This window comes from Aestuariibius sp. HNIBRBA575 (genome assembly GCF_040932005.1).
Taxonomy (GTDB): domain Bacteria; phylum Pseudomonadota; class Alphaproteobacteria; order Rhodobacterales; family Rhodobacteraceae; genus CANLNM01.
This window is the reverse complement of record NZ_CP162414.1, coordinates 1,592,233-1,648,974: the sequence shown is the minus strand read 5'-3', so window position 1 is coordinate 1,648,974 and position 56,742 is coordinate 1,592,233. Positions and strand designations below refer to the sequence as shown.

General features: G+C 54.0%; 59 protein-coding genes (2 of these 59 cut by a window edge). 32 read left to right on the top strand and 27 right to left on the bottom strand.

Features of this window, described 5'->3' with window-relative positions; all coding sequences use genetic code 11:
- Positions 1-342: the 3' end of a M48 family metallopeptidase gene (locus AB1F12_RS08340; protein WP_368188154.1), read on the top strand. The gene continues 366 nt to the left of window position 1, outside the view; only the last 342 of its 708 coding nucleotides appear in the window; its start codon lies off the left edge, out of view; the stop codon is at positions 340-342.
- A 4-nt stretch (positions 343-346) separates the two neighbouring features.
- Here AB1F12_RS08340 and AB1F12_RS08335 read toward each other — a convergent pair whose 3' ends face one another.
- Positions 347-730, bottom strand: a complete 384-nt coding sequence (locus AB1F12_RS08335) for a VOC family protein (RefSeq protein ID WP_368188153.1) — start codon at positions 728-730, stop codon at positions 347-349.
- Positions 731-971: 241 nt separating this feature from the next.
- On the opposite strand from AB1F12_RS08335, the gene soxR reads away from it, so the two are divergent.
- The 4 genes from soxR (at position 972) to AB1F12_RS08315 (ending at position 4,937) form a co-directional block, all read left to right on the top strand.
- Positions 972-1,421, top strand: coding sequence for a redox-sensitive transcriptional activator SoxR (soxR, locus tag AB1F12_RS08330; RefSeq protein ID WP_368188150.1), 450 nt, complete (start codon positions 972-974; stop codon positions 1,419-1,421).
- 3 nt (positions 1,422-1,424) lie between these two features.
- Complete coding sequence (locus AB1F12_RS08325; RefSeq protein ID WP_368188148.1) at positions 1,425-2,237, top strand: isocitrate lyase/phosphoenolpyruvate mutase family protein; 813 nt, start codon at positions 1,425-1,427, stop codon at positions 2,235-2,237.
- A gap of 15 nt (positions 2,238-2,252) precedes the next feature.
- On the top strand, positions 2,253-3,173 hold the full coding sequence (locus AB1F12_RS08320; RefSeq protein ID WP_368188147.1) for a YgcG family protein: 921 nt from the start codon (positions 2,253-2,255) through the stop codon (positions 3,171-3,173).
- 207 nt (positions 3,174-3,380) lie between these two features.
- On the top strand, positions 3,381-4,937 hold the full coding sequence (locus AB1F12_RS08315) for a trimethylamine methyltransferase family protein (protein ID WP_368188145.1): 1,557 nt from the start codon (positions 3,381-3,383) through the stop codon (positions 4,935-4,937).
- A 48-nt stretch (positions 4,938-4,985) separates the two neighbouring features.
- Here AB1F12_RS08315 and AB1F12_RS08310 read toward each other — a convergent pair whose 3' ends face one another.
- The gene (locus AB1F12_RS08310) at positions 4,986-5,861 is read right to left on the bottom strand and encodes an NAD(P)-dependent oxidoreductase (RefSeq protein WP_368188143.1); all 876 of its coding nucleotides are present in this window, start codon (positions 5,859-5,861) and stop codon (positions 4,986-4,988) included.
- A 78-nt stretch (positions 5,862-5,939) separates the two neighbouring features.
- On the opposite strand from AB1F12_RS08310, the gene AB1F12_RS08305 reads away from it, so the two are divergent.
- Both AB1F12_RS08305 and AB1F12_RS08300 read left to right on the top strand, forming a co-directional pair.
- Positions 5,940-8,414: a penicillin acylase family protein gene (locus tag AB1F12_RS08305; protein ID WP_368188142.1), complete on the top strand. Its 2,475-nt coding sequence runs from the start codon at positions 5,940-5,942 to the stop codon at positions 8,412-8,414.
- Between the two features lie 59 nt (positions 8,415-8,473).
- Positions 8,474-8,908, top strand: coding sequence for a hypothetical protein (locus tag AB1F12_RS08300; protein ID WP_368188140.1), 435 nt, complete (start codon positions 8,474-8,476; stop codon positions 8,906-8,908).
- Between the two features lie 112 nt (positions 8,909-9,020).
- Here AB1F12_RS08300 and hflX read toward each other — a convergent pair whose 3' ends face one another.
- The 9 genes from hflX to dusB all read right to left on the bottom strand — a co-directional run bounded on the left by hflX (position 9,021) and on the right by dusB (position 20,829).
- Positions 9,021-10,307: a GTPase HflX gene (gene hflX / locus AB1F12_RS08295; RefSeq protein WP_368188138.1), complete on the bottom strand. Its 1,287-nt coding sequence runs from the start codon at positions 10,305-10,307 to the stop codon at positions 9,021-9,023.
- Positions 10,308-10,315: 8 nt separating this feature from the next.
- Positions 10,316-10,549, bottom strand: a complete 234-nt coding sequence (gene hfq / locus AB1F12_RS08290) for an RNA chaperone Hfq (protein WP_368188135.1) — start codon at positions 10,547-10,549, stop codon at positions 10,316-10,318.
- A 129-nt stretch (positions 10,550-10,678) separates the two neighbouring features.
- Entirely contained in the window at positions 10,679-12,133 is a 1,455-nt protein-coding gene (locus AB1F12_RS08285; RefSeq protein WP_368188134.1) for a TrkH family potassium uptake protein, read from the bottom strand.
- A 62-nt stretch (positions 12,134-12,195) separates the two neighbouring features.
- Entirely contained in the window at positions 12,196-13,572 is a 1,377-nt protein-coding gene (gene trkA, locus AB1F12_RS08280) for a Trk system potassium transporter TrkA (RefSeq protein ID WP_368188133.1), read from the bottom strand.
- Between the two features lie 81 nt (positions 13,573-13,653).
- Positions 13,654-15,057 (bottom strand): sigma-54-dependent transcriptional regulator, encoded by a 1,404-nt coding sequence (locus AB1F12_RS08275; protein WP_368188130.1) that lies wholly within the window; start codon positions 15,055-15,057, stop codon positions 13,654-13,656.
- A gap of 7 nt (positions 15,058-15,064) precedes the next feature.
- Positions 15,065-17,227 (bottom strand): ATP-binding protein, encoded by a 2,163-nt coding sequence (locus AB1F12_RS08270; RefSeq protein ID WP_368188313.1) that lies wholly within the window; start codon positions 17,225-17,227, stop codon positions 15,065-15,067.
- Positions 17,228-17,423: 196 nt separating this feature from the next.
- Entirely contained in the window at positions 17,424-18,788 is a 1,365-nt protein-coding gene (locus AB1F12_RS08265; protein WP_368188128.1) for a response regulator, read from the bottom strand.
- The gene (locus AB1F12_RS08260; protein WP_368188126.1) at positions 18,788-19,876 is read right to left on the bottom strand and encodes a nitrogen regulation protein NR(II); all 1,089 of its coding nucleotides are present in this window, start codon (positions 19,874-19,876) and stop codon (positions 18,788-18,790) included. The genes AB1F12_RS08265 and AB1F12_RS08260 overlap by 1 nt, the downstream gene beginning before the upstream one ends.
- On the bottom strand, positions 19,873-20,829 hold the full coding sequence (gene dusB, locus AB1F12_RS08255; protein WP_368188125.1) for a tRNA dihydrouridine synthase DusB: 957 nt from the start codon (positions 20,827-20,829) through the stop codon (positions 19,873-19,875). The genes AB1F12_RS08260 and dusB overlap by 4 nt, the downstream gene beginning before the upstream one ends.
- A 230-nt stretch (positions 20,830-21,059) precedes the next feature.
- Between dusB and AB1F12_RS08250 the strand changes: the two genes are divergently transcribed.
- The 4 genes from AB1F12_RS08250 to AB1F12_RS08235 all read left to right on the top strand — a co-directional run bounded on the left by AB1F12_RS08250 (position 21,060) and on the right by AB1F12_RS08235 (position 24,485).
- On the top strand, positions 21,060-22,196 hold the full coding sequence (locus AB1F12_RS08250) for a bifunctional 2-C-methyl-D-erythritol 4-phosphate cytidylyltransferase/2-C-methyl-D-erythritol 2,4-cyclodiphosphate synthase (RefSeq protein WP_368188122.1): 1,137 nt from the start codon (positions 21,060-21,062) through the stop codon (positions 22,194-22,196).
- Positions 22,193-22,684 carry a phosphatidylglycerophosphatase A gene (locus tag AB1F12_RS08245; RefSeq protein ID WP_368188120.1) on the top strand — a complete coding sequence of 164 codons (492 nt, stop codon included), beginning with the start codon at positions 22,193-22,195 and terminating at the stop codon, positions 22,682-22,684. The genes AB1F12_RS08250 and AB1F12_RS08245 overlap by 4 nt, the downstream gene beginning before the upstream one ends.
- Positions 22,681-23,145, top strand: coding sequence for a CinA family protein (locus AB1F12_RS08240; RefSeq protein ID WP_368188118.1), 465 nt, complete (start codon positions 22,681-22,683; stop codon positions 23,143-23,145). The genes AB1F12_RS08245 and AB1F12_RS08240 overlap by 4 nt, the downstream gene beginning before the upstream one ends.
- A 158-nt stretch (positions 23,146-23,303) precedes the next feature.
- Positions 23,304-24,485 (top strand): ammonium transporter, encoded by a 1,182-nt coding sequence (locus AB1F12_RS08235; protein WP_368188117.1) that lies wholly within the window; start codon positions 23,304-23,306, stop codon positions 24,483-24,485.
- A 53-nt stretch (positions 24,486-24,538) separates the two neighbouring features.
- Here the strand turns inward: AB1F12_RS08235 and AB1F12_RS08230 are convergent, their stop codons facing one another.
- Entirely contained in the window at positions 24,539-24,973 is a 435-nt protein-coding gene (locus AB1F12_RS08230; RefSeq protein WP_368188116.1) for a winged helix-turn-helix transcriptional regulator, read from the bottom strand.
- A 90-nt stretch (positions 24,974-25,063) separates the two neighbouring features.
- Between AB1F12_RS08230 and AB1F12_RS08225 the strand changes: the two genes are divergently transcribed.
- Positions 25,064-25,411 (top strand): hypothetical protein, encoded by a 348-nt coding sequence (locus AB1F12_RS08225; protein WP_368188113.1) that lies wholly within the window; start codon positions 25,064-25,066, stop codon positions 25,409-25,411.
- A gap of 17 nt (positions 25,412-25,428) precedes the next feature.
- Positions 25,429-25,824: a hypothetical protein gene (locus AB1F12_RS08220; RefSeq protein ID WP_368188112.1), complete on the top strand. Its 396-nt coding sequence runs from the start codon at positions 25,429-25,431 to the stop codon at positions 25,822-25,824.
- Here AB1F12_RS08220 and AB1F12_RS08215 read toward each other — a convergent pair.
- Positions 25,818-26,261 (bottom strand): type II toxin-antitoxin system RatA family toxin, encoded by a 444-nt coding sequence (locus tag AB1F12_RS08215; RefSeq protein ID WP_368188110.1) that lies wholly within the window; start codon positions 26,259-26,261, stop codon positions 25,818-25,820. The genes AB1F12_RS08220 and AB1F12_RS08215 overlap by 7 nt on opposite strands.
- A 256-nt stretch (positions 26,262-26,517) precedes the next feature.
- Here AB1F12_RS08215 and hpt point away from each other — a divergent pair, with 256 nt between their 5' ends.
- Both hpt and AB1F12_RS08205 read left to right on the top strand, forming a co-directional pair.
- Entirely contained in the window at positions 26,518-27,063 is a 546-nt protein-coding gene (gene hpt / locus AB1F12_RS08210; protein WP_368188108.1) for a hypoxanthine phosphoribosyltransferase, read from the top strand.
- A 56-nt stretch (positions 27,064-27,119) separates the two neighbouring features.
- Positions 27,120-27,248: a hypothetical protein gene (locus AB1F12_RS08205; protein ID WP_368188106.1), complete on the top strand. Its 129-nt coding sequence runs from the start codon at positions 27,120-27,122 to the stop codon at positions 27,246-27,248.
- A 46-nt stretch (positions 27,249-27,294) separates the two neighbouring features.
- Here the strand turns inward: AB1F12_RS08205 and lipA are convergent, their stop codons facing one another.
- On the bottom strand, positions 27,295-28,242 hold the full coding sequence (gene lipA, locus AB1F12_RS08200; RefSeq protein WP_368188104.1) for a lipoyl synthase: 948 nt from the start codon (positions 28,240-28,242) through the stop codon (positions 27,295-27,297).
- Positions 28,243-28,352: 110 nt separating this feature from the next.
- Complete coding sequence (locus AB1F12_RS08195; RefSeq protein ID WP_368188101.1) at positions 28,353-29,039, bottom strand: Hint domain-containing protein; 687 nt, start codon at positions 29,037-29,039, stop codon at positions 28,353-28,355.
- 369 nt (positions 29,040-29,408) lie between these two features.
- Here AB1F12_RS08195 and AB1F12_RS08190 point away from each other — a divergent pair, with 369 nt between their 5' ends.
- The gene (locus AB1F12_RS08190) at positions 29,409-29,957 is read left to right on the top strand and encodes a peroxiredoxin (protein WP_368188100.1); all 549 of its coding nucleotides are present in this window, start codon (positions 29,409-29,411) and stop codon (positions 29,955-29,957) included.
- A gap of 407 nt (positions 29,958-30,364) precedes the next feature.
- Here AB1F12_RS08190 and AB1F12_RS08185 read toward each other — a convergent pair whose 3' ends face one another.
- Positions 30,365-31,300, bottom strand: a complete 936-nt coding sequence (locus AB1F12_RS08185; protein ID WP_368188097.1) for a LysR substrate-binding domain-containing protein — start codon at positions 31,298-31,300, stop codon at positions 30,365-30,367.
- A gap of 93 nt (positions 31,301-31,393) precedes the next feature.
- Here AB1F12_RS08185 and AB1F12_RS08180 point away from each other — a divergent pair, with 93 nt between their 5' ends.
- Positions 31,394-32,839 carry a catalase gene (locus AB1F12_RS08180; RefSeq protein ID WP_368188094.1) on the top strand — a complete coding sequence of 482 codons (1,446 nt, stop codon included), beginning with the start codon at positions 31,394-31,396 and terminating at the stop codon, positions 32,837-32,839.
- Positions 32,840-32,887: 48 nt separating this feature from the next.
- On the opposite strand, the gene AB1F12_RS08175 is transcribed toward AB1F12_RS08180, so the two are convergent.
- A complete protein-coding gene (locus tag AB1F12_RS08175) occupies positions 32,888-34,018 on the bottom strand; it encodes a DUF6456 domain-containing protein (protein ID WP_368188092.1) in 1,131 nt (376 codons plus the stop codon).
- 239 nt (positions 34,019-34,257) lie between these two features.
- On the opposite strand from AB1F12_RS08175, the gene AB1F12_RS08170 reads away from it, so the two are divergent.
- A complete protein-coding gene (locus tag AB1F12_RS08170; protein ID WP_368188089.1) occupies positions 34,258-34,548 on the top strand; it encodes a DUF6477 family protein in 291 nt (96 codons plus the stop codon).
- A gap of 28 nt (positions 34,549-34,576) precedes the next feature.
- Here AB1F12_RS08170 and AB1F12_RS08165 read toward each other — a convergent pair whose 3' ends face one another.
- The 3 genes from AB1F12_RS08165 to AB1F12_RS08155 form a co-directional block, all read right to left on the bottom strand.
- The gene (locus tag AB1F12_RS08165; RefSeq protein WP_368188086.1) at positions 34,577-36,121 is read right to left on the bottom strand and encodes a trimethylamine methyltransferase family protein; all 1,545 of its coding nucleotides are present in this window, start codon (positions 36,119-36,121) and stop codon (positions 34,577-34,579) included.
- Between the two features lie 141 nt (positions 36,122-36,262).
- On the bottom strand, positions 36,263-36,637 hold the full coding sequence (locus AB1F12_RS08160) for a Lin0512 family protein (protein WP_368188085.1): 375 nt from the start codon (positions 36,635-36,637) through the stop codon (positions 36,263-36,265).
- The gene (locus AB1F12_RS08155; RefSeq protein WP_368188083.1) at positions 36,634-36,981 is read right to left on the bottom strand and encodes a Lin0512 family protein; all 348 of its coding nucleotides are present in this window, start codon (positions 36,979-36,981) and stop codon (positions 36,634-36,636) included. The genes AB1F12_RS08160 and AB1F12_RS08155 overlap by 4 nt, the downstream gene beginning before the upstream one ends.
- Before the next feature lie 123 nt (positions 36,982-37,104).
- Between AB1F12_RS08155 and guaA the strand changes: the two genes are divergently transcribed.
- The 8 genes from guaA (at position 37,105) to AB1F12_RS08115 (ending at position 44,843) form a co-directional block, all read left to right on the top strand.
- Entirely contained in the window at positions 37,105-38,664 is a 1,560-nt protein-coding gene (guaA, locus tag AB1F12_RS08150) for a glutamine-hydrolyzing GMP synthase (RefSeq protein WP_368188081.1), read from the top strand.
- Between the two features lie 91 nt (positions 38,665-38,755).
- On the top strand, positions 38,756-39,034 hold the full coding sequence (locus AB1F12_RS08145; protein ID WP_368188080.1) for a putative quinol monooxygenase: 279 nt from the start codon (positions 38,756-38,758) through the stop codon (positions 39,032-39,034).
- The gene (locus AB1F12_RS08140; RefSeq protein ID WP_368188079.1) at positions 39,035-39,886 is read left to right on the top strand and encodes a DMT family transporter; all 852 of its coding nucleotides are present in this window, start codon (positions 39,035-39,037) and stop codon (positions 39,884-39,886) included.
- A 136-nt stretch (positions 39,887-40,022) separates the two neighbouring features.
- Positions 40,023-41,153, top strand: coding sequence for an OmpP1/FadL family transporter (locus tag AB1F12_RS08135; protein WP_368188077.1), 1,131 nt, complete (start codon positions 40,023-40,025; stop codon positions 41,151-41,153).
- 135 nt (positions 41,154-41,288) lie between these two features.
- Complete coding sequence (locus tag AB1F12_RS08130) at positions 41,289-42,158, top strand: ATPase (RefSeq protein ID WP_368188074.1); 870 nt, start codon at positions 41,289-41,291, stop codon at positions 42,156-42,158.
- 45 nt (positions 42,159-42,203) lie between these two features.
- Positions 42,204-43,142: a homoserine O-succinyltransferase gene (gene metA, locus AB1F12_RS08125; protein WP_368188072.1), complete on the top strand. Its 939-nt coding sequence runs from the start codon at positions 42,204-42,206 to the stop codon at positions 43,140-43,142.
- Between the two features lie 215 nt (positions 43,143-43,357).
- On the top strand, positions 43,358-44,224 hold the full coding sequence (gene ppk2 / locus AB1F12_RS08120) for a polyphosphate kinase 2 (protein WP_368188069.1): 867 nt from the start codon (positions 43,358-43,360) through the stop codon (positions 44,222-44,224).
- Position 44,225: 1 nt separating this feature from the next.
- Entirely contained in the window at positions 44,226-44,843 is a 618-nt protein-coding gene (locus tag AB1F12_RS08115) for a TetR/AcrR family transcriptional regulator (protein WP_368188067.1), read from the top strand.
- A gap of 111 nt (positions 44,844-44,954) precedes the next feature.
- Here AB1F12_RS08115 and rpsI read toward each other — a convergent pair whose 3' ends face one another.
- The 3 genes from rpsI to AB1F12_RS08100 all read right to left on the bottom strand — a co-directional run bounded on the left by rpsI (position 44,955) and on the right by AB1F12_RS08100 (position 47,447).
- Positions 44,955-45,443, bottom strand: coding sequence for a 30S ribosomal protein S9 (gene rpsI / locus AB1F12_RS08110; RefSeq protein WP_368188064.1), 489 nt, complete (start codon positions 45,441-45,443; stop codon positions 44,955-44,957).
- Between the two features lie 2 nt (positions 45,444-45,445).
- On the bottom strand, positions 45,446-45,907 hold the full coding sequence (rplM, locus tag AB1F12_RS08105; RefSeq protein ID WP_368188061.1) for a 50S ribosomal protein L13: 462 nt from the start codon (positions 45,905-45,907) through the stop codon (positions 45,446-45,448).
- Positions 45,908-46,055: 148 nt separating this feature from the next.
- Positions 46,056-47,447, bottom strand: a complete 1,392-nt coding sequence (locus AB1F12_RS08100) for a PLP-dependent aminotransferase family protein (protein WP_368188058.1) — start codon at positions 47,445-47,447, stop codon at positions 46,056-46,058.
- A gap of 111 nt (positions 47,448-47,558) precedes the next feature.
- On the opposite strand from AB1F12_RS08100, the gene AB1F12_RS08095 reads away from it, so the two are divergent.
- On the top strand, positions 47,559-47,792 hold the full coding sequence (locus AB1F12_RS08095; protein ID WP_368188055.1) for a DUF1127 domain-containing protein: 234 nt from the start codon (positions 47,559-47,561) through the stop codon (positions 47,790-47,792).
- Between the two features lie 49 nt (positions 47,793-47,841).
- Here the strand turns inward: AB1F12_RS08095 and AB1F12_RS08090 are convergent, their stop codons facing one another.
- Positions 47,842-48,264 carry a PaaI family thioesterase gene (locus AB1F12_RS08090; protein WP_368188053.1) on the bottom strand — a complete coding sequence of 141 codons (423 nt, stop codon included), beginning with the start codon at positions 48,262-48,264 and terminating at the stop codon, positions 47,842-47,844.
- Positions 48,265-48,330: 66 nt separating this feature from the next.
- Here AB1F12_RS08090 and AB1F12_RS08085 point away from each other — a divergent pair, with 66 nt between their 5' ends.
- The 4 genes from AB1F12_RS08085 (at position 48,331) to gluQRS (ending at position 54,300) form a co-directional block, all read left to right on the top strand.
- Positions 48,331-49,113: an enoyl-CoA hydratase gene (locus AB1F12_RS08085; RefSeq protein WP_368188050.1), complete on the top strand. Its 783-nt coding sequence runs from the start codon at positions 48,331-48,333 to the stop codon at positions 49,111-49,113.
- 168 nt (positions 49,114-49,281) lie between these two features.
- A complete protein-coding gene (gene gyrA / locus AB1F12_RS08080; protein ID WP_368188049.1) occupies positions 49,282-52,041 on the top strand; it encodes a DNA gyrase subunit A in 2,760 nt (919 codons plus the stop codon).
- 97 nt (positions 52,042-52,138) lie between these two features.
- Positions 52,139-53,473 carry a methylenetetrahydrofolate--tRNA-(uracil(54)-C(5))-methyltransferase (FADH(2)-oxidizing) TrmFO gene (trmFO, locus tag AB1F12_RS08075; protein WP_368188046.1) on the top strand — a complete coding sequence of 445 codons (1,335 nt, stop codon included), beginning with the start codon at positions 52,139-52,141 and terminating at the stop codon, positions 53,471-53,473.
- Entirely contained in the window at positions 53,470-54,300 is an 831-nt protein-coding gene (gene gluQRS, locus AB1F12_RS08070; protein WP_368188043.1) for a tRNA glutamyl-Q(34) synthetase GluQRS, read from the top strand. The genes trmFO and gluQRS overlap by 4 nt, the downstream gene beginning before the upstream one ends.
- Here the strand turns inward: gluQRS and hisI are convergent.
- Positions 54,297-54,656: a phosphoribosyl-AMP cyclohydrolase gene (gene hisI, locus AB1F12_RS08065; protein WP_368188041.1), complete on the bottom strand. Its 360-nt coding sequence runs from the start codon at positions 54,654-54,656 to the stop codon at positions 54,297-54,299. The genes gluQRS and hisI overlap by 4 nt on opposite strands.
- Positions 54,657-54,723: 67 nt before the next feature.
- Here hisI and AB1F12_RS08060 point away from each other — a divergent pair, with 67 nt between their 5' ends.
- Entirely contained in the window at positions 54,724-55,158 is a 435-nt protein-coding gene (locus AB1F12_RS08060; RefSeq protein WP_368188038.1) for an iron-sulfur cluster assembly scaffold protein, read from the top strand.
- A 193-nt stretch (positions 55,159-55,351) separates the two neighbouring features.
- Here AB1F12_RS08060 and AB1F12_RS08055 read toward each other — a convergent pair whose 3' ends face one another.
- Positions 55,352-55,474 (bottom strand): hypothetical protein, encoded by a 123-nt coding sequence (locus tag AB1F12_RS08055; protein WP_368188037.1) that lies wholly within the window; start codon positions 55,472-55,474, stop codon positions 55,352-55,354.
- Positions 55,475-55,582: 108 nt separating this feature from the next.
- Positions 55,583-56,742: the 3' portion of an ATP-dependent DNA helicase RecG gene (recG, locus tag AB1F12_RS08050; protein WP_368188035.1), read on the bottom strand. It continues 931 nt past the right edge of the window; only the last 1,160 of its 2,091 coding nucleotides appear in the window; its start codon lies beyond the right edge, outside the window; its stop codon occupies positions 55,583-55,585.

The following is a 56,742-nucleotide window of genomic DNA, read 5'->3' as shown; positions in this document are numbered from 1 at the left end:
CAAAACGCAATCCGCGCGGCGATAATGCTGATGGTGCCGCCGGTGTTGCGCATGGTTGTTCCGCATTTGGTCAGCGCGGCCATGTCGATTTTGGGGGCAAAGCTGTCACGGAATGATGAATTTGAGGCAGACGCCTATGCAAGCGCCCTGTTGATCAAAGCCAATATCGGAACGGCGCCGCAGATTGATCTGTTTCACAAACTTGGGGCGTTGACGGGCCAAAAACCTACGGATGACAACGCCAAATCCAGCCTGCCAGCTTGGTTGATGACCCACCCCGCCACCAAAGATCGGATCAAGGCGATCCGGTCAAACGAAGCAAAGTGGGTCCAATCGAAATAATCACCTAGTCATAACAGACCACTTCGATTTCCACGCCATTCTCCTCTGTAAAATAGAACCGACGCCCCGGCTCATAATCCTGATGGCTGCCGGGGACATAGCCTTTGGCTTTGACCTTGACCTCAACCGCATCCAGATCGGGCACAACAATTCCAACATGGTTTAAGCCTCCTGGGGTGATGTAGGTGTCGATGGGCTGACCTTTTTTGCTGTGATCTGGCCCTGAATAGACCGCCAGATAATGGGTGTCTGTGCCAACATGGATGGTATATCCGCCATTGATGGCTTCGCCTTCCCAACGGATTTTCCACCCAAATACATCACACAACATCTGTGCTGTGACTTTGGGATCTTTGACGGTGACGTTGACGTGTTCGATAAAAGCCATGACCGGCCTCCTTTTTGATAAACATTTGTAAACGCGCCAGAATTCCGATGCTTTTGGGCACATCGATCAACAGGTTTCCGTGTTCTTGGCGCACAAACCCATCCCGCAGCAAAACGGCATGCAACGGGGTGTTAATGGTATGTGCTTTGTGAATTTGCATCCTGTTTCCTCTGGTAATCTGCGTTTGATTCCTTTTTAATTTCTCAAGTGCACTTTAGATCAAGAACAAATTGGAACGATCATGGCCAAAGACGGATTAACCATCGGCGATTTGAGCAAACGCACCGGTTTGGCTGTGTCAGCGATCCGGTTTTATGAAACCCATGGCATTGTCGAACCGGTTCGAAATGCTGGCGGGCATCGCCGATATGGACGCCATGATATCAGGCGGTTATCCTTTGCGATGGCGGCGCAGAAACTGGGCTTGCCTTTGTCGGAAATTGCCCATCATATGTCAGATCTGCCATCCCACCGCGCACCCAGCCGGTCTGAATGGGGTGAAATTTCTCTGGGGATTCGTGATCGGATTGATGCACAAATTGCGCAACTGAACCTGTTAAAGGACAAATTGGATGGCTGTATTGGCTGTGGATGTTTGTCGCTGGATACCTGTGCGCTTTATAATCCTGATGACGGGGCTGCACGTGCCGGTCCGGGGCCACAATTTTTAAAACTTTCAAATGGATCATAATAAATGTCAGATTTAGGATCAAAATTTCGCGCACTTCACCAGCCGGGGAACCCGTTCATTTTGGCCAATGCATGGGATATCGGTTCGGCAAAAATGCTGGCAGGATTGGGCGCGCAAGCCTTGGGGACGTCATCGGCGGCCCATGCCTTTACGTTGGGGCGACCCGATATGGGCAATGTCACCCGGGATGAGGCATTAACCCATGCCCAAGATATGATCGCGGCGGTTCAGATCCCCATCCAAGGGGATTTTGAGAACGGATTTGGCGATGATCCTGAAACTTGTGCCGAAACGGTGCGTCTGTCAGCTGAAATTGGGCTGGCTGGCATCTGTATCGAAGACACAATGCTGCCATCCGACACCCCCTATGATATTGATCTGGCCGTGGAACGCATCCGTGCGGCTGCCGCCGCTGCGCGCGCCCTGCCCCATGATTTTGTCCTGACCGCACGGGCGGATGGGCTGATGCTCAACACTTATGACATTGATGAAGCGATCCAGCGCCTGCAAGCGTTTGAACAGGCCGGTGCGGATTGTCTTTATGCGCCCGTGCCCAAGTCGATGGCCGATCTGGCCCGGATTTGTCGCGAAACCACAAAACCCGTAAATGCGCTTATTGCGGGATATACGGACCAGGATTTGGATCAATTCGCAAAAATCGGGGTTGCGCGGGTGTCGCTGGGATCAGCATTGGCGCGGGCCACACATCGGGTGATAACCGATTCAATGACCGATATGATTGAAAATGGCGGGTTTACCGGACTTGGCAGAACCATTTCTGGCGATAAAGTGGATGCATTCATGACCAATAAATAGATCGGAGACATTGATATGCGCCTGTTATCCATTTTGTCATCGCTGATGGTTTGGGCCGTTTTATGCGGATCCCCATCGATCAGCATGAGCCAAACTTTCCCGGATCACGACACCAACACGCTGAATGATTTCGCTGATTTATTAACAGCCGACCAAGAGGCGCAGATCATCACCGATCTGGACGAAATCCGCACGCGCACGGGGGTGGAATTCACAATTGTCACGCTGAATGCTTCGGAGCCATATGTGGGCGACCTGAGCATAGATGATTATTCCGAGGCGCTGTTTAACCATTGGGGCGTTGGCGATGCGGCAGAAAACAACGGCCTTATGTTGTTGATATTTCGCGATGACCGCGCGCTATGGTATGAAATGGGTGCGGGATATGATGCCGGTTGGAAACCGGTTTTGTGGGACATTATCGACAATCACATTCTGCCCGAATTTCGCAACGGTGATTTCAATGCCGGTATTGTGGCTGCGGTTTCGGCCACAAATGAATTGGTGATCACCCCTAACCACGGCGGCGCGCCTGCCCCCGTTGCACCCGAAAATACAGAAACATCCAATCGTGATGGTGACCAATCTGGTGGCTATTTCCTCTATTATTTGGGGGCATTTTTTGCTGCAATTGCCGGGCTGATTGCTTGGCTGTCGGGTGCCAACCGTCGAAAATACAATAAAATGACCTGCCCCGAATGTAAAAAACAGGGCATGGATTACCAGAAAAACACATTATCTGCGGCCACAAAAACCAGCAAAGGCGAGGCCGAAGAAGTGATTTCATGTCGTCATTGCGACCATGTTCTGCGCTCTATTGTGGTTTTGCCGATCCTCACAACCGCTAGCTCTAGCAGCGGGTCTTCGACTTCTGGTGGTGGATTTGGCGGCGGCACTGGTGGCGGCGGTGGTGGCGGTGCTGGGGGCAATTGGTAACGTCAAAAAACGACACATCGTCGGTTTTGAGACAGAATCTCAGATTTTCCGGTTCAAACTGATCCAAGGAGGAGCTGCGATGATGTGTTGCTGTGATTGGCAAATAAATATCGTCTTGCGGACCACCGGCGCACGCCGGGGGCGCGCGGCCCGAGGACGCCCTGTGATGTGAAGTTCACCCTTCACTTTCTTTGAACAGGACAAAACATGACCGATATTTCTGCGACCCAACCAAGCCGCCCATCCCGTTCTGGTGGCCGAGCCGCCCGACGTGCAGCCCGTGCCGCCCCCCTGACGGATGACATGCGCGCAATCCGCCCCGGTATGAATGGCGGCCGCTATAAACCGTTAAGTGACGTGGATGTGTTGAAAATCCACGACGCCGCGCTGCAATTGCTAGAAGAGGTCGGATTGGCTGATGCCCCCCAATCCGGGATCGATATTTTGACCAAAGCCGGGGCCGAACTGGGCGCGGATGGGCGGCTTCGGTTTCCGCGCGCCTTGGTCGAAGACATGTTGGCGATCGCCGCCAAACAAGTGACCCTGCATGGTCGCGATCCGGCCCATGATCTGGACCTGTCCGGCAATCGGGTTCATTTTGGCACCGCGGGCGCTGCGGTGCATATGGTTGATGTGCATGGGCGTGAATACCGTGACAGCACGGTTCAGGATCTGTTTGATGCCACCCGAATTTCAGACCAGTTGGACAATATCCACTTTGTCCAGCGCCCCATGGTGTGCCGTGATATCACCAACAATCTGGAACTGGATTTAAACACAATTTATGCCTGTTGCGCGGGCACTTACAAACATGTTGGCACGTCCTTTGTTGAACCCGGATTTGTGCCGGATTGCATTGAAATGCTGCATATGATCGCCGGTGGAGAAGCCAAATGGCGCGCGCGTCCGTTTGTAAGTAACAGCAATTGTTTTGTGGTGCCGCCGATGAAATTCGCCACCGAAGCCTGCGAAGTCATGGAGGCCTGTATCAAAGCGGGCATGCCGGTTTTGTTGCTGTCCGCGGGCATGGCCGGGGCAACGGCGCCGTCCACCATTGCAGGTGCGATCACCCAAGCGGTGGCCGAATGTCTGGCCGGAATCGTCTATGTCAACGCGATTGTGCCCGGCCATCCCGCCATCGTGGGCACATGGCCCTTTGGGCTGGACTTACGCTCCGGGGCGATGTCGGTTGGATCAGGCGAACAGGCGCTGCTGACCGCGGGCTGCGCGCAGATGCATCATTTTTACGGCTTGCCCGGCGGGGCCGCAGCGGGGGCATCAGATGCGAAAATGCCCAATATGCAGGCCGGCTGGGAACAGATGTGTTCCAATGTGATGGCCGGATTATCGGGGCTGAACATGGTCTATGAGGCCGCAGGCATGCATGCGTCGCTGTTAGGGTTTTGCCATGAAAGCCTGATCATGGGCGATGATTTGATCGGTCAGGCGCTGCGCTGTGTGCGCGGCATCGAGGTGGATGATGAAACATTGGCTGTAGATCAGATCAAAGATGTCTGCCTGAATGGTCCGGGGCATTATCTGGGCACGGCGCAGACATTGGCGCGGATGCAATCGGATTACGTCTATCCGCGGCTCGGCGATCGCACCAGCCCCAAGGAATGGGCGGAAACGGGGAAACCGGGCTTGATCGATGCGGCCATCGCCCACAAAGAAGCGATTTTGGCACAGCCATCACGCGCCCAGTTTGACAGCGCGTTGGATCAGGCGTTGCGGGCACGGTTTAACATCCACTTGCCCATCTAAGCGTCATTCCGGGTCCGTATATTACGCGGACCCGGATTTTATCGCCGTTTAGCTGTCCAGTTTGCGCAGACGTTTGAACAATGATGACGTATCCCAACGTCCACCGCCCATTTTCTGCACATCTTTGTAGAACTGATCAATCAAGGCAGTGGCCGGCAAAGACGCGCCGTTTTCATCCGCTGCATCCAGACAAATGCCCAGATCCTTGCGCATCCAATCCACGGCAAATCCGTGCTCAAAATGATCATCCAGCATGGTTTCATACCGATTTGCCATCTGCCAGCTGCCTGCCGCGCCTTGGCTGATCACTTCGACGACGGCGCGCCCATCCAACCCGGATTTTTCCGCCATATGCAGGGCCTCTGACAGACCTTGGACCAAACCTGCAATGGCAATTTGGTTGCACATTTTGGTCAATTGCCCCGCACCAGACGGCCCGATCAATTTACAAATCCGCGCATAGGCCTCAATCACGGGGGCGACCTTGTCAAAGGCAGCTTGATCGCCACCACACATCACCGACAAAACCCCGTTTTCGGCCCCCGCCTGACCACCAGAAATCGGCGCATCCACAAAGGCGATGCCGCTGGCGGCGCCCGTTTCAAACAACTCGGCGGTCACCTTGGCTGACACCGTTGTGTGATCGACAAAAATGCTGCCCGCAGCCATCGCGCCAAATGCGCCGTCATCCCCAATACACACGCCACGCAGATCATCGTCATTGCCCACACAGGCAAACACAATATCTGCGCCTTTTGCTGCCGCTGCCGGGGTTTTACCCAAGGTTCCACCATGTTTTTCAACCCAAGCTTCGGCCTTGGACAATGTGCGGTTATAGACGCACACATCGTGACCTGCGGCCTTCAGATGCCCCGCCATGGGGAAACCCATAACCCCTAAGCCTAAAAATGCCACTTTTGCCATATGCTTGCCCTTTCGCGTGATCGCAATCCTTAGTACCGATAGGTACCGCATCTGTTATGCACGTCAACCGAGGTTCCTATGGCGCTGATTTTTCGCTGGCTACTCAGACTGACCACGGGTCTGATTGTTCTAACCGTCGCCACCTTTGCGTTGGGTTATTATTTCGCGTCACGATCCCTGCCTGATTACAACGGCACCTACACGGTTACAGGGATTTCTGCGCCGGTGGAAATCGTGCGTGACAATGCCAATGTGCCACATATTTTTGGCCAGACGGATGACGATGTGTTCTATGCGCTTGGCTATGCGCATGCGCAGGATCGCATGTGGCAGATGACCATGCTGCGTCGTACGGCCCAAGGCCGCCTGTCAGAATTGTTTGGGGAACAAACCCTGCGCATTGACACGCTATTGCGCCGTTTGGATTTGTATAATCTGTCGGTGCAATCCGTATCCGCGCAGGATGCCCAAACCAGCGCCGCGTTAGAGGCCTATTCCGCAGGTGTAAATGCGTGGTTGACCGAGGTGAACCAAGGCGCGCGTGGACGTGGTGCGCCGGAAATGTGGATGTTTAACCATGCGGTTGCGCCCTGGTCGCCCGCGGATTCTATCGCCATTGTAAAACTCATGGCGTTGCAACTGTCCAACCATCTGGAAATCGAAGTGTTGCGCGCGCGTAGTTCATTGATTTTAAACAATGATCGGTTGTCCGACATCCTACCAGAAGCCCCCGGTTCCGGGATCGCTGCCCTGCCCCGTTATGCGGATTTGATGCCTGATCTGGGCGCGGATTTGCCGCAATTTGCCGGGGCCACACATCAGCCGTTCCATCCTTTGTCACCGGTAAAACCGTTTGAATTGGCCGGGGCGTCGAATGCATGGGTTGCCAATGAAACCCGTTCCGCCAGCGGGTCCACATTGATGGCCAATGACCCCCATCTGGGGCTGACCGCGCCGACATTGTGGTATCTCGCCCGGTTAGAACTACAAGAGGGCGGCGTGATCGGTGGCACCATCCCCGGCGTGCCTGTCGTTATGGTGGGCCGTAGCGCCGATTTGGGATGGGGGTTAACGTCGTCTTATTTGGATGATCAGGACATCTTTGTAGAAGAGGTCAACCCCTCGGATGCCACCCAATATCGCAGCCCCGAAGGCTGGTCCGATTTCATCACCCGCGAAAGCATCATTCAGGTCGATGGTCAGTTTCCGGTCACCATTCAATTGCAATGGACCACAAACGGCCCGGTTTTGCCTGCGGATCAGTTTGATCTGGGCACCATTCGCCCGCCCGGACATGTCACAGTGCTGGGCTGGACCGCGCTATCGGGACAGGACACATCTGTCAGTGCCGCAATGAACCTGATGCGCGCCCATAATGTGGATCAGGCGATCACAGCCGCGCAGGGCTATATCGCGCCGTCACAAAATCTGACATTGGCGGATCGCAACGGGATCGCCATGAAACTGATCGGCGCGGTGCCGCGTCGCGATCCGGGTCATTTAACCCAAGGCCGCCTGCCCGCCTTTGGCTATATTCCGCAAAACCGCTGGCAAGGCGTGATGCCCTATGCCAGCAACCCGGAATTTATCGATCCCATTGGCGGCATCATTGGCACCACCAACAACAAAATCATCGATCGCCCCTTTCCCGACCATCTAAGCCATTATTGGTCCGACACCCAGCGCATCCATCGCTGGCAACGCTTGATGCAAGGACGAGAAGTGCATACCCGCGACAGTTTCATCGAAACGCAGCTGGACACGGTCAGCTTTACCGCGCGGTCATTGCTGCCATTGGTCGGCGCTGATCTGTGGTTCACCGGCGAATCCGCCCCAGAAGGCACGCCCGAACATCGCCGTCAGATCGCTCTGTCCATATTGGCGGAATGGAACGGTGAAATGAACGAACATCTGCCCGAGCCGCTGATTTACATGGCATGGATGCGGGCCTTGCAGGATCGGTTGATCAAAGACGAACTGGGACCGCTGAGCCGTGAATATACCCATGTCCAGCCATTGTTTATCGAACGGGTGTTTCGCAATGTTGGCGGCGCGGGCGTGTGGTGTGACGTGATCCAATCGGCCCCCGTCGAAACCTGCACTGATATGGCGCGGATCGCATTGGATGATGCGCTGATCTGGATCGACGAAACCTATGCCGGATCATTAGAAAGCCTGCGCTGGGGGGATGCCCATGAGGCGACCCACGATCATCCCGTTCTGGGCGACGTGCCGGTGTTGCGGTGGTTTGTGAACATCCGCCAATCCACATCTGGCGGCGACAACACCATCAATCGCGGCCGCACCAGCGGGTCCGGCCCCAATCCGTTTCTAAACGTGCATGCGGGCGCCTATCGCGGGGTCTATGATTTCGCCGATCCAGACAGTTCGGTGTTTATCACATCCACAGGTCAATCGGGCCATCCGCTAAGCCGGTATTACGACGATCTGGGATCGCTTTGGCGACGCGGGGAATACATCCCAATGTCGCTTGATCCAGCATTGGCGCGCGCAGGCGCAGTTGGGGTGATCACCCTGCAACCGGCGCAGTAATTTCCGTTAGAAGTTGAGAGGTTTGATTCGTTGGAATATTCAAAACTGAAAGTTCAGCCATGATCAAAAAATTCGAAAGTAGCATCGCGGTTCTCGCAACGTTCGCAATTACTTTGCCAATGCCGGTCCTGTCACGCCAGATGGAATGCAGCTACGACTTTGTTACACATGCCACGACATTAAAACTCGATGACCTGAATGAGCCCAGAGGTAGTATTTTTTATAGTTACAATCATTCGATTAGTCCCACGGGCGGAGAGGAAATGTATCTTTTCACCGAAGATAATCCTGACGAACTTCAAGGTGCAGGCCAAATGAAGTTCATCATGGAAAACTTATATTTCGATCCAACTGCTACCATAAGTGCAATAGAGTATATTGATTTTGAAGTTCCAACTCTCAAACAATTTCAGGCTCCTGCTGCATACTTTGAGCAGTCAGCGGATAGGATTAACGCACCATTAGCTGTTTGGTCCTGCTATAGAACAGATTAGGTTGGATTTGGATCCTTTTCTCTTTCGCTGCGATCCGCGCGAAAGGTCGTTTTGCCAAAGTTGAAGGTTTGGGGGCTTTGAGGGCGCTTGGGTCAAACCACCAGAAGTCGCCCTACAGACGGTTAAATTTGTCTTTCTGGCGTTGGCTCCAGAACAGTTTTAGCTGATAGCCATCTTCTGTGGTGTCTTCGCTCTCGACCACGGCTTCTTCGAACAGCCATGCGCGTTTGCGGCCATCTGCATAGGGCAGCAGCAAATTTTCGTGGGTTTTGGGATCCACCAATGCGCCCGAAACCGCATCCAGCATCACATCCAATCCGTCGCCATTCAGCGCCGAGACAGAAAAGATGTCATCGTTGCGGTCCGCCAGAACATCCATCGCTTCGCGGCGGTCATCGTCCAGCAGGTCAACTTTGTTCCAGATTTCCAACCGTTTGGTTTTTTCTGGCAGGCCGATTTCGGTCAGGATGGTTTCCACATCGCGGGCCTGATTGGCGGTTTCTTCGTGGCTGATATCACGTACATGCAGCACCAGATCGGCGTCGAGCACTTCTTCTAATGTGGCGCGGAAGGACGCGACCAATTGCGTGGGCAAATCCGAAATGAACCCCACCGTGTCGGACATGATCACTTCTTGGCCAGACGGCAGGATCACCCGGCGCATGGTCGGATCCAGCGTGGCAAACAACATGTCCTTGGCCATGACGTCCGCACCGGTTAACCGGTTGAATAACGTTGATTTTCCGGCGTTTGTGTACCCCACTAAAGCGACGATTGGAAACGGCACTTTGGCCCGCGCAGCGCGGTGCAATGTGCGGGTTTTCACAACCTTTTCCAACTGACGCCGCAGACGGCCCAATTGGTCGTCAATCGCACGGCGGTCAGCCTCGATCTGGGTTTCACCGGGACCACCAACAAAGCCAAGCCCGCCCCGTTGCCGTTCAAGGTGGGTCCAGGCGCGGACCAGACGGGTGCGTTGATAGGTCAGCGCGGCCATTTCGACCTGCAACACGCCCTCTCGGGTGCGGGCACGATCGCTAAAGATTTCCAGAATCAATCCGGTGCGGTCCAGAACTTTGACGCCCCATTCCTTTTCCAGATTGCGCTGTTGAACCGGGGTTACGGCCCCATCCACCAGCACCAATTCGATTTCTAGATCATGGAATTTCTGTTTCAGCTCGGCGATTTTTCCCGACCCAAACAACATGCCCGGATGCATGGTTTTCAGCGGCACGGCATCGCCGCCCTGCACGACCATTTCCGGCATCGCCGCCGCCAAAGCGATGGCTTCTGCCAAAGCAGGCTCCGCCTTGCGGCGGTTTGCGTCTGATTTCAATTCGGGATGCAATACCCATGCCCGTGTCGGTTCCGACCGGGTGTCTATAGAATCGTCACCCATATTGGGATTTATTCCTCGCCTTCATACAGGCTGATTGGCTGGGACGGCATAATGGTTGAAATAGCACTTTTGTAAACGAGCTGAGACTGACCGTCCCGGCGCAACAAAACACAAAAGCTGTCAAACCAGGTGATGACACCCTGCAATTTAACACCATTGACCAAGAAAATAGTCACTGGAACTTTGGTTTTGCGAACATGATTAAGGAATGCGTCCTGCAGGTTCTGTTTATCGTTGGCCATCGACCAATACCCTTTTTTTATTTTACGCCCAAAAACGGGCCCTTCCCGCGAATTTCAAGAAGTATGTCTTGGATGGGAACGGGATACCAGCCCAAAAACGGGCACTGGGCTGTAACGTCTCAATGCGCGTCACCGTCGCCACACTTCTGGGTTTAGCAATGCGATAATGGCAAGGGTTTCCAATCGGCCCAGCACCATGGCCCCCGCCAGCACCATTTTGGCCAAATCGGGGATGCCGGATAGGGTAATGGGTGTTTCAGCGGCGACGTTGATCAACGGACCATTGGTCGATAATGCCGCCGCGGCCAGCACAATCGCGGATTCAAATCGCAGCCCCGTCAGCGACAACAAAACCATAATGGCCGCGATCGACAAGGCAAACAGCATGAAGAAAACCCATGCAATGGTTGCGCCCTGTTTGCGGATTTGGCGCGCATCCCGGCCCGCGCCGCCAATGGAATGGGGGTGGATCAGTTTCTGAACCTCGCGCAATCCGTGTTTATAAAGCGCATAAACCCGCAGCAATTTCACCCCGCCGGATGATGTGGCAATGCCCCCTCCGATCAGCGACAGCCCAATCAGCACCATACCCGGTGCCTTTAACCCGGACCAATCGGTGGCAATGTCCCAGGACTGGCTTTCAAATCCGTTGGTTGTCACAAACGACATCACCGTAAACAGCGATCCCCACAATGCCGACAGCGCCGACACAAATGTGTCCGCATCCCCGCTGTTGGTGGCAGAAAACCAGTGACGCAGGAATAGCAGGCTTGGCACGGTGACCAACAAAACCAACGCAAACCGTATTTCTGGATCCCGGATCAACCGGCCGCGATCTTCGCCTAATAATCCCCGGCTATAGGTCAGGCGTGACAGGGCAAAAATCAAAAACCCAAAAATCAGCACTTCGCCGATAAATCCAGATTGTGCATTTCCCAAACCCCCAATCGGGGAAATACCCGATGTGGCCATGACAGACATCGCATGACAGGCCGCCACAAAAGAGGAATCACCCGCGATGGTCAGCCCCACCCACAAAGCGATAGTCAGCCCAATATAGGTCGGGGCAAGTTTAAGCGCATACCGCGCCAAACGTTCTGACGGATCCGTAATACGTGAGATTTGCGAAAACCAGCTGCCCTGCCCCAAGGCGGATGCGCCTTTGACTTCGAACCCGCCCAGTGACAATGGCGCAAATATCGCCACGGCTGTGATCCAGACCAGCAATCCGCCTAACCAGCCCACAATGGCCCGCCAAAAATGCAATGTTTGGCTCAGTTGTGTTGAACTTTCAAACAGAGTGGCACCGGTTGTGGTAAAGCTGGAAATCATTTCAAACCAAGCGTTTAGGAACCCAACGCGCGGCAATGTCGCATAAAATGGAAAGGCAAAGATCAGCGGCAAAATCGTAAAGGCCGACAACAACCCAATCAAATGGCTGCGAATAATCGAAGACGGTTTATAGGACCGCGTCGCGAGTGAAATCAGCAAGGTGACAATCGCAAAGAACACGAAACTTTGGGAAAATGCGCGCGCGGCGACAAAATCCCGCAGCCCCACAGCCAGCATAGCTGGTCCCAGCATGGCAAAAGCGCCAATCCCCATCAAAAGCACAAAGAAATGCTGAGAGGTGAGCAGCCGAACCATCAGAAGAAATCAATCGAAACCTGAAGCAATCGTTCCACTTCGGCCACGTCCGCCGCCATGGAAAACAGCGCGATAACGTCACCTTCTTCGATGCGAGTTGTGCCGCGTGGCCGGATCACTTGATCGCCTTTCATCACGCCGCCGACCAACACGCCTTCTGGGAAATCGATGTCGCGGATTTGCCGCCCGGCAATGGGGGATGTGGACAGGACCTGTGCCTCGATCATTTCGGCTTCGGCGTCGCCTATCGAATACACGCCCCGCACGCGGCCATGCCGAATATGGCGCAGGATCGAACTCACTGTGGTGGCGCGCGGGTTGATATAGGCGTCAATATCCAACGCGCCCATCAACGGCACCAAGGTCGGATCATTGATCAAACAGATCGCCATCGGCACGCCCATCGCCTTGGCGCGCACGGATCCCAGCAGGTTGGTTTTATCGTCATCAGTGACCACTAAAACCGCATCAGCATTGCGAATACTGGCCTCTTCTAGCAGGGCCGCATCCAAGCCATCACCATGCAAAACGATGGTCCGTTCCAACGTATCTGCCGCCTTTTCGGCGACTGCGCGGGAATTTTCGATCACTTTCACCCGGACCCGTTCGGTCCGTTTTTCCAATGCCTCTGCCACGGCCAGACCGACATTGCCGCCACCAATCACCACGATACGTTCCTGTTTGGCATGGGTTTTGCCAAAGATTTCAAGCGTGCGGGTCATGTCCTGATTGTCGGTGAACAAATAGGCGTCATCACCGGGAAAAATCTGATCCCCCGCGGCGGGTGCGAACAAAACCCCATCACGGCGAATACCAACCACCACGGCCCGCAACGTTGAAAACAGATCGGTCAATTGGCGCAATGGCGTGTTAACCACCGGGCAATCGTCGTCAATCGTGATCCCCATCAACTGGGCTCTGCCTTCTAAGAAGCTTTCTGTGTCAAACGCCGCCGGGGCAGCCAGACGTTGCAGCGCGGCTTCGGCGACTTCGCGTTCCGGGGAAATCACCACATCAATAGGCATGTGATCACGGCGATACAAATCCGAATAAATCGCATCCAAGTAAGATTGCGACCGCAGTCGGGCGATTTTGCGCTGGATCGCGAAAACCGAATGCGCCACCTGACAGGTCACCATGTTGACCTCGTCGGAATGGGTGGCGGCAATGATCATATCCGCATCGCGCGCCCCGGCTCGATCCAGAATGTCAGGATAGCTGGCATGACCGGCAATCCCCTGAACGTCCAGCGTATCCGTCGCCCGGCGCACCAACTCAGCGTTGTTATCGACAACTGTCACGTCGTTCTTTTCGCCAGATAGGTGGCGGGCAATCTGCCAGCCCACCTGCCCTGCGCCACAAATGATGACCTTCATGGTCTCTCCTTCGGGTGATCACATGTGGTTGTCCCCCGAACAGCGCCGGGGGTCAAACCCATTTGCGACAAGCTGATGCGCCTATTCGCCCTCGACATGCGCAACGCGTGCACCAGATTTGTTCGACGTAACCACGCCCAGCGATTTCAGTTTGCGATGCAGCGCGGACCGTTCCATGCCAACAAAAGACGCAGTGCGGCTGATATTGCCACCAAACCGATTAATCTGGGTCAACAGATATTCCCGTTCAAACAATTCACGTGCCTCGCGCAATGGCAAGGTCGCCAAACCACCCGACAACACAACACGCCCCTCAGCTTCGCCACCGGCTGCTTCTTCTGAGGCAGGCAGATCCTTTGCCGTGATATCGCCCGTGCCATCGCCCAAGATCAAAACCCGTTCGATCACGTTTTTCAGCTGACGGACATTGCCGGGCCAAACCATGGTTTGCAGCAGCGCGGATGCATCTTCTGCGATTTTGCGCAGAGGCAGCCCCTGCACCCGGTTCAGCACTTCGATGAAATGTTCGGCCAACATGGGAATGTCTTCGCGCCGCTCTTCCAGGGATGGCACTTCGATCGGCACAACATTTAGGCGGTGATACAGCTCTTCTCTAAAGTTACCAGCCTCAATTTCAGCTGATAAGTCTTTGTTTGTGCTGGAAATAACACGCAGGTCAACTTGAACCTTGTCAGAGCCACCAACCCGCTGGAATTTCTGATCGACCAAAACGCGCAGTATTTTGGACTGCGTCCCCAACGGCATGTCAGCCACTTCGTCAAAGTACAAAACGCCACCATTGGCCTCTTCCAGCAGGCCTTTTTCGATACCCCGATCAGGGCTTTCGCGGCCAAACAGCACCTCTTCCATGCGTTCGGGCTCAATAGAGGCGGAATTCACGCTGACAAAAGGCGATTGAGCGCGGTTCGAATTGGCATGGATGTACCGTGCCGCTACTTCTTTGCCCGCTCCTGCGGCCCCGGTTAGCATCACGCGACCATTGGATTTGGTCACTTTATCCAGTTGCATTTTCAAACCCCGGAACGCTGCACTTTCCCCCAACATTTCTGTGTTGGTGGTTTCACCGCGTTTCAGTTCCAGATTTTCACGCCGCAACCGCGCCGTTTCCATGGCCCTGCGAATAACGACCAGTAACTGATCGATATTAAACGGTTTTTCGATGAAATCATATGCGCCTTGTTTGATCGCAGCGACCGCGATTTCGATATTGCCGTGGCCAGATATGATCACAATCGGCACATCCGGGTGATCCCGTTTGACCGATTTAAGGATGTCGATGCCATCCATGTTGCTGTCTTTTAGCCAGATATCCAGAACCATCATCGCAGGAGGTTCTTTTTCAATCTCAGCCATACATTCGTCCGAAGTACCGGCCAAACGTGTCGTATACCCTTCGTCTTTTAGGATATCCGCTATTAACTCGCGGATGTCACGCTCGTCGTCCGTAATTAGGATATCGCCCATAACGCCCTCATTCTGCTGCACTTTCTGTTACACTATTGGCCGGTTTAACCGGCAGGTCGATCAGCGCGCAGGCGCCCTGATGCGACGTTTCGCCAAAGGGGTCAGCGTCGGTCAATGACAGCGTTCCCCCATGTTCTTCGATGATTTTTTTGACAATCGGCAGGCCCAGCCCGGTGCCTGATGACCGTGTGGTCACATAGGGTTCAAACAGTTTTGCCCGATCTTCTGGCAGGCCGATCCCATTGTCCATAATTGTGATCAAAACGTGGTCTTCGTTTTGGACAAGACGCACGCGTATCTCTGGGGAATGCCCATCGGGTGCGCCCTTTTCTTGAAGACTTTCAATTGCTTCGCCTGCGTTCTTAATCAAGTTGGTCAAGGCTTGGGAAATCATGGTTGAATCCAGATCCGCCAAAATCGGTGACGCGGGTAGATCGCTCACCAGATGCACATTTGGTTGACCGGCCTCTTGCAGCAGCACCGCATCGCGCACCAAACTGACCACGTCATTGGTAAACCGTTCAGGTTCCGGCATCCGCGCGAATTTAGAAAATTCATCAACAATGCGCCGCAAGTCATTGGTTTGACGCACAATAACTTCGGTCATCTGTTCCAGTACATCGCTATCTTCGCCCACTTTGGGGCTGAATTTGCGTTTGATCCGTTCTGCAGACAATTGGATTGGGGTCAGCGGGTTTTTGATTTCATGGGCAATGCGGCGTGCCACATCCCCCCAGGCCGCCATGCGCTGCGCCGAAACCAGATCGGTCACATCGTCAAATGCCACCACATAGCCCTCTAGCCGTTCTTCGTCATTGCGGCGCTGAGAAACCCGAACCAACAGGGATTCTTGTTTTCCGCCGCGGATCAGATTGACCTGATCCTGCAAAACTTCGCGTTTTTCGTCCCGCAACCGGTCAAATATCGGGGTGAATTCTGGCACAGCCACAGACAATTCGGTGTTGGCGCTGTCGCTGTCCACATCCAACAAACGACGGGCTGATGGGTTCACAAAGGCGATATTTCCCTCGGCATCCAAGCCCACCACCCCAGATGTGATCGAGCTGAGCACGGAATCAAACAACCGTCTGCGCCGTTCAATCTGACGGTTATTTTGCAGCAATTCCTCGCGCTGGCCCCGCAATTGTTCGGTCATTTCGTTAAAGTTTCGCCCGAGCTGAGAAATTTCATCCTCACCGTCATCTTCTAGGACGCGCACGTTCAAATCACCGGAACCCACCCGCTGTGATGCGTTCAACAATCGCCCAACCGGACGGGACAAACGTTCGGCGAACCAAAATCCGAGCCAAATCGCCGCCAAGATCAAAATCAGTGCAAACCCAAGATAAAGCAGCGCAAATTCAAACAGCAACCGACCACGTTCGTTTTCCAGCTGTTCATAAAGCGTGACGGATTCCTGTGTGTCATCCAACAGGGTCAGGACTTCGCCGTCGACCTCTCTGGTGACGTATAGCAACCGGTCCACATAGGTTTCGAGCGGGATTATGGCACGATATTCGTTAATATCTGCGTCTTCGATGATCAGAATACCCGTTTCAAGCGCCGCCTCGATCTGTTCGGCACTTGGACGTTCAAAATCAAACTCATAGGACCGTGGACCGCGCGCCAGAATTTCACCAACGCCGTTGATCACATAGGCCTCGGTTAGGCTGCGTTCGATTTGCCCCTGCACCCGTGCCAGCGATTCACGAATTTCGCCATTGTCCATAAACGGCGTGCGCTGACGTTCCAAATTCAGGTATCCCGCCAGTCCAAGCCCATCGCGGGTCAATTCCTGGCGGTGCTCTTCTTTATAGGCGACGGCCGCGTTTAGCGATGCCCCAACCACATTGCGCACCCGGTCCGAAAACCACCCTTCGAGGCCGAAATTTAGGGTGCCTGCCGCGAAAAATGCGACCAGAACCGTCGGAACCAAGGCCAAAAAGGCAAACACGCCCACCAGTCGTAAATGCAATTGCGATCCGGCCGATTTGGCCCGACGCGCGGCGATCATTTGTGCCAGCCGTTGCAGCACCAATGACGCCACAACCATAACGTAAACCAAGTCGATCAGCAGGATCAGGCGCAGCGTACTGCCACCGCCCACTTGGTCCAGCGGACCAAGGGCAGCAATCGTAATACCAATGAGAATCGGGCCGAGAATCACCATCCCAAGCGTGGCCGCGTTTTGAACGCGACGCTGCCTGCGCCACCGGCTCAGCCGGCTCAAATTCCTACCCGTCGGGGACCGCCGCACGTGCATCGCCCTGTTTACAAGGGGCAAAACCGCCCCAACCGCCATTTATGTGGTCCTGCATTGGCCCAGTTTGTGACTGGGACCAAAGGGCCACGGTTATGTTGCGGTTTTACATCAATTTGCGCCGCCGTGTCACGCGAATATCCAAATCTGTAATCTTCTTACGCAAGGTATTGCGGTTGATCCCCAAAAGATCGGCACATTTGGCCTGATTTCCCCCTGTGGCATCCAGCGCAATTTCGATCAATGGCAACTCAACTTCGCGTAAAATACGCTGATGCAGACCGGGGGGCGGCAACACACCGCCATGCAGATCGAAATACCGCCGCAAATGCCGTTCTACCGAGGCCGATAATTTGTCCCCATCCCCGCCCGCACGCAGCGGTTCCATTGCGGGTTGGTTGCCCAACACGGCTTCGACTTCGCTTTGGGTGATTTCCGCCTCTAGCGCGGTCACAACCAATCGGCGCATCACATTTTCCAACTGACGGACATTACCCGGCCAGCTATAGCTGCGCACCAAATCCAGGGCATCCGGGGTAAACCGTTTCAGCATCGCGCCTTCGCGTTCAGCCCGTAACAGAAAATGATCCGCCAAGAGCGGAATATCATCCACCCGTTCGCGCAAAGACGGCACATGAACGGTCACGCCCCCGAGCCGATAAAACAAATCCTCACGGAATTTCCCGGCTTCCATGACGGACGATAAATCAGATTGGCTGGTCGACATGATCCGGGGCGCATTTTCGCCCATCACATCCAACATCCGCACGATTTTGGCCTGTTCCACGTCGGGAAAATCCCCCACTTCGTCAAACACCAGCGATCCACCACGCACGCGATTTAGCAATTGCGACGCGCCCTCTACCCCCATCAGATCATCCGCTGATGCCACAACAAATGGCAGATTGCGCCGATCCGAAAAGTCGTGAATAGCACGTGCAATCAGTGACTTACCTGTGCCACTTTCGCCTGTGATCAACACTGGCAACTGGGTGTTCATCACCCGCGCCACCAAACGATAGAGCGCCTGCATTGCCGGTGTGCGCCCCACCAAGGGCAACTCGCCTTGATCGTCGTCTACCTCACCTCTTGGGGTTGGAACGCGGCGTTTAACCTCTAGGGCGCGACTGGCCCGTTTCATCAAATCCGGCAGGTCGAACGGTTTGGGCAGGTAATCATAGGCTTCGGCTTCGGCCGCCTGAATGGCCGTCATGATCGTGTTTTGCGCCGAAATGATGATCACCGGCAAACCGGGGCGGGCCTGGGTGATTTTTGGCAATGTTTCTAAACCATTACCATCCGGCATGACCACGTCTGAAATCACCAGATCGCCTTTGCCTTCTTCGACCCAGCGCATCAACGTGACCAAAGATGACGTGGCATGCACCTTACATCCGGCGCGGGTCAACGCCTGGGTTAACACGGTGCGGATGGTGCGATCATCATCAGCAACTAGTACAGTACCGTCCATTACAGTTCTCCTGCGGGATCAAAATTAGGGGTGCCTTTGGGAACAAGCGGAAGCGCGACGCGAAACACAGTGCGTCCCGGAATAGAATCCACCGAAATCGATCCGCCATTGTCGACCAGCAATTTACTGACCAAAGCGAGCCCAAGCCCGGTTCCGTTTTCTTTGCCCGACACAAAGGGGTCAAAAACATGTGTGGCGATGTCAGGCGGCAAGCCGGGCCCGTCATCAATGATTTCAATCTGCAACGGCAATCGCGCAGGCGGACCCTCTTTGCGCCGCAGTCGCAGCGACGGGTCATAAAATGTCCGCAGGCGAATGGTGCCGCCTTGTTTGCTGGCTTCGCTGGCATTTTTCAAAAGGTTCAAAAACACCTGTAGCATTTGATCCCCATCCACAAAGGTCTGTGGCAATGACGGATCGTAATCTTCGACAAAGTTCATATGCGCGCCAAAGCCAACACTGGCGGATTGCCGGGCCCGGTCCAATAAATCGTGGATATTCACCGGGCTGCACATTGGCGGGCGCTGATTGCCAAATTGCTCGACTTGTTCCAGCAACTTCACGATGCGGCGGCTTTCTTCGACAATCAGATCGGTCATTTCCAGATCCTGGGCGTCCAATCCCATCGACAATAATTGCGCCGCCCCTGTGATGCCTGCCAGTGGGTTTTTGATTTCATGAGCCAGCATTTCCGCCATGCCAATCGCGGATTTGGCCGCGCGGCTGGTGGTGGCGTTCTGGGTCATGCGCGTGGCGATTTCGCGAGGGGAAATCATCATCAGAAACTGGCGTTCACTGCCTTGCAGCGGCGAAAACTGAACGTTGCATTGCATGGGCGGGCGTTCACCGCTGCCCACATCCACATCGTTCACAAACAGCGGCGTTCGGTCCTTGATGGCGCGCGCATAAGGGTCCTCGATCGGGGCGTCGATCATCACTTTGTCCCAGATCGACGCGCCAAGCAGCGATTTGGCCGACAGGTTCAAAAACAATTCCGCCGCCGGATTGCTATCCGCAATCAGGTCATCGGGGCCGATCAGCAAGGTTGGCACAGGCAAGGACGCCCACAGATTTTGATCGGTGATCATGCGGCGACCCCTTGGCTTTGGGTTAAGGCATCGGGCAACAAACGCAGCGTTTTGGTGGTGTCGCGTTCCATTAACACGGCCTTGCGCAGGGGTGCGGGCGTGTTTGCGTCATCCATGTACCAGCCCAGATGTTTGCGCGCGACGCGATTGCCCAATTGAGGGCCGTAAAAAGAAATCATAGCTTCAAAATGCTCACATACCATATCGACTAGGTCATTTCCTATCGGAATTTCAGGGGCTTGTCCGCCATGAAGCGCAGCGGACACTTGTGCCAAAATCCAAGGTCGCCCCTGCGCACCGCGCCCAATCATCACCCCATCCGCACCGGATTTTTCCAACGCCAAACCTGCGGTTTCGGCATCGACAATATCCCCGTTGGCAATCACAGGGATCGACACCGAATCCTTAATGGAACGAATGGCATCCCAATCTGCCGCGCCTTTGTAAAACTGGCACCGGGTGCGCCCGTGTATAGTGACCAGTTTGATGCCAGCATCCTCAGCGCGTTTGGCCACATCAGCGGCGTTCAAACTGTCGTCATCCCAACCCAGCCGGGTTTTCAACGTGACCGGAATGTTCACCGCTTCGACCACCGCTTCGATCAGGCTTAGCGCGTGATCCGGCGTTTTCAGCAGCGCAGAACCGGAATAGCCGTTTGTGACCTTTTTGGCAGGACAGCCCATGTTGATATCAATGAAACGGGCGCCGTTTGCCTCGATTTGACGGGCGGCTTCGGCCATCCAATAGGCGTCGCGACCGGCAATTTGCACAGCGGTGTCTGACTGATCATAGCCCAGCTCTGCCCGTTCACGAACGCCGGGTTTCGCCTGCACCATTTCCTGTGAGGCAACCATTTCTGACACAACCCAGCCCGCGCCAAATCGCCCAACCAATTGGCGAAATGGCAAATCGGTGATGCCAGCCAATGGCGCAAGGGCCACAGGTGGAGTCAACGTTAGGTCATCTAGATTTATGTGGTCCAAAATAAGGCACCTGCTTAACACTTGGGCGATGCATTAGATTTACGCGCACCATCGCCCAATCACAATGCGCGCTCAGGCTGTTTTGCCTGAAAAGCGGGCGAAATTTACGCAATGCCCATAAATTAAGCAAAACAACTTGATCAAATCCGGGAATTGCACCTGCCTTGGGCAACCAATAGGAAGGACCAAAGGAGTGTCGCATGACCAATGCCGTGATTATTGTCGCCGCGGGGCGTGGCCAACGGGCCGGTGGAGGCCTGCCAAAACAATGGCGCCCATTGGGGGCAAAACGTGTGATAGATCATACGCTTGACGCCTTTCGGCGGGCCGGATTGGGACCGATCATTGTTGTGCTCCATCCGGATGATTTCGACCTGATACAAGACAGCGATGTCATCTGTGTTCCGGGTGGTTCTACGCGCGATGCATCCGTGCGCAACGGATTAGAGGCATTGTTGCCCCATCATCCAACCAAAGTGTTAATCCATGACGCCGCCCGACCCCTTGTGGATGGGCCATTGATTGATCGGGTGCTGGCGGCGCTGGATCACGCGGACGGGGCTGCGCCGGCATTGGCCGTTACGGATGCGTTATGGCATGGTCAGCAGGATCGCGTCACCGGCACCCAAGATCGCGAGGGCTTGTTTCGCGCGCAAACTCCGCAGGGGTTTCGGTTTGACGCTATTTTGGCCGCCCATCGCCGCCATACAGGCACCGCCGCCGATGATGTGGCCGTCGCGCGTGCCGCTGGGATAGACGTAACAATTGTCCCCGGCGCAGAAGATAACCTAAAAATCACCACGGCAGATGATTTTGGCCGTGCCAATGATAAACTGACGCAAAAGTTAGGACAAAACATGGACATACGCACCGGCAATGGCTTTGACGTGCATCGGTTTGGCGAGGGGGATCATGTGATCCTATGTGGTGTGAAAATCCCCCATTCCCGCGGCCTGCAAGGCCATTCTGACGCAGATGTGGGTATGCACACGATCACAGATGCAATTTATGGCGGGCTGGCGCGGGGTGATATCGGCCAACATTTCCCACCCTCTGATCCACAATGGAAAGGGGCTGCCAGCGAAATTTTCCTGGCCCATGCCTGTAACCTGGCCCGCGAAATGGGGTTCACCATTACCCATGCGGATGTGACGCTGATATGTGAATTCCCCAAGGTTGGCCCCCATGCGCCAGCGATGCGCACAGAAATGGCACGGATCATGGGCATTGACGTGGACCGGATGAGCGTCAAAGCAACCACATCGGAACGGCTGGGTTTTACCGGTCGCGGAGAAGGCATCGCCGCCTTGGCCACCGTGACATTGGTGAAATCATGACCCATATTATTGCGACGTTTTTCTATAGCGGCCATCTGCGCCCTGCCCCCGGCACATGGGGATCAGCGGCGGCGGTGCTGGCGGCGTGGCCATTGCATGCCTTTGGCGGGCCTTTGTTGTTGGCCATCGGTGTTTTGGTGTCATTTGCGCTAGGATGGTGGGCCACAGCCCAAGAAACCCGTGGCAAAGAGGACCATGACCCATCCGAAATAGTCATCGACGAAGTGGCCGGTCAATGGATCGCGCTGCTGCCTGTTTCGATCGGTGCCAGCCATGCGGGCGCGTCCATCTTTGCGCTTTGGCCCGGCATTTTGACAGCGTTCCTTTTGTTTCGCCTGTTTGACATCACCAAGCCCAGCCTGATCGGTTGGGCCGATCGACGCGGCGATGCGCTGGGGGTGATGCTGGATGATGTGTTTGCCGGGATCATCGCCGCCTTGGGCGTGGGATTGTTTGCTTATCTCAGCCACGGAGTGCTGGGCCTATGATCGAAACGCTGCTGAAAACCGCAATATCAAAAGGTGTGATGATCGCCACCGCCGAAAGCTGTACCGGTGGTTTGGTTGCAGGCGCGTTGACAGAAATCCCCGGATCGTCGGCAATGTTTGATCGCGGCTTTGTCACCTATACCAACGCCGCTAAAATGCAGATGTTGGGCGTGTCCGCTGATACGCTGGACACCTATGGCGCAGTGTCAGAACAGGTCGCGGCGCAAATGGCGCAGGGGGCGTGCAAAAATTCAAACGCGCAGCTGTCTGTGGCCATCACCGGCATTGCTGGCCCCGGCGGATCAGACCACAAACCCGAAGGTCGGGTCTGTTTTGGATGGTGCATGCAGGGCGAAACGCAAACCGAAACGATAGAGTTCGGCGCGATTGGTCGCGCGCAGGTGCGGGCGAAATCGGTTGAACATGCCTTGTCTCTGCTCGGGCGGGCGCTGGATTCCTGATCGCACCTTTTATGTGCATTTGACTCATTTATTGCTCATTATTTAATCAATCCGCCAACTGCCCTTTGTTTAAGCGCCCCTGAGCCACATTGCCCCTTCTCATAGCGTTTGGAATGCGGCCTGTGCCTGTCCAACGACAAATCAGAGGGGATTCCACTATGAATGGAGCAGATACCGCATGGATCATCGTCGCTACGGCGCTGGTCCTGTTCATGACACTGCCCGGACTTGCACTTTTTTATGGCGGTTTGGTACGCGCACGCAATGTGCTGAGCGTGTTTATGCAATGTTACGCCATCGCCTGTTTGATGAGCATCCTGTGGCTGGTCGTCGGCTATTCGATTGCTTTTGGCCCCGCGACGGGCGGCTATTGGGGTGGATTGGACAAAATGTTCCTGTCCGGCGTGACCGCTGACACAGTATCGGGCACCATTCCCGAAGTGTTGTTCTTCGCCTTCCAGATGACCTTTGCAATCATCACACCAGCGCTGATTGTTGGCGCATATGTGGAACGGATCGGTTTTGCCTTTGTATTGGCGTTTTCCGCGCTTTGGATGCTGATCTGTTACGCACCTGTTGTGCATTGGATCTGGGGCGGTGGTTTCTTGTCTGGCGACGCCTGGTTTGGCGGCTCTGGTGTGACTGACTTTGCCGGTGGCATTGTTGTGCATGAAACGGCTGGTCTGGCTGCGATCATTTTGGCGATTTTTCTTGGGCCACGCAAAAACCAGACAACTCCGCCGCATAATCCCGGCATGGTGATGATCGGGGCTGCGATGCTGTGGGTTGGCTGGTTTGGCTTTAACGGTGGGTCCGCATTGGCCGCCAATGGCACCGCGGCCATGGCCATCACAGTGACCCATATTTCCGCCGCAATGGCATCGCTGACTTGGGCATTGTGGGAAAAGATCAAGTTTGGCCGCGCATCACTGGTGGGCATCGTCACCGGAACCATCGCCGGTCTGGCGTCGATCACCCCTGCTGCTGGGTCCGTTGGTCCAATCGAAGCCATGGCCATCGGCGCCATCGCCGGTATCCTGTGCCAAGAATCCGTGACCCTGATCCGCAACGTGTTCAAAATCGACGACACATTGGATGTGTTTGCGGTGCACGGCGTTGGCGGCATCTTTGGGACGCTGATGCTTGCGATCTTTGGCCACGCCACGTTTGCCGCGCAATTGGGTGGCTTGGCTGTTGTGGGCATCTGGACAGTGGCCGTCACTGTTGCCCTGATCCTGATCCTGCGCCTGTTCATCCCAATCCGGGTGGACGAAGAAACCGAAGTCAGTGGTCTGGATCTGGCTGTACATGGCGAACGGGCTTACGAACTTAATTCGTAAATCCTATCAAAACGGATGGAAAACGCGGCTCCTTCGGGGGCCGCGTTTTGCGTTTAACCGCTAATTTTCGCATCTACTTTGTCAATTTCATTTTCGTACCATGCCACGCAAGCATTTGGATCCTCCAAAAACGTAGCGGCAAAACTGTCAGGTGCTTCGGTCTGATCATCAAATTGGGTGGACCACACCATCATGCCCAAAAAGGCCGGTAATAATGCACGTGCCTTATGGGTTGGAAAATACAAAACCCGGCTGCCTTTTCTGGGATCAATCTGTCGGTCGAACAACCCAGATTCCTCTAGCTTTGCCAATCTGTTAGCCAGAATGTTGGTTGATATTCGTTCCGGTGACTCCAAAAATTCGCTATAGCTGCGTTTGCCATGTAGCAATACGTCGCGCAGCAGCAAAAAACACCATTTGTCGCCTATAATACCAGCTGCATACCGGGTTGGGCATCCGTGCCACGGGGGTTTGGCTCTACGTGTCATGCGCTTAACTTAATCCAAAAATTAACACTTGCAAGGCGCAAGTAAATCAGGCTTGATAACTCCACTTGCAAAATGAAAGAGGAAATTGCCATGACGTCTCCGTTTGTTTGGTTCGACAATGTCGGCCCCACCCGGACCGAAACGACCGATTTTTTGAAAAAAACGTTTAACTGGACCACCCAAGACATTGGTCCAATGACCTTTTTGACCGCGCAGGGCCAAGACCAACCCTTTGCTGCGACCTGTGACGCAATGGACGATATCAGCGGCTGGGTCCCCTATGTAGAGGTCAATGATCTGCCCGCTGCTGTGCAAAATGCCACCAATAACGGAGCGCAGGTTCTGGCTGAAAATCTGGTGGGCCCAGCGGGAACCGCGACGTTTATTCGTGACCCCGGTGGCGCACAATTGGCGATCTGGAAACGGGCAACCGCGTGATCTTTGGGAAAATTGCCTTGACCACATTTGCCTATGTCGTGTTTGTGTTCCCAATAGCCATTATTTGGCATTTGGTTCTGTTTCACGAAAAATTTGTGACATTTGGCTATTTCAAAGGTGATCCAAATATTGCCATAGGCCTGCTCACGATGATTGTTCAAGGCGCGACAATTGCCATGATATACCCCAATTATCGCAGCAAATTCAGCGGCTTAAGACATGCTTTGTCTTTTGGAATGTTGGTTGGTGTCTTTTATTGGTCCTGTCATGTGCTGGGATTGGTGGCCAAACAAAACGTACCTTTGGCGTGGCAATTTACCCTTATGGAAACGGCTTATTTGGTGGTTCAGTTCGCCGGTGCCAGCGTCATTTTGTGGTTGGTTTATGGTGACAAACCGTCACGACATCACTGATATAGATCGGCTGCGCGCCGTTCAAAGGCGCGCACCACCCGCTGCATCGCATCATTGAAAAACAGCCCGGCCGCACCTTGTAAAACACGGTTTTTGAACTCAAAATCAACCTCGAACGACACGCGGCACCCGCCATCCACATCGACAAAGCCCCATGTGGAATGCAGATGATGAAACGGACCATCGATGTAATCCGTATCAATCTGCATCTTGGCCGGCCATTTGGTCACGCGGCTGCCAAATTTTTCGCGGAACACTTTGAAACTGATCACCAGATCGGCCAGCATCACGCAATGATCGCCTTTGTCCTCAACGGATCGAATACGCGCGGCGGCCGTCCAGGGTAAAAACTTGGGATAATTGGCCACATCACCCACCAATTCATACATCTGCAACGCTGTATAAGGCAGGATACGGGTTTCGGCATGAGACGGCATAGGTTTAGATCAGCTCTGTCGCGCTTGGTTACGGATCATGTCGGCTTTTCGTGGGATAAACACAAGGGGGACCTTTCGCCGCGCATGATCATCTGAATTCAATCATGACGCGTATAGTACGTAAATACAAACAGTTACGACCCAAACTTCATCTATGAACGATGTGTAAATTCAACGCATAATCGGGAAAATCCTGGCCAACACTTGGCGCAATGGGGCACGCATGGTAGCAGGCCTAGTACGTAAGGAGCCCAACATGACCAACCGCCCCTATACTATCGACCGGATGATTTCGGCCAAATCCATCGCCGCCCGGATCGAAGATCTGTCACATGAAATTGAGGCCGAATTTGCCGATACCGAAAAGCTGATCGTTGTGGGTCTGTTGCGGGGCTCGTTTGTGTTTATCGCCGATATTGTCCGCGAACTTGACCTGCCGGTTGAGGTGGATTTCCTAGAAGCTTCTTCTTATGGGGATGGCACCGAAAGTTCCCGAGAAGTGCGGATCATGAAGGATTTGCGCGGTGAAATTGGTGGGCGAGATGTTTTGGTCGTCGAGGATATCGTCGATACCGGGTTCACACTGCGCCATGTTCTAAACCTGCTGGCTAGCCGCGAACCTCGTAAAATGCGCTCTATTGCTTTGCTTGATAAACCCAGCCGCCGCGAAGTGGACATTCGCGCGGATTGGACCGGGTTTGAGATCCCCGATGAATTTGTCGTGGGATATGGCATTGATTATGCACAAAGAAACCGCAACCTGCCTTTTATTGGAAAAGTGCGGTTCACGGACGAAACGTGATGGATCCGCTTAGATTCATGATGCGCGCCAAACGATTGGTGCAGAATCCACCTAGTATGACACGTGTGTTAATTGGGCTGGGCGCTGTTGCGATTTGTGTGATTTTGTTTGGGATCGAATATTTTGTGGGCTGGCCGGATTGGCTGACGCTTGAACCAATACGCCCCAACCGGCCACTCCAATAAACCATTGCGAAAACGCGGGACGTTTGCGCAATGGCTGGTCCCGATCTTATCCGAGTTTTGCCAAACGGGCCGCGCGCAATTTCGCAAAATCATCACCCGCATGATACGAAGACCGGGTCAATGGTGTCGCAGAAACCATGTGAAACCCTTTGCCATATGCGGCTTTTTCATAGGCTTCGAATTCTTCGGGGGTCACAAAACGATCCACAGCGTGGTGTTTTGGGGTGGGCTGCAAATATTGACCAATGGTCAAAAAATCAATGTCGGCGGCGCGCATATCATCCATCACTTGCAGCACGCCTTGGCGGTCCTCACCCAAGCCAACCATGATGCCGGATTTGGTGAACATCGTCGGATCCATTTCCTTGACCCGTTGCAACAAACGCAGCGAATGGAAATAGCGGGCCCCGTGACGCACGGTGGGATAAAGCCCCGGCACGGTTTCCAGATTGTGGTTGAACACGTCCGGTTTGGCGGCCACGACAATTTCCAGAACGGACGGATCGCAGCGCAGGAAATCTGGTGTCAGAATTTCAATCGTTGTGTCGGGCGAACGATGGCGAATGGCGCGGATGGTTTGGGCAAAATGTTCGGCGCCGCCATCTTTGATATCGTCGCGGTCCACGGATGTGACCACAACATGATTCAACCCCAGCTTGGCCACCGCGTCGGCAACCCGACCCGGTTCAAACGGGTCCAGATCCTCTAGCGGTTTGCCGGTGGCAATATTGCAGAACGAACAAGCCCGCGTACAAACGTCGCCCATGATCATCATTGTGGCATGGCCCTGCGACCAGCATTCACCGGCATTGGGGCAACCTGCCTCTTCGCAGACGGTGACCAATTTATGTTCGCGCATAATAGCGTAAGTTTTTTTATAGCCATCGGATGTGGGCGCTTTGACCCTAATCCATTCGGGTTTGCGGGGCTGGGCATTGTCTGGACGATGCGCTTTTTCAGGATGGCGCTGCTCAGGTATTTTCAGATCTCGCATGTGGGGCTCCTCCGGGCTTTGATGATATGTAGCCCTGTGATGGTCCCTTGTCCAATGCGGGGGATGCCTTGCATGACGGCTATCCCCGGAACGCATGGATCAAACGGATTTTAGGCCGCGATCGCATCGGCATGCCCCCAGTTTCCGCCCGAAAAGACACCGCGCGTCATCGCACCCGCATTTGGCCGTGGGTCCAGCAATTGCGGCGTCGCAAGTGGGAAGGCATCAGACGTCAGACCAACCGTGGCCTGCCCCGGACAATGCAGTAACAAACCGGTATTGGCCCAGATCACTTCTTCTTCGTCAAAGACCAGCGTCGTGGCATGGGCCGTGGCATCAGAGCGGGACAATTCGATACCAAACTCACCCACCAGTTTACGCGCCTCCATCAACACGGCAGGCAGTTTAAACCGGGTTTCGGCCAAAGATCCGGTCAGCAGAATATACTGATCTGGCAGAACCGTCAGATCCGCATCACTGCCCAAAACGCCACCGGGGATATGCACATGCTGCGCGGCCGGTACGTCGTCGCGGATGATATCACGAACAGCGCGCAATCCGCCGTCAAAGGTACAAAGCACATCCCCAACCTGAACCTGTTCGATGGCTTTCCAACCGCAATCGGTTTCCACCATCGCACCGGACATCAAACCGGGCTGACGATCGTGGGGATTGGGGACCATCAGATCGGATTGGGACGGGCGCCCCGCGGTGGCAATCTGGGTCAGTTTGGGCTGGGTTTTGGTGATGGAAACAGGGGCGGTGCGGGCGACATTCGAGCGAATTTGCAGAAACATTTTCTTAACTCCTTCAGGCTAAGCCGGTTGAACTTGATGCCTCATTTCGGCGCTCAGAACTTGCCCGAAATGTGTCCGCAAACGGGTGCTGCTGTGTCACCTTTCGTGATCCGTCACCAAACCCGGATCCCGCGCAGGATTGCACGGCAACATTGCACCTCTGTTCAACAGCTGTTTACCTAACCAATAGTTAACCGCCCCGAAGCGGTCCGAATTCCGCCAGACTTCGAATCGCGCGCCTGCGCCAAAACCCCGGATTTTGCGCCAAAATCACTTGCGGTTTAGAACCATTCTAGTAACTTCGCCTCGATTTCGAATCCGGGTCGATGATTTGCAACCACATCCTCCCCCAAACAACAGGTGACTTTGATGAAAACCGGCTACACTTTGCCTTCTGTAACTTTCCACACCCGCGTGCGTGACGACAGTATCGAAGGTCCAAACCCGTTTCGTTGGGAAGACAAAACAACCGCTGACTACTTTGCTGGCAAACGCGTGGTTCTGTTTTCCCTGCCCGGCGCATTCACCCCCACATGTTCCACATACCAATTGCCCGGTTTCGAAAACGGCTTTGCTGATTTCGCGGCCCAAGGCATCGATGAAATCTATTGCATGTCCGTCAATGACAGCTTTGTGATGAACAAATGGGCCGAGGGCCAAAACCTGTCCAACGTCAAAGTGATCCCAGATGGGTCCGGTGAATTTACTCGCCGCATGGGCATGTTGGTGCGCAAAGACAATGTTGGCTTTGGTCTGCGGTCCTGGCGCTATGCCGCCGTTGTCAAAGACGGTCAGATCGAAGCATGGTTCGAAGAGCCAGGCCTGTCAGACAACCACGGCGAAGACCCATATGGCGTGTCATCTCCTGAAACCGTTCTGAACTGGTTGCTCGAAGCAAACGCAGAAGTCGCGGCATAATCCTGCCCTTTCTGAGGTCGCAAATTCGAAAGGCTCGGCAGCATTTGCCGGGCCTTTTTCAGTATGCGCAACAATGTCAAAACCCAGAGCTGAGCAATCCGTATCAACCCCAGAACACCCCCAACCACGCCGCCACATGCGCCCAGCCATAACGTCGAAAACCATATGGGATGAAGCGCGCTAAACTGATGTTCGTCTTGGATGCCTGAAATGCCGTCAATCCCACCCTGAACGGCCAGCGCCGTGGTGCAATAGGCAAACATACAGGCATTGATCAGGATAAAAACCGATAGGATTGAAACGGATCGCGTCGCGCAGTGTTTTGCCATGATGACCTCATCTTTCAGAGATAACCTGCCAGTGTTGATTTCAAAATTTCGTTGGGGAATGTGAAGGACTTGCTCAGATTATGTGTCGATGTCTGCCTTGGCCTGATCGATCAGCTCTTGGCCCGCCTGTTGTAAAATCTGGGACAGATCCTGAAACCATCCCTGCCCTTTTGATGTCGCGCGGCGCACCAATCCAATCTGGCGTTCCGGTTGTGGGACTTCAAATCGCGCCACGCCCATATCCGGCGTTGATCCCATTTCTCGCACCAATGCGATTTCAGGCAAAAACGTCACCCCAAAACCACCAGCCACCAATCCACACAATGTGGACAATGACGACGCCCCCAAATCCACTTTGGTTGCGGACCGATTGAGCGAACAGGCCGCCAGCGCCTGATCTGCCAAACAATGCCCTTCGTCCAAGAGCAACAATTGGTGCGGGGCGATCTGAACGGGATCGGGGATGGCGTTTGTATCAACCAGATGTTGGATATGCTGCGCGTGACCGGCCAGCAAAAACCGATCCCGAAACAATGGGGTTTCCTGCATGTTTTCTGCCCCGGTTGGCAATGCCATCACCGCCGCATCTAACTGCCCCTGTTCCAAATCTGACAGCAATATCTGTGTCTGCGCCTCGCGCACCCGCAGCTCCAGCCCCAAATTCTGAGCCCGCAACAATGGCAATGCCTGCGGAATCAAGTAAGGCGCAATTGTCGGAATGACCCCCAGCGAAAACCGCCCAGTCAGCCCGCGCGCCAAACTGGCGCTTTGTTCCAGCGCCGTCATTTCCGCCATAACCCGTTCGGCGTGGTGCCGCATGTCATGCCCGGCCGGGGTCAAAATCACTTTGCGTGGCTGGCGTTCAAAAACAGTCACGCCCAGCCGCTCTTCGAGCTCTTTGATTTGAACGGACAACGCAGGTTGGGAAATGTGCAGCATTTCGGCGGCACGACCAATTTGCCCGGTTTGGGCAACGGCCAGAAAATATCGGATTTGGCGTAATGTAACTGACATAATATTTAACTATAGATACCAGCAATAAATGCAATTTTCAATTATGAAACAACTGACGCATGATCCGGTTAACCCCAAAATAGGAGCCAGAGAATGACCCAGAAACGTTTGACCACCACCGCAGGTGCCCCCATCGCGGACAATCAAAACGCATTGACCGCTGGCGCGCGTGGCCCGGTGTTGATGCAGGATTATCAATTGATCGAAAAACTGGCCCATCAAAACCGGGAACGTATCCCAGAACGGGTTGTGCATGCCAAAGGCTGGGGCGCGTTTGGCACGTTGAAAGTCACCCATGACATTTCCAAATACACCCGTGCCAAGGTTTTCCAACCCGGAACCGAAACCCCAATGTTGGCGCGTTTTTCCACCGTTGCAGGCGAATCTGGCGCTGCGGATCACGAACGCGACGTGCGGGGATTTGCGCTTAAATTCTATACAGAAGAAGGCAACTGGGATCTGGTTGGGAACAACACGCCGGTATTTTTCCTGCGCGATCCGTATAAATTCCCCGATTTCATTCACACCCAAAAACGCCATCCGCGCAGCAATCTGCGCAGCCCCAATGCGATGTGGGATTTCTGGAGCCTCAGCCCAGAAGCGCTTCATCAAGTGACCATTTTGATGTCAGATCGGGGTTTGCCCCAATCCCCGGCCCAGATGAATGGCTATGGGTCACACACCTATTCGCTGTGGAATGATGACGGCGAACGATTCTGGGTAAAGTTCCATTTCAAAACCCTGCAGGGACACGCCCATTACACCAATGAAGAAGGTGCGAACATCGTCGGTCAAACCCGTGAAGGGTACCAAGAAGCGCTGTATGGAGGGATCGAAAGCGGGGATTTTCCGAAATGGCGGGTGTGCATTCAGGTGATGCCTGAAATGGATGCCGAAAAAACATCCTATAACCCGTTCGATCTGACCAAAGTGTGGCCACATGCCGATTATCCGTTGATCGAGGTTGGGGTGATGGAGCTTAACAGAAATCCAGAAAACTATTTCGCTGAGATCGAACAATCCGCGTTTAGCCCATCCAATATCGTCCCCGGAATCGGATTTAGCCCCGACAAAATGCTTCAGGCGCGAATCTTTTCTTATGCGGATGCCCATCGTTATCGTCTGGGAACCCATTACGAAGCCCTGCCAGTTAACGCTCCTAAATGCCCTGTTCATCATTATCACAAAGACGGTTCCATGAATTTCATGGGCCAACAGACAGGCGCGCGCGATGCTTATTATGAACCAAACACAATGGGCGGAGCGGTCGAAGATCCTAGTGTTGCAGAACCACCATTGCGGATTTCCGGGGATGCCGATCGCTATAATCATCGCGATGGCAATGACGATTATGTGCAACCGCGGGCTTTGCATAATTTGATGAACGACGCGGAACGGGCGCGTTTGTATCAAAACACCGCCGCCAGCATCGTTGGGGTTGATGCGATCATTTTGGATCGTGCATTGGATCATTACGATCAGATTAGCCCGGCCTATGGCAAAGGTATTCGTGATGCGCTGTCCAAACTGACCAGCTAAAAAAATGGCCCGGTTGTGGGGAACAACCGGGCCGATACGTTCTGTGACTTATCCAATTCGCGGCGCGAATTGGCCCAGCTCATCATAGTGTCGTTTCAATCTTTGAAGCGCGATGCGCAAAACAATTTTGCCCGAACGCGCGGACCACCCCATGCGTTTTTCTGTTTGCTCCATGCCCTCTAGGAAACAGCAGCACCGCAGCGCCACATCCCCAAGCCCGGGCCCCAAATCGGACAGGGCAGCGCCAACGCGATCTTTGGCAGCGCTGGCTGAACTGCCTTCGGAATGTCCGCCTGATCCAGCGGCGTCACCACCAGCCCCGACCAAAAAGCTGTCCCAATCCTGCGCCACTTTTGGTCCCATCTGAGCCAGTTCAAAATCTTCTCTTAGGCGTTCACCTGCAGCAACTAAATCACGGGAAAGAAATGGTTTTCCATCCTTGTCACGCCGACGCGACAACCCAATTAGAGGGCTTTCGGCCATGTTGACCCGAATGCGATGCACCTCTGAATTGTCTGCACAATCCCGGCCCGTTGCACCACTGTTCCCCAGCCCGGACACCGCAGCATCCCCCATGCCATTGGCGCGGTTTTCCTGTGAGGCCAACAATTCCTTTAGCGCGGAACGACCGGCCGTTGTGATGTGATATCGCGCAATGCGCGCCGTTGGATCATCACATGTGATCCAATCCTTTAGTGCCATTGCCTGGGCGATCGGTTGATCAACAACGGCCGTGCGGCTGGTTGCGCCATCGACGCCGTCCCGCACTACCACCGCTTTGTCCATGTCACGTGCAACCGCCAAAACGGCCCCCGCTTCACAGAGCCGACGCAGAATGCGGCTGCCTTCCATTTCCAGTGTTTCAGCACTTGGGGTTTCGCTTTCAATCACGCCTGTATGCATGGTCACCGACCGCGTCTCCTCGTTATCGTTTTGTTGGCTTCGATCAGGCAACATGCGCGACAATCGGCGCAGCGCCCCATCAACAAGCGGATCATCGCGCCGGCTTTCGTATCGGCGCACCTGCCGCAAAATCGTAGAGGCGTGGCAATCTTCTGTTCGGGCAAGCGCGCGAATAGGCAGACCACATTCCGTATGCACAAGGTAGTTGCGGGCAGCCACAGGGACCCAACCGGGTAAGGCTGACAAGTTCACGGCACTCTGATTGGGTCCGTTCATCGCATTTCCTTTTTCCACAGGCTCGCTTGGACGGGTGAAATGGCAGGTCGCCAAGGTAAACGTCGTGCTAACGCTATGGTTGCATTGGTTACTTAAGTTTTAATTTGCCTCATTAATGCCATCTTGGTTTAGAAAGTATAAACAGGGATAAAGCGTGCGTTCTTAACTTATCCACATCACGCAACACACGTTCTAGTTGTTCTATGGTGGCTTCATCGACACATTGAAGGGGCAAAACCATGCAAGACTTAATCGGAATGATCAACGCACTGCGCCGTCCAAAACTCTTGGTACGCGCCGCAAGGTTTGGAATTGATGATTACGTACGTGAACAGCATCTCAGCCGCATTCTAAAACGCGAATCACTGCCGCGCTCTGGGGCGGCGATCCTCAAATTGCTGGAAATCGAAGCGGACCATGAGGATCAGCGCAAAGCAAAGATGGCGGAATATTCCATTGCGCATCACGTTGAGGTTTTGATCGCGTTGATGGGCGAAGCACGGGTGCTGCGCGCCACAACGCGCAGCTGATCCGATCTAGGCCAGCGGATGTGTCCGCCTAGTTGAACGCATCCGGCATAGAGGCCTTCTTGGCGGCGACATATTCATTCAGTTGCCGCAGAATCTCTGGGTCCAGCGGAGGCTGCTGATAGCCATCGATCAGTTTTTGAACACGGACAGATGCCAGGGTGCGCGTATCACGGGCGCCTTCGTCTTCCCAGGTTTCAAATGGTTTGTAATCCAACAGGTCAGACCGCCAAAACGCGTCTTTGTAATTGGCCTGCGTGTGATCACATCCCAGATAATGCCCGCCGGGTCCGACTTCGCGAATGGCATCCATCGCCTGGCCATTTTCGCTGATATCCACGCCTTTGGCCAATCCGTGCAGAACCCCTAACTGGTCTGCATCCATGACGAATTTTTCAAAGTCCGCAACCAATCCACCCTCAAGCCAACCGGCGGAATGCAACATAAAGTTCACGCCCGAGGTCAACCCCGCATTCAAGGAATTGGCGGTTTCATAAGCGGCTTGTGCGTCTGGGATTTTGGATCCGTTAAAGCTTCCGGCGGAGCGATAAGGCAGGCCCATACGCCGTGCCAACTGCCCTGCCCCATGGGTGATTTTGGACGCTTCTGGTGTGCCAAATGTCGGCGCACCTGAATTCATGTCGATCGATGTGACAAAGGTTCCGAAAATCACCGGCGCTCCGGGGCGAACCAGCTGTGAATAGGCCACGCCGGCCATAACTTCGGCCAGAACCTGCGTCAACGTCCCGACAATCGACACAGGCGCCATGGCCCCGCCAACAATGAACGGCGACACGATGCAAGCTTGGTTATTTGCGGCAAACACTTCAAGCGCGCCCATCATGACATTGTCAAATGTCAGCGGCGAATTGGCGTTGATCAGCGATGTCATCACCGTGTTGTTTTGAACAAAATCTTTGCCAAACAGGATTTCGCACATTTCAACGCTGTCTTGGGCGCGGCTGGGTTCGGTGACAGACCCCATAAAAGGTTTGTCAGACAATGTCATATGCGCCAGCAACATGTCCAAATGTCGTTTATTTACAGGCACATCCGTAGGTTCACAAACCGTGCCCCCGGAATGATGCAGGTATTTCGACATATAGGTCAGTTTGACGAATTTCTGGAAATCAGCCAAAGTTGCGTAGCGGCGACCACCGTCTGCATCCCGAACAAAAGGCGGGCCGTAAACCGGCGCCAGAACAAGGTTATTGCCCCCGATTTCAACGGATTTTTCTGGATTGCGCGCATGTTGCACAAACGAACTGGGGGCGGTTTTGCACAATTCACGCGCCATTCCGCGCGGAATATGCACCCGTTCACCCACAATGGTTGCACCGGCTTCTTTCCAACGCTTTAGGGCTTCGGGGTTTTCAACAAAGTTGACCCCGACTTCTTCTAACACTGTGTCGGCATTATATTCGATAATATCCAAGGCTTCGTCGCTGAGAATATCCAAATTCGGAATCTCGCGTTTGATCACCTTGGCCGTTTCGATCTTTAATGTGGTGCGTTCGGCACGTCGTGCAGCACCGCCGCCGCCGCGTGTTCTGCGTGTTCTAACCGCTTCGCCCATGTTGTCTTCCTTGATCCGCTTGATGCTCTGATTGAATTATTGTGCATCTTGGATCGTTGTTTATCGGTGAAATTCGCCAAAATCGCACGAGATACGGCCATTCTGGCGAAAAAGCGACATATGCGGAAAACGTGACCGGGCTTAACGTAACGTCCAGCCCTCTTGTTGGGGCAAAAACACCTCAACCGCAGCAGACGCAACAATCATAGGGGCGCCGGTTTCTGGGTCTGTGACGTTCAAGCCGCCTTTGACCACATGGATTTCGGGCTGATCGGACAGCTGCGAATAAAATTCAGATGCAGCGACATTGTCAGGCTGTTGCACGCCAACGGTGATTTTCACGCGAATATCCTTGGGCGCGATGTTTAACCGTTTCAAAATCGACAATTTTGAATGTTGGTGGGCATCCTCAATCGCGTGCAGCGCTGACTTGGTGTAATTGTCGCGCCCTAACAAACAGGTGCCCATTCCCATCGCGATGATCAATCGGCCGTGATTTGTGCTTTGATCTGTCATTCTGCACGCTCCATATCAAAGGACACTGACAAGGCCACATTGGCAATAATGGTCGGGTTTCCAGTGCCTTCGGGGCGCGGAATGTCCAATCCCCCCTGCACGACATGAAAATCGGTCTGCCCATAGGGGAAAATGTCGCCTAACGCAGAAATATCCACCTTGTCTGGGTGCTGCACCCCGATTTCGACGCGGATCTGCATGGCAGTTTTGGGAAAGCCAAACAATTCGGCCAGGTTGATTGAATTATGCCATAGCGCATTTTGCAGCGCCCGTTTTGCGGCCTCGGTATAATCGCCACGGCGCAGCGACGTGCCCATGCCAAATTCTGTTAATAAGTTTTCCAAACTCTTCCCTCCAGAAACATGATCAGCAATAGGCGCTGTCTTCATGGATTCCAAGCAAGATCACCGTCCCAATAAACGATGTCGCATCTTGCGACTTTGACGGGGATTCATTATTGCGTCGACATGACAGATATTTCCCATGACCGCCTCCTGATTATCGACTTTGGTAGCCAAGTAACGCAGCTGATTGCGCGTCGTTTGCGTGAACTGAATGTCTATTGTGAAATTCACCCCTATCAGTCCGTAACCATGGACAAAGTGCGCGAAATGGCGCCCCGGGCGGTGATCCTGTCGGGGGGGCCTGACAGCGTGACACGCGACGGCAGCCCGCGCGCGCCGCAAGAAATATTTGATTACGGCGTGCCAATTCTGGGCATTTGCTATGGTCAGCAAACGATGATGACCCAATTGGGCGGCAAAGTCGAAAGCGGCCATGGCACAGCCGAATTTGGCCGCGCCTTTGTGACACCGGCCAACAAATTGGACATTCTGGATGGTTGGTTTGCTGATGGTGACGAACAGGTCTGGATGAGCCATGGTGATCACGTCAGTGAAATCGCGCCGGGATTTGAGGTTTATGGAACCTCGCCCAATGCGCCCTATGCCATCACCGCCGATGTGAACCGTCATTTTTATGCAGTGCAATTCCACCCCGAGGTGCATCACACCCCGAACGGTGCCAAACTGTATGAGAACTTTGTCAAATTGGCCGGTTTCACGGGCGATTGGACGATGGGCGCCTATCGTCAGGAAATGATCGAAAAAATCCGCGAACAAGTTGGCGACAAACAGGTGATCTGTGGTTTGTCCGGTGGCGTTGATAGTTCGGTCACCGCGATCCTTTTGCACGAAGCGATTGGGGATCAGCTGACATGTGTGTTTGTCGATCATGGATTGCTGCGCAAAGACGAAGCCACCGAAGTGGTTGCGATGTTCCGCGACAATTACAACATTAAACTGATCCATGCCGATGAAAGTGATCTGTTCCTAGGCGAATTGGACGGTCAGTCCGATCCGGAAACCAAACGCAAAATCATCGGCAAGCTGTTCATTGATGTGTTCCAGAAACATGCGGACAGCATTGAGGGCGCAGAATTTCTGGCCCAAGGCACCTTATACCCCGATGTGATCGAAAGCGTGTCGTTCAGCGGCGGACCATCCGTGACAATCAAGTCGCACCATAATGTGGGCGGCCTACCTGAAAAGATGGGCCTGAAACTGGTCGAACCTCTGCGTGAATTGTTCAAAGACGAAGTGCGCGCCTTGGGGCTTGAACTGGGCCTGCCCCAAAGCTTTATCGGGCGGCACCCCTTCCCCGGGCCCGGTTTGGCCATTCGTTGTCCCGGTGAAATCACCCGCGAAAAGCTGGAAATCCTGCGCGAAGCCGACGCGGTTTACATCGATCAGATCCGCAAACACGGGCTATATGATGAAATCTGGCAGGCCTTTGTCGCGATTTTGCCTGTGCGCACCGTTGGCGTGATGGGCGATGGCCGCACCTATGATTTTGCCTGCGCTTTGCGTGCCGTGACATCCGTGGACGGGATGACGGCCGATTATTATCCGTTTACCCATGAATTCCTTGGCGAAACCGCCACCCGGATCATCAACGAAGTCAAAGGTATCAATCGCTGTACCTATGACATTACGTCGAAACCTCCGGGGACAATCGAATGGGAATGATGGTTTAGGTAAAAAATCAAACCCGGGTTGCTTGCAATCCGGGTTATTTCTTGGTGATGTGCTGGTAACATTCTGCAGTTTGAGGGCGATTATGTCTGTTCATCTTAATGGTTATATTTTGGTTCCTCAGGACCGCCTGAATGACATCCGTGCGGCGCTGGTTGATCATATTCGCCTAACCCGACAGGAACCGGGCTGTATTTCGTTTAATGTGGACGAAAACCCAGATATTCCCGGCCGTTTTGACGTCGCCGAGGAATTTACAGATGCGGACAGTTTTGCCGCGCATCAGACGCGGGTCAAAGCCTCTGATTGGGGGCGGATCAGCGCGGGAATTGAACGCGACTACACGATCACCGGGCTGGACTAAATGACCCCAACGGCACGGGCTGCCTTTTGGATGATCGGCTCGATCCTGTCTTTTTCAGCGATGGCCATCGCCGGGCGCAATGTCAGCGCGGAACTGGATACATTTGAAATCATGTTGTTCCGGTCGATGATCGGGTTTCTGATTGTGGTGTCTTTTGCGGCACTTACCGGGCAAATCCACCGGCTGGCCCTGCACCATCCCGGCCTGCACTTTACCCGTAATCTGGCGCATTTCACCGGGCAAAACCTGTGGCTTTATGCGGTTGCCGTGGCCCCACTGGCCCAAGTATTTGCTCTTGAATTCACCACCCCCATCTGGGCGATTTTGCTCGCGCCGATCATCTTGCGTGAAAAAATCACCCAAACCGGACTGATTTCAGCTGCGCTTGGCTTTGTCGGCATACTGATCGTTGCGCGCCCGGATGTCACCAATCTGTCCCCCGGATTGTTGCCCGCCGCGTTATGCGCGATTGCCTTTGGGATTACAGCTCTGACCACACGCCGCCTGACCCGTACGGAACCGATCATTCGGATTTTGTTTTACCTGACGGTGTTTCAAGTTGGGTTTGGGCTGATCACCGCTGGTTATGATGGAACGATCATTATGCCATCGCTGTCTGCCACCCCTTGGGTTGTATTGATCGCCGTCACCGGGATCACGGCGCATCTCTGCCTTACAAACGCACTTAGCTTGGCCCCGGCCAGTATCGTCACCCCGATTGACTTTGCCCGATTGCCACTGATCGCCATCGTTGGCATGTTGCTATATCAAGAAGCCATTGATATCTGGGTGTTTATCGGTGGCTTGGTTATTTTTGGCGCTAATTACTTCAATCTTTCGCGCAACAAATGAACCAAACAGTATAGTACATTGCAATTTTGTGACGTTACGGTGCTTGCCACTCGCTTACGTTGCGTAAAGAATTGACCGATAACATTATCGTCAGGCAAGATTTCGCCAATGGGACATAACCTTGCAGGGAGCCGTAATGGACAAGGTCATAAAAGCAACAGCCGTATTAATGATGACAACAACACTGGCGCATGCCGGCGGACTTGACCGCTCTGGCCAAGGCGTCGGTATCATTTTTGAAGACGGAAACACGTTTCAATTGTCATTGGGCAGCATCAATCCAACGGTATCTGGCGTTGCCACAGGGCCCGGTTTAACTGGTGCGTCTGGTGATATGGCTGACAGTTATACGCAGCTGTCACTGGCCTATAAACACGAACTGAATGACAATTTGTCACTGGCGATCATCATGGATCAGCCATTTGGCGCCAATGTGGATTATGCGGATGCGTCGGGGGGATACTACGCAACCGGTGGTGCCGCAGAGGTAAATTCAACCGCCTTCACCGCCGTCGCGCGCTATGAAATGGGCAACGGATTTTCGGTTCATGGCGGTCTGCGATATCAAACAGTTGACGCCAACGTAACCCTGCCCAGCTCAGCGACGACGCTTTATAATGTGGATGGCGACGGTTCCAGCGGAACGGGCTATCTGATTGGGGCCGCTTACGAAAAACCAGACATCGCATTGCGTGTTGCGTTGACCTACAATTCCAAGGTTGGCCACGAAATGGATGTGCGTGAATCCACCCTGCTCGCCGCAACTGGCGCATCCCTTGGATTTGCAGATTCAACCACCGAATTTGACACGCCTGAATCCATCAATCTGGATTTCCAGACCGGTATTGCCGCCGACACATTGCTGTTTGGGTCTATCCGATACGCCAAATGGACCCAGTTTTCCTTTGAACCGATTGGTTATGTCACCGCCAATGGCGAAGCTTTGCAGGATTATGACAACGATGTCGTGTCCTATAATGTCGGTATAGGTCGCCGGTTTAACGACACTTGGTCGGGTGCAATCACCTATGCCTACGAAGCAGGCGATGGTGAATTCGTTGGGAACCTTGGCCCGACAGATGGTTCAAAAGCCATTGGAATCGGCGCGACATATACGGGTGACGGATACAAAGTGACCGCCGGCATGCGCCACATCTGGCTGGGTGATGGCGACACAGAACATCCTGTTGTGGATGGTATCACTGGTGCAGAATTCCGCGACAACACCGCGCGCGCCTTTGGGGTACAGTTCACCACATCGTTCTGATCCAATCCAATACAACCTCAAAGCCCTGTCAATGTGACGGGGCTTTTTGGGTTTTGAGGCCGCATTTTTAACAAAATAACTGCAAATCCCGAAAATCTGCTGGCAAGCATCGCCGCGCGACGCTACCCACGTTGCATGATTTACAATACCGCTCAGGAATGGCGATCCAGCCCACATAAACGCGTTCTTTTCTTTGGCATGTCAGGCCTGGGAAAGACTTATCTTTCCAATCTGTTACGTGCGCGCGGCGACTGGTTTCACTATTCGATCGATTACCGCATCGGCACGCGCTATATGGGTGAATTGATCGCGGACAACGCCAAAAAAGAGGCGATGAAGGTCCCCTTCCTGCGTGAATTGCTGATGTCGGATTCCATTTATATCGGGTCCAACATCACGTTTGATAACCTGACCCCCGTCTCTTCTTATCTTGGCAAACCCGGCGATCCTGATCGGGGTGGATTGCCCATGGCCCAATATCTGAAACGTCAGAACCAATTCCAACATGCCGAAGAAAACGCGCTGCTGGATACGGGGCATTTCATTGAACGCGGCCAATCCTTATATGGCTATCCCCATTTTATCTGTGACACGGGCGGATCGATTTGCGAATGGGTTGATCCCGATGATCCGAATGATGAAATTCTGACGGCCCTGTCTCAGAACTGTTTGATGATCTGGCTCAAAGGGTCAGATGCCCACACGGATGAATTGGTGCGCCGTTTTGACAAAGCGCCCAAACCCATGGCCTATCAACCGGAATTTTTGGCCAAATCGTGGTCGGAATATTTAAACGAAAACAACGCACAAGAAGGCGATGTTGATCCAGATGCCTTTATCCGCTGGACCTATGCGCGTGCGCTTGCCCATCGCCAGCCCCTTTATGAAAAAATGTCCAAATGGGGCATTACACTTTGCGCAAATGACGTGTCTGGCGTGAAATCCGCAGAGGATTTCGAAAACTTGATCGCCCAAACACTTGAGATGCAGTCGCCACAAGACTAGGTAACCCACTCCGATCTTTGACCTTTTGACCCAAGGGACATCCCAATGCCAATAAAACTGCCCCGCTCGCTGCCTGCTTATGATGTGCTTTCCAAAGAAGGCGTCATGGTCATGGGCGAAAGCGCGGCCGAGCATCAGGACATCCGACCTTTGCGCATCGCGTTGCTCAACCTGATGCCCAAGAAAATCCAGACCGAAAATCAGTTCGCCCGTTTGATCGGCGCAACGCCGTTGCAAATTGAACTGACCTTAATCCGGATGAGCGAACACCGCACAAAAAACACCGCCGCAGAACATATGGCGGAATTTTATCAACCCTTTGAAGACGTTAAGGATCAAAAATTTGACGGGCTGATCATCACAGGCGCTCCAATCGAACACATGCCGTTTGAGGATGTGACCTATTGGTCTGAACTGTGTGAGGTTTTTGAATGGACGCAAACAAACGTGCATTCAACCTTTGGCGTCTGCTGGGGTGGCATGGCCATGATCAACTATTTCCACGATGTGCAAAAACACATTCTGGATGCCAAGGCGTTTGGATGTTTCCGTCATCAGAACCTATTGCCCGAAAGCCCGTATTTACGTGGTTTTTCAGATGATTGCGTGATCCCGGTTAGCCGTTGGACAGAGATGCTGAAACCAGAAATCGAAGCAAGTTCTGGGTTAAATGTGCTGCTGGATTCCCCAGAGGTGGGTCCTGCCCTGGTTCAGGATCCCGCGCATCGCGCGCTCTATATCTTTAACCATTTCGAATATGATTCCGGCACCCTAAAGCAGGAATATGATCGCGATGTCGCTGCGGGCACCACCATCAACGTGCCGATCAATTATTACCCCAATGATGACCCGTCGCAGCCGCCGCAAAACCGATGGCGCAGTCACGCCCATCTGCTTTATGGCAATTGGATCAGCGAAATCTATCAGACCACCCCATATGATATGGCCAAAATCGGTATCGAGGCCACAGATTTGAGGCTCTGATCAGAGCCTCACGTCGCGTCATTTTAAGCCCAGCCCCTGACTGGCGATAGATGCCAGACTTGAAATCTATTGCGAAATCGACCACATGCCAAAGCACAACATAGGAATGATCGTGTGAAATCCTGACATTGGGTCACTGCAAAGTTACGGCGACTAACATGGGATTGCGCTAACGGCCTAAAGTCCGCATATTGTTGGAAAATAAGGAGCGGCTCATGGAGCTTCCATTCGACGGTGAAATTTCTGCTTTCTTTCAAAAGGACGCCCCCACTGCGATCCGGGAAGAGATCAAAAATGCCCAAAAAGGCGAAATTCTGTCGACCGATTTTCCATATGATAAACGCTGGAAACGCGAAAAATACGAAGCTGCATTGGCCGCGTTGCAGATCGAACTGGTCAAATGTCAGGCTTGGGTGAAAGCCACAAATGCACGGGTCGCAATCGTGTTTGAAGGCCGTGACGCGGCCGGCAAAGGCGGCACAATCAAGCGGTTCCGGGAAAACCTGAACCCCCGTGGCGCCCGGGTTGTGGCGCTGTCCAAACCCACCGAAACCGAAGCGTCCCAGTGGTATTTTCAGCGCTACATTCAGCACCTTCCGGCGGGTGGTGAAATCACATTTTTCGACCGATCTTGGTACAATCGCGGTGTTGTCGAACATGTTTTTGGGTTTTGTACCCCTGAACAACGCGACCATTGGTTTACCCAAGTTGTGCCATTTGAACAGATGTTGGTCGACGAAGGCATCCATATCTGCAAAATCTGGCTGAACGTTGATCGCGCTGCCCAATTGCAGCGCTTCCTAGATCGCGAAAGCAACCCTTTGAAACAATGGAAACTTTCGTGGATTGATGTCGAAGGATTGAAAAAATGGGACGCCTATAGCGATGCCATTTCTGAAACTCTGACCCGGACACATTCGCAGGTCGCCCCATGGACCATCATCCGCAGCGACGATAAACACCGCGCCCGCGTTGCGGCGATCCGCTCTGTCCTGCACAGCCTTGATTACACACACAAAGATGCCAATGCGTTGGGCAACATCGATCCGCTGATTGCTGGCGGACCAGAGATGTGGACCTGACGTGGCTAAACGCGGTTATCATCACGGCAATCTGCGCGAAGCGTTGGTACAATCCTGCCTCAAGTTGATTGAGGAAAAGGGACCAACGGGTTTCACATTGTCCGAGGCGGCCAAACAGGCCGGCGTGACCCCTGCCGCTGTTTATCGCCATTTTGAAGGCCGCGAAGACCTGATCGCAGAAGCCGCAAAATTGGGCTATGAAATTTTTGCCGATCTGATGGAACATGCCTACGAAAAGGGCCAGCCTTCGGCGCTTGCTTCTTTTGAGGCGACCGGGCGCGCCTATCTGGCCTTTGCCCGTCGGTTTCCCGGGCATTACGTCGCGATGTTCGAAAGCGGAATTTCAATGCAACGCACCCCCGAATTACACGCCGTTTCTAAACGCGCGATGGGGGTTCTGGAAAAAGCCGCAGAAGAGTTATCAGAACATATTCCACCAGAAAAACGCCCGCCTCCACAGATGTTTTCCGCCCATATCTGGGCCATGAGCCACGGCGTGGTTGAACTCTTTGCGCGCAGCAATCCCGGATCCAAGAGCCCGTTCACACCAGAAGACCTGCTGGAAACGGGTATTGGCGTTTATTTGCGCGGCCTCGGCCTGGTGGCGCAGGACGACTAAACGCACGTTCTATTTATCGATGCGTAAACGTTATTCGAATGACGTTCCTGCCAGATCTTAAACGCAAAAAGGCGGTCCAATGGACCGCCTTTTCGTATATATTTCCCAAACTTAACGCTTGGAGAACTGGAAAGAACGACGCGCTTTGCGCTTACCGTATTTCTTACGTTCAACAACACGGCTGTCGCGTGTCAAGAAGCCAGCGGCTTTCAGTGGGGCGCGCAGAGCGGGATCATAAAGCTGCAGAGCTTTGGAAATCCCGTGCTTAACAGCACCCGCTTGACCGGACAGACCGCCGCCTTTGACGGTGGCCATCACGTCGAACTGACCTTCGACGCCAGCAACAGAAAAGGCCTGACGCAGGATCATTTGCAAAACCGGGCGTGCAAAATACACGTCCATGTCTTTGCCGTTTACGGTGACTTTGCCGGAACCGGGTTTGATCCAAACACGGGCAACCGCGTCTTTCCGTTTCCCAGTCGCATATGAACGACCCAGTGCGTCGCGCACGGGTTCACGTGGCGCTGCGATTTCTACGACGGCTTCGATGCCTTCAGCAACATTGCCCAGCTCTTCCAGAGAGTTGATCTGATCAGCCATGATTACGAGGTCCTCGTGTTCTTTTTGTTCATGGATGCAACATCCAGAACTTCAGGCTTCTGTGCTTCCATGCCGTGCTCGGCACCCGCAAATACGCGCAGATGTGTCATCTGAACGCGGGACAGACGGTTGCCGGGCAGCATGCGTTTTACGGCTTGCATGACAACGCGCTCTGGGTGCTCGCCTTCTAGGATCTGGCCGGTTGTGCGGGATTTGATCCCACCCGGATAGCCAGTGTGCCAGTAGTTTTTGTTCATGCGCTTGTTACCTGTCAGCTGAATTTTCTCAGCGTTGATAACAATCACGTTGTCGCCCATATCCATGTGTGGAGTGAAGGACGCTTTGTGCTTGCCACGCAGACGCATGGCAATAATCGACGCAAGACGCCCCAGAACAACGCCTTCGGCGTCGATCAGGATCCATTTCTTGTCGATATCTGCAGGGGTCGCAGAAAAGGTTTTCATGTGTTTCACCAGATTATCTGGGGCGGTATTACCCGCCGTTCATTCGGATGAGCGGGTTATAAGCACCTGAAACGCGCGGTCAATGGCTGTAAACGCAATAATATGCAGTAATTTCAGTATCTTACAAATTAGGTACAATAATACCCCATCACAACCCCTCATAAATTGGCGGATTCTCTAGCAATGTGCGCATTTTCAGCAATGCCTCTTCGCGTTCTTTCGCAGATAGGCATTCATTTAACGCAACCCGCACCGCATGAGGCGCGGCCCCATCCGGCAATGCAAATTCATCGGCGGGTTTGATCCGGATGCCAATCCCTTCGCAGGCCACGGCAAAACTAGACCCCCGCCAGCCACGCGGCATTTTAAGCCAGATAAACGGCACATCTGGACGCCAGCGCAATTCCCACTGCCCCAGAATGTTTACGGCCATTTGAACACGCGCTTCGATCGAATCCTCGATCATCTGTCGGTATTTTTCGATATCCCCGTTGTTGAGCAATTCCGCCCACAAATCCACCATCGGCGAGGGCAAACCATAAAAAGAAGATTGCGCCACCAGCCGCGCTGCGCGGGCATTTTGGGATGGACAGATCAGGTATCCAAACCGCAACGCCGCAGAAAAGCTTTTGGTGAGGGATGAGGCAAACCAGGCCCGTTCCGGCGCCAAGGCCCGATAAGACACGCGATTGGGACGTGCGATACAATGGCAATCGTCTTCTATGATTTGCAGGTTATAGGCCCGGGCGATTTCCGTTATTTCCTGACGGCGTTTGGGGCTGGTTTGGATTGTCGTGGGCGAATGCACCTCGGCGGCGGTGATCAGCGCCTGCCCGCCATGACGGCGCAGCATTTCCTCTAAATTGTCGGGACGGATGCCTTCTTCGTCCATTTTCACACCAACCAATTGTGCCCGCAGCATCCGCGCAGCCAGTCGCACACCGGGATAGGCCAGCTCTTCGGTCAGGATCACGGGGGATGGACCCGTCAGGATCGACTTTAGCGCGATCAACGTGGCGTTTTGCGCGCCCAATGTCAGCACAAAATCATCCGATGACACACGCCCATGCCGTCCATGATCCACCCAATTGACCAAGGCTTCGCGCACATGCAGATCCGAAAATTCATCTGGGCAATCCACAAAGTTTGACTGTTCGCGTTGGCTGATTGTCATCATCGCGGCCCGGATCGCCCGGTCCTGCCCCAAATTGGGGACTTTGCAACTGCGAAACCCATATCCGTCGTTAATAGAGGGCGGGCTAAGGGGCGGCTCGCTGTCCATCACCTGGACCGGTGTGCCCGACACAAACGTCCCGCGTCCGATAGTGGTTTCCAGCAACCCTTCTTCGGTGGCCATTTTGTAGGCCCGCGCAACCGTGCCCGGTGTGACCCCCAATGACCACGCCATTTCCCGCACTGGTGGCAGCTTTTCCCCCTGTTTCAGGTCCCGAGAACGAATCGCTCCGCGAATGGATTGTACCAATACATTGTACTTTGCGCCTTTTTCCTTTTGGAAGTCCGGATGCCAATTTGTACCCATAACAATGTTTCCCTCGAAATTCTGGTGCTTCACTGGTACACATTGTGTGTGAATAACGCAAATTGTACCAATACAATCGCAATCAGAGCGATACATTAAAGGAGAAGACCCATGTTGACCCGCACATTCAGCCCGACCATGGCTTTGGAACGGCTCGCCCGCCGCACCACCCTGCCCGTTTCGGCCAATGTCGCGGTCAAATTGGCCGATCTTTTTGCACGCTGGTCGGATCGCCGACGTTCGCGGGCCGCGCTTTACCGATTGCCGCCACATCTGCTTAAGGATGTTGGGCTAAATCAAATAAGCGCCCATGAGGAATGTGAAAAACCGTTTTGGAGGCCGTAACTCCCATTATTGGACCTCTTACTGGCCGGGGATTTCCCCGGCCCTTTTTTCAGCCTTTGGGTGGGATTGAATAGGTCAAACTGGCCCGCGCCACCGGCGCATCCTGTCCGTCTGAATAGATCAACACATCCCCCACAGCCAAAACCCGCCCCAATTTGTGCAGCTTGGCATGGGCAATCAAATCGGCCCCGGCGACCGGTTTGCGCATAAAATCAATGGCACAATTTGTGGTCACAGTCAGGGCTTTGGGACCGATCATCGCCAAAATCGCCAGATAGATCGACACATCCGCCAATGCAAACATCGATGGGCCAGACACAGTTCCGCCGGGGCGCAAATGTTTCTCTGCCACCTTCAGCCGCACGACACAGCCCATGTCGACCACATCTTCGATTGAAAAATCTCCTGACACTTGCGGAAAGTCCTGTGCCAGAAACTTTTCCAGCGACCCTTTGTCCATCACCGGCTTCATGTCTTCCTCCTACCCAGATTTGCGCATAGGCTGGCATAAATACGATGAGACGCAAGGGAGGACGCGATGTCATTGTTAGAGATCCAGACAGATGGCGCGGTGACGCATATCAAAATGGCCATGCCCAAACGATTGAACGCCTTGTCAGACGCCATGTTGGCGGCGTTGCAATCCACGCTGACCGATATTGGGGCCAATCCAGATATCCGGGTTGTGATCCTGTCAGGCAAAGGCAAAGCGTTCTGCGCAGGGCATGATCTAAAGGAAATGCAAGCCGGGCGTGACAACCCCGATGGCGGCGCGGCCTATTTCAAAGACCTGTTTGATCGCTGCACAACAGTGATGCAAACCATCCAATCCATCCCGCAACCCGTGATTGCCATGCCGCATGGGATCGCGACCGCGGCTGGGTGCCAATTGGTGGCGACGTGTGACATGGCTGTGGCCGCCGAAGGCACGCGTTTTGGGGTAAACGGCGTCAATATTGGCCTGTTTTGTTCAACGCCAATGGTGGCCCTGACCCGCAACATCCATCGCAAAGCGGCGTTTGAAATGCTGTCGACCGGCAAATTCGTCACCACAAACGAAGCTCTGCGTATTGGCCTGATCAATCGTATCGCCCCTGCGGATCAGCTTCTGGATCTGACGATGGAGTTGGCCCAGAATGTTGCCTCTAAACTGGGATCTGCGGTGCGTATTGGCAAATCGCTGTTTTATGAACAGGCCGGGCTGCCCACCGAACAGGCCTATGCTTTGGCAGGACAGGCCATGGTTGAAAATATGCTGTTGCGCGACACAGACGAAGGCATCAACGCCTTCTTGGACAAACGGCAACCCGACTGGGCCTAACCCATATGGGGCGTCACAGCCCCCGGATATGGCCCCTTTGGGCCATATTCCCATGACGATTGCCGTCTGGCGGGCAATTGATTGACCTCCAGCCATTGCACCCAACCCGTCGTGTCTGATATAGGTTTGCCTAACAACATATAGTCCTAGCAAGAACAGGCGAACCACGTGAGCGACGAGCCGCAAATCCCCGAAAACACAGACGAAAATCAGCCCGCCCCGTCGACTTATGATGGGCCGAGCATCAATATCACTGACGAGATGAAAACGTCCTATCTGGACTATGCCATGTCGGTGATCGTCAGCCGGGCGATTCCGGACCTTCGGGATGGGTTGAAACCTGTGCACCGACGCATTCTTTATGCGATGCACGAAACCGGCAACAGCCACGACAAATCCTATCGCAAATCGGCGCGTCCGGTTGGCGACGTGATGGGTAAATACCACCCCCATGGTGACAGCGCGATCTATGATGCACTGGTGCGGATGGCACAGGATTTTTCGATGTCGCTGCCTTTGCTCGACGGTCAGGGCAACTTTGGCTCGATGGACGGGGATAACCCGGCTGCGATGCGCTATACCGAAGTGCGCATGGACAAACCTGCCGCCTTTATTCTGGCAGATATCGACAAAGACACCGTTGATTTCCAAGACAATTACGACGGCAAAGATCGCGAACCATCGGTTCTGCCGTCGCGTTTCCCCAACATGCTGGTCAACGGCGCTGGCGGGATCGCGGTGGGGATGGCGACCAATATTCCGCCCCACAATCTGGGCGAAGTTTGTGATGCGACGCTGGCGCTGATCGTTGACCCGGACCTGTCCACAGAACAGCTGATCGAATATGTGCCGGGGCCTGATTTCCCCACAGGTGGCATCATGCTGGGCCGCGCAGGCGCACGCAAAGCCTATCTGGAAGGCCGCGGTTCCGTGATCGTGCGGTCCAAAACCCATATCGAAGAAATCCGCAAAGATCGCTGGGCGATTGTGATCGACGAAATTCCCTATCAGGTGAACAAAGCGTCGATGATCGAAAAGATCGCAGAAACGGCGCGTGAAAAACGCATCGAAGGCATCGCCCATGTTCAGGATGAATCCGACCGCAACGGCGTGCGGGTTGTGGTTGAACTGAAACGTGACGCAACCCCGGATGTGGTGTTGAACCAATTGTTCCGTTTCACTCCGATGCAGACTTATTTCGGCTGTAACATGCTGGCGCTGAACCACGGCCGCCCGGAAACCCTGACATTGCGGGCGTTTTTGACGTCATTCATTGATTTCCGCGAAGAAGTGGTCGCCCGTCGCACCGCGTTTGAATTGCGCAAAGCCCGCGAACGGTCCCACATTCTGTGTGGTCTGGCTGTGGCTGTGTCCAATGTCGACGAAGTGGTCGCCACCATTCGCGCCTCTGCCGATGCCGCCGAAGCGCGCACTAAATTGATGGATCGTCGTTGGCCCGCCGAAGAAATCGCGCCGTTCATCCGTCTGATCGATGATCCGACCCACAAAATGAACGAAGACGGTACCTATTATCTGTCCGAAACACAGGCTCGCGCCATTTTGGAATTGCGTCTGCAACGTCTGACCCAATTGGGCGTCAAAGAAGTCACGGATGAGCTGGAACAGCTGGCAGGTAAGATCAAAGAATACCTTGAAATCCTTGGATCCCGCGAACGGATCATGGAAATCATCACCAACGAACTCATTGAAGTGAAAGAGAAATTCGCCGTTGATCGCCGCACCCAGATCGTTGACTGGTCCGGTGATATGGACGACGAAGATCTGATCGAACGCGAAGATATGGTCGTCACGATCACATCTGGTGGCTATATCAAACGGACAGCCCTGGCCGATTTCCGCGCGCAACGTCGCGGTGGCAAAGGCATTTCGGGGATGCAAACCAAAGAAGAAGACGTCGTCACCAACCTGTTTGTCGCCAATACCCATACACAGCTGTTGTTCTTTACGACCGATGGCATGGCCTACAAGTTGAAAACATGGCGTTTGCCGCTGGGGTCGCGCACATCCAAAGGCAAGGCGATCGTCAACATTCTGCCGATTCCACCCGGTGTTTCGATCGCCGCTATCATGCCCGTTGACCGCCCCGAGGACGAATGGGACGATCTGCAGATCGTGTTTGCCACATCTGCCGGTTCTGTGCGGCGCAATCGGTTGTCTGACTTTACCAATGTCAAATCAAACGGCAAAATCGCCATGAAGTTTGAGGATGACAATGCCGATACCCGTCTGATCAACGCGCGCATTTGTTCCGAAGAGGACGATGTGATGCTGGTCACCAATTCCGGCCGTGCCATCCGGTTCCCCACCACCGAAGTGCGGGTGTTTAATTCGCGCAGCTCGGTTGGGGTGCGCGGCATCCGTCTGAATGGCGACGACGAAGTGGTGTCGATGTCCGTAATCCGCCACTTTGACGCGGAATCCGACGAACGCGCCGCCTATCTGAAAATGCGCCGCGCTATGGCGGGTCTGGCCGATGACGCCGAAAACGAAGACGAAGACGGCCCAGCGGGGGCAATCAGCCCGGAACGGTACGCGGAAATGTCCGCGGCAGAAAACCTGATCCTGACCATCACATCCGGCGGCGCAGGCAAGCTAAGCTCATCCCATGATTACCCGGTCCGTGGCCGTGGCGGTCTGGGCGTTGCTGCCATGGACAAAGCGATGCGCGGCGGCGCATTGGTTGCATCCTTCCCCGTAGAAATGGGCGATCAGATCATGCTGGCCACATCCAAAGGGCAGTCTATCCGCGTCCCCATCGAAGGCATTTCCTTCCGGTCCCGCAGCGCCGGTGGTGTGAAGGTGTTCAACACCGGCAAAGGCGAAGAAGTCGTCAGCGTCGCCTGGATCGCCGAACAAGAAGAGGATGAGGCAGACGCCACTGATGACGCAGCCCCAACAGCTGAATAATCGGCCATCGCGTTAAAGCCGTTTACGCCGCTCCTTTTGGGGCGGCGTTTTTCGTTGCGCTCTTCCCTTCTGTGGCCTGCGGCGCTACATGCCTGTCATGACCAAAACACTTCATATTATCGGCGGCGGCATGGCCGGATCCGAAGCAGCATGGCAAGCCGCAAATGCGGGCGTGCCCGTTGTCATTCACGAAATGCGGCCAAAGGTCGAAACCTTTGCGCATCGCACCGGCAATCTGGCCGAAATGGTGTGTTCCAATTCGTTTCGGTCTGATGATGATGAACAAAACGCCGTGGGTCTGCTGCATTGGGAAATGCGCGCCGCGGATGGATTGATCATGGCCACGGCTGACAAACACAAACTGCCCGCAGGCGGGGCTTTGGCTGTGGATCGCGATCCATTTGCTCAAAGCGTGACCGAGGCGTTGCTGGATCACCCTTTGATCAGCGTATCTTACGAAGAAATCGCCGAATTACCGACGGATGGCCACTGGATCATCGCGACTGGCCCGCTGACATCTGGCACCTTGGGCGAAGCGATTGCCGCAGAAACCGGTGCGGATGCGTTGGCGTTTTTTGATGCCATCGCGCCGATTGTCTATGCTGATAGCATCAACATGGACGTTGCCTGGCGTCAGTCACGTTATGACAAAGGCGACACCGAAGAAGAGCAGAAAGCCTATCTGAACTGCCCGATGACCAAGGACCAATATGAGGCCTTTATCGATGCCCTGTTGACGTCGGACAAAACCGAATTCCACGAGGGTGAAACGGCCAAATATTTTGACGGCTGTCTGCCCATCGAAGTGATGGCAGATCGTGGGCGTGAAACGTTGCGCTTTGGCCCGATGAAGCCCGTTGGCCTAACCAATCCCCACGCCCCTGATGACAAACCGTATGCGGTGGTTCAACTGCGTCGCGACAATGCATTGGGCACGCTCTACAATATCGTCGGGTTCCAGACCAAGATGAAGTACGGCGCGCAAACCTCTGTTTTCAAAATGATTCCCGGATTAGAGGATGCGAATTTCGCCCGATTGGGCGGCATTCACCGCAACACATTTATCAATTCGCCAACTTTGCTGGATGATCAGATGCGCCTGAAATCCAAGCCGCATATCCGGTTTGCCGGGCAAATCACCGGTGTCGAAGGTTATGTGGAAAGTGCGGCAATGGGCCTATTGGCGGGGCGTATGGCCGCCGCCGAAATCCTGGGCACCACCCTATCTGAAGTGCCGCAAACCACCGCCATGGGGGCGCTGATCAAACACATCACCGGTGGCGCTGAGGCAAAAACGTTCCAGCCGATGAATGTGAATTTCGGCCTGTTTCCCCCGGTTGAGGGCCTAAAAGGTGGCCGACGTGGGCGCAAAGACCGCTACAAAGCCTACACTGATCGCGCCAAACTGGACTGGGCGGACTGGCTCGCATGATCACCCGATTTGCACCGTCCCCCACCGGGCCGCTGCATCTGGGCCATGCCTTTTCTGCCTTTCAGGTCTGGGATCTGGCCCAGCGGCTGGATGGTCAGGTGTTGCTGAGGATTGAGGATACCGACAGCACCCGCTGCCGCAGCCACCACAAAGACGCCATTTGTGATGATCTGACGTGGCTGGGTCTGACATGGCCCAAGTCGGTGCGAACACAATCCCAACATTATGACGATTACGCCGCGATCCTTGATCAGCTGACTGAATGTGGCTTGCTTTACCCATGTGATTGCACCCGGCGCCAGATTAAAGACGCGGGCGCAACGACCGGCTGGGATGGGCTGGTTTACCCTGGAACCTGTCGGACAAAACCAATGTCCCAAGCCGCGCCGACAGATGCGTTGCGCCTGAACCTAAGCAAAGCATTAGACAGCATCAAAACGCCTATGACGTTTACGGAAATCGGGCCGATACATCCCGGTAAACACGTCGTCGATCCAGAACAGGTGCTGAAAAATATCGGCGATCCGATCCTGCGTCGTAAAGAAACCGGTGATCCCGCCTATCATCTGGCCAGCCCCCATGATGACGCCCTGCAATCCGTCACTCATGTGGTACGTGGCATGGATTTATGGCGGGCCACCTATCTGCACGTGGTGTTGCAAACCCTTATGGGATGGCCCACCCCAACCTATTTCCATCACGATCTCATTCGGGATGAATCCGGTCAACGACTTGCAAAGATTAGCAATTCTGAGGCTTTGAGTGTCTATCGCAATGCAGGTCACAACGTGGCTGACCTGCGCGCCCTGATCGGGCTGCACGATTAGGTCATCGGCTTCATCAGCTCAACTTCGGTGCCGTCAATCACAGACGTATAGAAACACACGCGGCGATTGGTATGACAGGCCGCACCGGTTTGGCGCACAATCGCCAACAGACAATCCCGGTCACAATCGATCCGCAAATCCACCAATTCCTGTACATGGCCGGATGTTTCGCCTTTGATCCAGAATGCCTGACGGGATCGTGACCAATAGGTGACCCGCTTGGTTTCCAATGTTTTGGCGACCGCATCCGCGTTCATCCACGCCATCATCAACACTTCGTTTGTGTCCGCAGATTGCGAAATACACGGGATCAGGCCCGAAGCGTCATATTTCAGTGTTGTGGGATCAAAACCCATAGGAAACCCCTTTGCATCTGATAAGCCGCGACCTATCTAGATCAGACATACACAAAGGAACAGCCCTGTGACCGCTGAAACCGACCTGATCAAACTTTATTCCGGGCAAATTCTGGCATTGGCCACGGATATGCCATTAACAGGTCACCTAGAGGCGCCTCAACACAGTGCCAAAAAACGCGCACCCCTATGTGGATCAACGGTTTCTGTCGATCTGAATATGACAGACGGGCTGATTTCGGACTATCGTCAAGACGTCAAAGCCTGCGCGCTTGGGCAGGCCAGTGCCTCTGTGTTTGCCAGCCATGTGATTGGCAAATCCTTGGATGATATTCAAACGCTGCGTGATCAGCTTTTTGCCATGTTAACCGCTGATGGACCTGTGCCAGATGCGCCGTTTGATGGGTATCAGGTATTGATCCCTGCCCGCGAATACAAAAACCGCCACGCATCGATCCTATTGGCAATTGACGCAACTTTGAGCGCGCTAAAAACCACTTAAATATCTGTCATCGCATAAAAAAACCGCCGCGCATCCGATGGGATGGCGGCGGAGAAAAAGGCATCCTGTGGGGATCCGATCCTACCAAGGGGGAGGCAATACCCCGTATGGACATAAGACAGGCAGTGTCAGTCGTAAAAGCCGCCAAGTTGGGACAGGAGCGGCCGGTGTGTCGGCACAGGTTGCAGGCAGGTTAGAATAATCCGGGCAGGGATAATCCTACGAACAACATCACAATCAGCGACAAGACCCCCAAAGCGTCAGAAATGATCGTGTCCTGGGAACGGGCAATAATCGATTTGATTTCCTTGGCCATGTTGGGCTCCTGCACTCACTGTTTTGTTGTTGCCCCTTTGTTCCACAAGGTTAACGCCCGGTAAAGAACTAAATGAGAACATTTGAGAACAAAATGCGCAAAAACACATTAACCCACTGATATTAAACGAATAGATTTATCCTGTTCCATTAACCAAAGTAGAACACGCGCGGCCATTCCCCTGGGGCTTTCTAATTTTGGATCGTCATGCAGCAATTTGCGCGCATCAGATTGAGCCAATGCCATCAGCCCGGTCTGGCGTTCGATATCGGCGATCCGAAACCGTGGCAGCCCGCTTTGGGCGGTGCCGATTAGATCCCCTGCCCCGCGCATCGCTAAGTCTTCTTCAGAGATGCGAAATCCGTCTTCGGTTTCACGCAAAATTTCCAACCGACGTTTGCCGCCTTCTGTGAGGGGCGCTTGATACATCAGCAAACAGGTCGATTTTTCAGCGCCACGCCCAACCCGTCCCCGCAATTGATGTAGCTGCGCCAACCCAAAATGCTCCGCCCGTTCAATCACCATGATTGACGCATTTGGCACGTTTACCCCGACCTCAATCACGGTTGTTGCGACCAGAACCTGTGTGTCCCCCGCTATAAACTGGGCCATTGCAGCGTCTTTTTCATTAGGGGGCATTTGACCGTGAACCAGACCAACAACCCCTTCCCCCAGGGCCGCGCGCAGATGTTTAAACCTTTGTTCTGATGCGATTAAATCACTGACTTCGCTTTCTTCGACCAAAGGGCAAACCCAATAGGCTTGTTTGCCCTCTTGGACGGCTTTGCGCAAATGGTCCACCACTTCGTCTATGCGACCGGTGCTGACCAATGCCGTTGTGACCGGTTTTCGTCCGGGTGGTTTTTCATCCAGCACCGACACATCCATGTCCCCATATTGCGCCAGCGATAGCGATCTTGGGATTGGGGTGGCCGTCATCACCAACATGTCCGCCCCTTGACCTTTCGCGCTCAGCTCCATGCGCTGCGCAACGCCAAACCGATGTTGTTCATCAACAATGGCAAGCCGAAGATCATTGAATTTGACATCCTTTTGGAACACCGCATGGGTGCCAACCAGAATCTGAATGTGCCCCTCTTTTAGGGCGGCCAATTTGGCACGCCTTTCGGCGCCTTTGTCACGTCCGGTCAGTAATTCCAACACAACTCCGGCCTCTTCGGCCAACGGTTGCAACCCCTCCAAATGTTGACGCGCCAGAATTTCCGTTGGGGCCATCAAAGCGCCCTGCCCGCCAGCCTCAACCGCAA

Coding starts and splice junctions, on each gene's coding strand:
- rplM (WP_368188061.1), bottom strand. CDS start 45,907: ATGAAAACCTTTTCTGCGACCCCTGCAGATATCGACAAGAAATGGATC.
- AB1F12_RS08335 (WP_368188153.1), bottom strand. CDS start 730: ATGGCTTTTATCGAACACGTCAACGTCACCGTCAAAGATCCCAAAGTC.
- trkA (WP_368188133.1), bottom strand. CDS start 13,572: ATGAAGGTCATCATTTGTGGCGCAGGGCAGGTGGGCTGGCAGATTGCC.
- hfq (WP_368188135.1), bottom strand. CDS start 10,549: ATGGCCAACGATAAACAGAACCTGCAGGACGCATTCCTTAATCATGTT.
- AB1F12_RS08270 (WP_368188313.1), bottom strand. CDS start 17,227: ATGGTGATTCTCGGCCCGATTCTCATTGGTATTACGATTGCTGCCCTT.
- trmFO (WP_368188046.1), top strand. CDS start 52,139: ATGACCAAAACACTTCATATTATCGGCGGCGGCATGGCCGGATCCGAA.
- AB1F12_RS08130 (WP_368188074.1), top strand. CDS start 41,289: ATGATTTACAATACCGCTCAGGAATGGCGATCCAGCCCACATAAACGC.
- AB1F12_RS08090 (WP_368188053.1), bottom strand. CDS start 48,264: ATGAAGCCGGTGATGGACAAAGGGTCGCTGGAAAAGTTTCTGGCACAG.
- metA (WP_368188072.1), top strand. CDS start 42,204: ATGCCAATAAAACTGCCCCGCTCGCTGCCTGCTTATGATGTGCTTTCC.
- AB1F12_RS08095 (WP_368188055.1), top strand. CDS start 47,559: ATGTTGACCCGCACATTCAGCCCGACCATGGCTTTGGAACGGCTCGCC.
- AB1F12_RS08260 (WP_368188126.1), bottom strand. CDS start 19,876: ATGATCACCGATCAAAATCTGTGGGCGTCCTTGCCTGTGCCAACCTTG.
- AB1F12_RS08195 (WP_368188101.1), bottom strand. CDS start 29,039: ATGTTTCTGCAAATTCGCTCGAATGTCGCCCGCACCGCCCCTGTTTCC.
- AB1F12_RS08225 (WP_368188113.1), top strand. CDS start 25,064: ATGACGTCTCCGTTTGTTTGGTTCGACAATGTCGGCCCCACCCGGACC.
- AB1F12_RS08315 (WP_368188145.1), top strand. CDS start 3,381: ATGACCGATATTTCTGCGACCCAACCAAGCCGCCCATCCCGTTCTGGT.
- AB1F12_RS08055 (WP_368188037.1), bottom strand. CDS start 55,474: ATGGCCAAGGAAATCAAATCGATTATTGCCCGTTCCCAGGACACGATC.
- AB1F12_RS08185 (WP_368188097.1), bottom strand. CDS start 31,300: ATGTCAGTTACATTACGCCAAATCCGATATTTTCTGGCCGTTGCCCAA.
- AB1F12_RS08310 (WP_368188143.1), bottom strand. CDS start 5,861: ATGGCAAAAGTGGCATTTTTAGGCTTAGGGGTTATGGGTTTCCCCATG.
- AB1F12_RS08165 (WP_368188086.1), bottom strand. CDS start 36,121: ATGGGCGAAGCGGTTAGAACACGCAGAACACGCGGCGGCGGCGGTGCT.
- soxR (WP_368188150.1), top strand. CDS start 972: ATGGCCAAAGACGGATTAACCATCGGCGATTTGAGCAAACGCACCGGT.
- lipA (WP_368188104.1), bottom strand. CDS start 28,242: ATGCGAGATCTGAAAATACCTGAGCAGCGCCATCCTGAAAAAGCGCAT.
- AB1F12_RS08175 (WP_368188092.1), bottom strand. CDS start 34,018: ATGAACGGACCCAATCAGAGTGCCGTGAACTTGTCAGCCTTACCCGGT.
- AB1F12_RS08135 (WP_368188077.1), top strand. CDS start 40,023: ATGGACAAGGTCATAAAAGCAACAGCCGTATTAATGATGACAACAACA.
- AB1F12_RS08250 (WP_368188122.1), top strand. CDS start 21,060: ATGACCAATGCCGTGATTATTGTCGCCGCGGGGCGTGGCCAACGGGCC.
- AB1F12_RS08190 (WP_368188100.1), top strand. CDS start 29,409: ATGAAAACCGGCTACACTTTGCCTTCTGTAACTTTCCACACCCGCGTG.
- AB1F12_RS08300 (WP_368188140.1), top strand. CDS start 8,474: ATGATCAAAAAATTCGAAAGTAGCATCGCGGTTCTCGCAACGTTCGCA.
- AB1F12_RS08325 (WP_368188148.1), top strand. CDS start 1,425: ATGTCAGATTTAGGATCAAAATTTCGCGCACTTCACCAGCCGGGGAAC.
- guaA (WP_368188081.1), top strand. CDS start 37,105: ATGACAGATATTTCCCATGACCGCCTCCTGATTATCGACTTTGGTAGC.
- hpt (WP_368188108.1), top strand. CDS start 26,518: ATGACCAACCGCCCCTATACTATCGACCGGATGATTTCGGCCAAATCC.
- AB1F12_RS08140 (WP_368188079.1), top strand. CDS start 39,035: ATGACCCCAACGGCACGGGCTGCCTTTTGGATGATCGGCTCGATCCTG.
- AB1F12_RS08085 (WP_368188050.1), top strand. CDS start 48,331: ATGTCATTGTTAGAGATCCAGACAGATGGCGCGGTGACGCATATCAAA.
- AB1F12_RS08205 (WP_368188106.1), top strand. CDS start 27,120: ATGACACGTGTGTTAATTGGGCTGGGCGCTGTTGCGATTTGTGTGATT.
- AB1F12_RS08230 (WP_368188116.1), bottom strand. CDS start 24,973: ATGACACGTAGAGCCAAACCCCCGTGGCACGGATGCCCAACCCGGTAT.
- AB1F12_RS08240 (WP_368188118.1), top strand. CDS start 22,681: ATGATCGAAACGCTGCTGAAAACCGCAATATCAAAAGGTGTGATGATC.
- AB1F12_RS08265 (WP_368188128.1), bottom strand. CDS start 18,788: ATGGACGGTACTGTACTAGTTGCTGATGATGATCGCACCATCCGCACC.
- AB1F12_RS08305 (WP_368188142.1), top strand. CDS start 5,940: ATGGCGCTGATTTTTCGCTGGCTACTCAGACTGACCACGGGTCTGATT.
- AB1F12_RS08245 (WP_368188120.1), top strand. CDS start 22,193: ATGACCCATATTATTGCGACGTTTTTCTATAGCGGCCATCTGCGCCCT.
- hisI (WP_368188041.1), bottom strand. CDS start 54,656: ATGGGTTTTGATCCCACAACACTGAAATATGACGCTTCGGGCCTGATC.
- AB1F12_RS08215 (WP_368188110.1), bottom strand. CDS start 26,261: ATGCCGTCTCATGCCGAAACCCGTATCCTGCCTTATACAGCGTTGCAG.
- AB1F12_RS08100 (WP_368188058.1), bottom strand. CDS start 47,447: ATGGGTACAAATTGGCATCCGGACTTCCAAAAGGAAAAAGGCGCAAAG.
- AB1F12_RS08160 (WP_368188085.1), bottom strand. CDS start 36,637: ATGACAGATCAAAGCACAAATCACGGCCGATTGATCATCGCGATGGGA.
- AB1F12_RS08320 (WP_368188147.1), top strand. CDS start 2,253: ATGCGCCTGTTATCCATTTTGTCATCGCTGATGGTTTGGGCCGTTTTA.
- AB1F12_RS08275 (WP_368188130.1), bottom strand. CDS start 15,057: ATGGGCGATATCCTAATTACGGACGACGAGCGTGACATCCGCGAGTTA.
- AB1F12_RS08180 (WP_368188094.1), top strand. CDS start 31,394: ATGACCCAGAAACGTTTGACCACCACCGCAGGTGCCCCCATCGCGGAC.
- gluQRS (WP_368188043.1), top strand. CDS start 53,470: ATGATCACCCGATTTGCACCGTCCCCCACCGGGCCGCTGCATCTGGGC.
- AB1F12_RS08235 (WP_368188117.1), top strand. CDS start 23,304: ATGAATGGAGCAGATACCGCATGGATCATCGTCGCTACGGCGCTGGTC.
- AB1F12_RS08145 (WP_368188080.1), top strand. CDS start 38,756: ATGTCTGTTCATCTTAATGGTTATATTTTGGTTCCTCAGGACCGCCTG.
- ppk2 (WP_368188069.1), top strand. CDS start 43,358: ATGGAGCTTCCATTCGACGGTGAAATTTCTGCTTTCTTTCAAAAGGAC.
- hflX (WP_368188138.1), bottom strand. CDS start 10,307: ATGGGTGACGATTCTATAGACACCCGGTCGGAACCGACACGGGCATGG.
- AB1F12_RS08285 (WP_368188134.1), bottom strand. CDS start 12,133: ATGCTGGGACCAGCTATGCTGGCTGTGGGGCTGCGGGATTTTGTCGCC.
- AB1F12_RS08170 (WP_368188089.1), top strand. CDS start 34,258: ATGCAAGACTTAATCGGAATGATCAACGCACTGCGCCGTCCAAAACTC.
- rpsI (WP_368188064.1), bottom strand. CDS start 45,443: ATGGCTGATCAGATCAACTCTCTGGAAGAGCTGGGCAATGTTGCTGAA.